The 57,671-nt window shown below is 42.0% G+C and carries 45 protein-coding genes, 1 tRNA gene and 1 pseudogene (2 of these 47 cut by a window edge); 39 read left to right on the top strand and 8 right to left on the bottom strand.

Annotated features, from left to right (window positions below):
• Positions 1-620 carry the end of a DNA repair protein RecN gene (gene recN, locus EUBREC_RS09940; protein WP_012743040.1) on the top strand. It extends 1,057 nt beyond the left edge of the window, so only the last 620 of its 1,677 coding nucleotides appear in the window; its start codon lies beyond the left edge, outside the window; the stop codon is at positions 618-620.
• Positions 621-625: 5 nt separating this feature from the next.
• Here the strand turns inward: recN and EUBREC_RS09935 are convergent, their stop codons facing one another.
• Positions 626-2,224 carry a potassium/proton antiporter gene (locus EUBREC_RS09935; protein WP_012743039.1) on the bottom strand — a complete coding sequence of 533 codons (1,599 nt, stop codon included), beginning with the start codon at positions 2,222-2,224 and terminating at the stop codon, positions 626-628.
• A gap of 261 nt (positions 2,225-2,485) precedes the next feature.
• Between EUBREC_RS09935 and EUBREC_RS09930 the strand changes: the two genes are divergently transcribed.
• Entirely contained in the window at positions 2,486-3,820 is a 1,335-nt protein-coding gene (locus tag EUBREC_RS09930) for a SpoIVB peptidase S55 domain-containing protein (protein WP_012743038.1), read from the top strand.
• Here the strand turns inward: EUBREC_RS09930 and EUBREC_RS09925 are convergent, their stop codons facing one another.
• Positions 3,821-5,182, bottom strand: a complete 1,362-nt coding sequence (locus EUBREC_RS09925; protein ID WP_012743037.1) for an MATE family efflux transporter — start codon at positions 5,180-5,182, stop codon at positions 3,821-3,823.
• A gap of 197 nt (positions 5,183-5,379) precedes the next feature.
• Between EUBREC_RS09925 and metF the strand changes: the two genes are divergently transcribed.
• The 26 genes and pseudogenes from metF (at position 5,380) to glgA (ending at position 42,597) form a co-directional block, all read left to right on the top strand.
• Entirely contained in the window at positions 5,380-6,246 is an 867-nt protein-coding gene (gene metF, locus EUBREC_RS09920; RefSeq protein ID WP_012743035.1) for a methylenetetrahydrofolate reductase [NAD(P)H], read from the top strand.
• A 640-nt stretch (positions 6,247-6,886) separates the two neighbouring features.
• A complete protein-coding gene (gene ltrA / locus EUBREC_RS09915) occupies positions 6,887-8,281 on the top strand; it encodes a group II intron reverse transcriptase/maturase (protein ID WP_012743033.1) in 1,395 nt (464 codons plus the stop codon).
• A gap of 359 nt (positions 8,282-8,640) precedes the next feature.
• A complete protein-coding gene (locus EUBREC_RS09910) occupies positions 8,641-10,038 on the top strand; it encodes a sodium-dependent transporter (RefSeq protein WP_012743032.1) in 1,398 nt (465 codons plus the stop codon).
• Positions 10,039-10,137: 99 nt separating this feature from the next.
• Positions 10,138-11,841, top strand: a complete 1,704-nt coding sequence (locus tag EUBREC_RS09905; protein WP_012743031.1) for a GspE/PulE family protein — start codon at positions 10,138-10,140, stop codon at positions 11,839-11,841.
• 13 nt (positions 11,842-11,854) lie between these two features.
• Positions 11,855-12,913: a type IV pilus twitching motility protein PilT gene (locus tag EUBREC_RS09900; RefSeq protein ID WP_041254111.1), complete on the top strand. Its 1,059-nt coding sequence runs from the start codon at positions 11,855-11,857 to the stop codon at positions 12,911-12,913.
• A gap of 111 nt (positions 12,914-13,024) precedes the next feature.
• Positions 13,025-14,239, top strand: coding sequence for a type II secretion system F family protein (locus EUBREC_RS09895; RefSeq protein ID WP_012743029.1), 1,215 nt, complete (start codon positions 13,025-13,027; stop codon positions 14,237-14,239).
• 390 nt (positions 14,240-14,629) lie between these two features.
• Complete coding sequence (locus tag EUBREC_RS09885; protein WP_049757237.1) at positions 14,630-15,223, top strand: PD-(D/E)XK nuclease family transposase; 594 nt, start codon at positions 14,630-14,632, stop codon at positions 15,221-15,223.
• A 77-nt stretch (positions 15,224-15,300) separates the two neighbouring features.
• Positions 15,301-15,585: a transposase gene (locus EUBREC_RS09880; protein WP_005612369.1), complete on the top strand. Its 285-nt coding sequence runs from the start codon at positions 15,301-15,303 to the stop codon at positions 15,583-15,585.
• The gene (locus EUBREC_RS09875; protein WP_012743026.1) at positions 15,582-16,496 is read left to right on the top strand and encodes an IS3 family transposase; all 915 of its coding nucleotides are present in this window, start codon (positions 15,582-15,584) and stop codon (positions 16,494-16,496) included. The genes EUBREC_RS09880 and EUBREC_RS09875 overlap by 4 nt, the downstream gene beginning before the upstream one ends.
• A gap of 145 nt (positions 16,497-16,641) precedes the next feature.
• The gene (locus EUBREC_RS18015) at positions 16,642-17,001 is read left to right on the top strand and encodes a hypothetical protein (RefSeq protein ID WP_012743025.1); all 360 of its coding nucleotides are present in this window, start codon (positions 16,642-16,644) and stop codon (positions 16,999-17,001) included.
• Positions 17,002-17,524: 523 nt separating this feature from the next.
• A complete protein-coding gene (locus tag EUBREC_RS17740) occupies positions 17,525-17,671 on the top strand; it encodes a hypothetical protein (protein ID WP_012743024.1) in 147 nt (48 codons plus the stop codon).
• Positions 17,672-17,674: 3 nt separating this feature from the next.
• Positions 17,675-18,199 (top strand): hypothetical protein, encoded by a 525-nt coding sequence (locus EUBREC_RS09865; RefSeq protein ID WP_012743023.1) that lies wholly within the window; start codon positions 17,675-17,677, stop codon positions 18,197-18,199.
• Between the two features lie 748 nt (positions 18,200-18,947).
• On the top strand, positions 18,948-19,922 hold the full coding sequence (locus tag EUBREC_RS09860) for an Rpn family recombination-promoting nuclease/putative transposase (RefSeq protein WP_167527328.1): 975 nt from the start codon (positions 18,948-18,950) through the stop codon (positions 19,920-19,922).
• A gap of 784 nt (positions 19,923-20,706) precedes the next feature.
• Positions 20,707-21,168: a type II secretion system protein gene (locus EUBREC_RS09855; RefSeq protein WP_041254109.1), complete on the top strand. Its 462-nt coding sequence runs from the start codon at positions 20,707-20,709 to the stop codon at positions 21,166-21,168.
• An 18-nt stretch (positions 21,169-21,186) separates the two neighbouring features.
• Positions 21,187-21,948, top strand: a complete 762-nt coding sequence (locus tag EUBREC_RS09850; RefSeq protein WP_012743016.1) for a prepilin peptidase — start codon at positions 21,187-21,189, stop codon at positions 21,946-21,948.
• A gap of 180 nt (positions 21,949-22,128) precedes the next feature.
• Positions 22,129-24,021: a pilus assembly protein PilM gene (gene pilM / locus EUBREC_RS09845; protein ID WP_012743015.1), complete on the top strand. Its 1,893-nt coding sequence runs from the start codon at positions 22,129-22,131 to the stop codon at positions 24,019-24,021.
• Positions 24,022-24,032: 11 nt separating this feature from the next.
• A complete protein-coding gene (gene gspM, locus EUBREC_RS09840) occupies positions 24,033-24,839 on the top strand; it encodes a type II secretion system protein GspM (RefSeq protein WP_012743014.1) in 807 nt (268 codons plus the stop codon).
• A 119-nt stretch (positions 24,840-24,958) separates the two neighbouring features.
• Positions 24,959-26,344, top strand: a complete 1,386-nt coding sequence (locus EUBREC_RS09835) for a type IV pilus modification PilV family protein (protein WP_012743013.1) — start codon at positions 24,959-24,961, stop codon at positions 26,342-26,344.
• A 2-nt stretch (positions 26,345-26,346) separates the two neighbouring features.
• Complete coding sequence (locus EUBREC_RS09830; protein ID WP_012743012.1) at positions 26,347-28,665, top strand: hypothetical protein; 2,319 nt, start codon at positions 26,347-26,349, stop codon at positions 28,663-28,665.
• 87 nt (positions 28,666-28,752) lie between these two features.
• Positions 28,753-29,262, top strand: a complete 510-nt coding sequence (locus tag EUBREC_RS09825) for a pilus assembly FimT family protein (RefSeq protein ID WP_012743011.1) — start codon at positions 28,753-28,755, stop codon at positions 29,260-29,262.
• A gap of 84 nt (positions 29,263-29,346) precedes the next feature.
• On the top strand, positions 29,347-30,831 hold the full coding sequence (locus tag EUBREC_RS09820; RefSeq protein ID WP_012743010.1) for a PulJ/GspJ family protein: 1,485 nt from the start codon (positions 29,347-29,349) through the stop codon (positions 30,829-30,831).
• A gap of 32 nt (positions 30,832-30,863) precedes the next feature.
• The gene (locus tag EUBREC_RS09815; RefSeq protein WP_012743009.1) at positions 30,864-36,011 is read left to right on the top strand and encodes a DUF5057 domain-containing protein; all 5,148 of its coding nucleotides are present in this window, start codon (positions 30,864-30,866) and stop codon (positions 36,009-36,011) included.
• Between the two features lie 223 nt (positions 36,012-36,234).
• Positions 36,235-38,412 (top strand): ABC transporter ATP-binding protein, encoded by a 2,178-nt coding sequence (locus EUBREC_RS09810; RefSeq protein ID WP_012743008.1) that lies wholly within the window; start codon positions 36,235-36,237, stop codon positions 38,410-38,412.
• Position 38,413: 1 nt separating this feature from the next.
• Positions 38,414-40,267, top strand: a complete 1,854-nt coding sequence (locus EUBREC_RS09805; RefSeq protein WP_015569470.1) for an ABC transporter ATP-binding protein — start codon at positions 38,414-38,416, stop codon at positions 40,265-40,267.
• A gap of 365 nt (positions 40,268-40,632) precedes the next feature.
• Positions 40,633-40,977: pseudogene (locus EUBREC_RS18315) on the top strand (sporulation initiation factor Spo0A C-terminal domain-containing protein); the annotation flags it as partial.
• Between the two features lie 168 nt (positions 40,978-41,145).
• Entirely contained in the window at positions 41,146-42,597 is a 1,452-nt protein-coding gene (gene glgA / locus EUBREC_RS09795; protein WP_012743005.1) for a glycogen synthase GlgA, read from the top strand.
• Positions 42,598-42,725: 128 nt separating this feature from the next.
• Here glgA and EUBREC_RS09790 read toward each other — a convergent pair whose 3' ends face one another.
• The 5 genes from EUBREC_RS09790 to EUBREC_RS09770 all read right to left on the bottom strand — a co-directional run bounded on the left by EUBREC_RS09790 (position 42,726) and on the right by EUBREC_RS09770 (position 48,224).
• Positions 42,726-43,619, bottom strand: a complete 894-nt coding sequence (locus EUBREC_RS09790) for a DUF5688 family protein (protein ID WP_012743004.1) — start codon at positions 43,617-43,619, stop codon at positions 42,726-42,728.
• Positions 43,620-43,797: 178 nt separating this feature from the next.
• Positions 43,798-45,672: an extracellular solute-binding protein gene (locus EUBREC_RS09785; RefSeq protein WP_012743002.1), complete on the bottom strand. Its 1,875-nt coding sequence runs from the start codon at positions 45,670-45,672 to the stop codon at positions 43,798-43,800.
• Entirely contained in the window at positions 45,666-46,490 is an 825-nt protein-coding gene (locus EUBREC_RS09780; RefSeq protein WP_012743001.1) for an ABC transporter permease, read from the bottom strand. The genes EUBREC_RS09785 and EUBREC_RS09780 overlap by 7 nt, the downstream gene beginning before the upstream one ends.
• Positions 46,483-47,556 (bottom strand): ABC transporter ATP-binding protein, encoded by a 1,074-nt coding sequence (locus EUBREC_RS09775; protein ID WP_041254106.1) that lies wholly within the window; start codon positions 47,554-47,556, stop codon positions 46,483-46,485. Before EUBREC_RS09775 ends, EUBREC_RS09780 begins: the two co-directional genes overlap by 8 nt.
• A gap of 128 nt (positions 47,557-47,684) precedes the next feature.
• Complete coding sequence (locus EUBREC_RS09770; RefSeq protein ID WP_012742999.1) at positions 47,685-48,224, bottom strand: helix-turn-helix domain-containing protein; 540 nt, start codon at positions 48,222-48,224, stop codon at positions 47,685-47,687.
• A 199-nt stretch (positions 48,225-48,423) separates the two neighbouring features.
• Here EUBREC_RS09770 and EUBREC_RS09765 point away from each other — a divergent pair, with 199 nt between their 5' ends.
• Both EUBREC_RS09765 and EUBREC_RS17735 read left to right on the top strand, forming a co-directional pair.
• The gene (locus tag EUBREC_RS09765; protein WP_148207802.1) at positions 48,424-49,062 is read left to right on the top strand and encodes a hypothetical protein; all 639 of its coding nucleotides are present in this window, start codon (positions 48,424-48,426) and stop codon (positions 49,060-49,062) included.
• A gap of 11 nt (positions 49,063-49,073) precedes the next feature.
• Positions 49,074-49,220, top strand: a complete 147-nt coding sequence (locus EUBREC_RS17735) for a hypothetical protein (RefSeq protein WP_012742997.1) — start codon at positions 49,074-49,076, stop codon at positions 49,218-49,220.
• Positions 49,221-49,272: 52 nt separating this feature from the next.
• On the opposite strand, the gene EUBREC_RS09760 is transcribed toward EUBREC_RS17735, so the two are convergent.
• Positions 49,273-49,345: transfer RNA gene (locus EUBREC_RS09760), tRNA-Thr, on the bottom strand.
• Between the two features lie 156 nt (positions 49,346-49,501).
• Between EUBREC_RS09760 and EUBREC_RS09755 the strand changes: the two genes are divergently transcribed.
• The 9 genes from EUBREC_RS09755 to EUBREC_RS09715 all read left to right on the top strand — a co-directional run.
• On the top strand, positions 49,502-49,873 hold the full coding sequence (locus EUBREC_RS09755; protein WP_012742996.1) for a GntR family transcriptional regulator: 372 nt from the start codon (positions 49,502-49,504) through the stop codon (positions 49,871-49,873).
• Positions 49,874-49,902: 29 nt separating this feature from the next.
• Positions 49,903-50,811 carry an ATP-binding cassette domain-containing protein gene (locus EUBREC_RS09750; protein ID WP_041254104.1) on the top strand — a complete coding sequence of 303 codons (909 nt, stop codon included), beginning with the start codon at positions 49,903-49,905 and terminating at the stop codon, positions 50,809-50,811.
• A gap of 16 nt (positions 50,812-50,827) precedes the next feature.
• Positions 50,828-51,565: a hypothetical protein gene (locus tag EUBREC_RS09745; RefSeq protein ID WP_012742994.1), complete on the top strand. Its 738-nt coding sequence runs from the start codon at positions 50,828-50,830 to the stop codon at positions 51,563-51,565.
• Positions 51,566-51,607: 42 nt separating this feature from the next.
• Positions 51,608-52,270 carry a hypothetical protein gene (locus EUBREC_RS09740; RefSeq protein WP_012742993.1) on the top strand — a complete coding sequence of 221 codons (663 nt, stop codon included), beginning with the start codon at positions 51,608-51,610 and terminating at the stop codon, positions 52,268-52,270.
• Positions 52,271-52,442: 172 nt separating this feature from the next.
• On the top strand, positions 52,443-52,967 hold the full coding sequence (locus tag EUBREC_RS09735; protein ID WP_012742992.1) for an HD domain-containing protein: 525 nt from the start codon (positions 52,443-52,445) through the stop codon (positions 52,965-52,967).
• A 162-nt stretch (positions 52,968-53,129) separates the two neighbouring features.
• On the top strand, positions 53,130-53,774 hold the full coding sequence (locus EUBREC_RS09730) for an epoxyqueuosine reductase QueH (RefSeq protein ID WP_012742991.1): 645 nt from the start codon (positions 53,130-53,132) through the stop codon (positions 53,772-53,774).
• 150 nt (positions 53,775-53,924) lie between these two features.
• Positions 53,925-55,319 carry an argininosuccinate lyase gene (argH, locus tag EUBREC_RS09725; RefSeq protein WP_012742990.1) on the top strand — a complete coding sequence of 465 codons (1,395 nt, stop codon included), beginning with the start codon at positions 53,925-53,927 and terminating at the stop codon, positions 55,317-55,319.
• Positions 55,320-55,520: 201 nt separating this feature from the next.
• Positions 55,521-56,612, top strand: a complete 1,092-nt coding sequence (gene asd / locus EUBREC_RS09720) for an aspartate-semialdehyde dehydrogenase (RefSeq protein ID WP_015516647.1) — start codon at positions 55,521-55,523, stop codon at positions 56,610-56,612.
• A gap of 445 nt (positions 56,613-57,057) precedes the next feature.
• A protein-coding gene (locus EUBREC_RS09715; RefSeq protein ID WP_049757254.1) for an MATE family efflux transporter crosses the window boundary here: on the top strand, positions 57,058-57,671 show its 5' end (the start). It continues 721 nt past the right edge of the window; 614 of the gene's 1,335 nt are visible here — the first part of the coding sequence; it begins with the start codon at positions 57,058-57,060; its stop codon lies off the right edge, out of view.

Here is a 57,671-nt window from a genome sequence, read left to right as displayed (position 1 = left end):
AGGAAAAGGAGCTGGCACAGATATCGGATGAGGTATCAGAAATCAGACAAAAGAGTGCTGTAAAGCTTGTGTCGGAAATTAAATCAGCACTTAATGATTTGAATTTCCTTGATGTACAGTTTGATATGCAGTTTGACAGATTGCCGGACTATACGGCAAACGGCATCGATGCGCCGGAGTTTCTCATATCAACGAACCCCGGAGAGCCGCTTAAACCGCTCGGCAAGGTAGCATCGGGAGGAGAGCTGTCGCGTATTATGCTTGGCATCAAGACAATCATGGCAGAAAATGACCACATTGAGTCGCTTATTTTCGATGAGATTGATTCTGGAATCAGTGGACGTACAGCTCAGATGGTCTCTGAGAAGATGAATGAGCTTGGCCGCAACCATCAGATTATATGTATCACACATCTGCCACAGATAGCAGCTATGGCAGATGCACATTTCCTTATTGAAAAAGCAGTCGAGAACAAATCCACGGTTTCAAGGATTCGAAGACTAACTGACAATGACAGCGTGGCTGAACTTGCCAGAATGCTCGGCGGTGCAAAAATCACAGATACCGTGATGGAGAGCGCACGCGAGATGAAAGCACTTGCCATGGAGAAAAAAATCTGACATTATCAGTTTACGGCGCGGTTGATTACCAGTATATCACCGGTGGTCAGCCGTACGTTTCCGTTTGGGATGATTACCTGCCCATTTCTTTGGATCATTATTATAATCTCATTGTGTTTTTTTGATATTTCAGACAGCAGTTTATTGTTATATCTGCTGTCTTTTTCTATTATTTTTTCCACCAGTTTTATACCATGCACCTCATCAGGTGTGATGGCACTAAGCACGAGCACATCATTTTGCAGAATTATTGTTTCACCGTCCGGTATTATATTCTGCTCACCTCTTCGTATAAGCACAATCAGTGTCTCAGGAGGCAGCGTCAGGTCCTTTAGCTTGTGGCCACACCACAGATGATTTTCCGGTATGGTAAGCTGTATGAACTGGATGTCTGCTTCCTCGGAGTAATCATTGAAGGTCTTCATTACATCGGCTGTTTTATCGAGCATATCAAGCTTTCGCGATATCCATGGGAGCATTGAGCCCTGAAGCAGTATTGAAAAGAGTACTATCATAAATATTATGTGGAAGGTGTCGAGGTCATCATTGGTGGCGGTATATGCCATGATGGAAAACACTATGGATGCGGCTCCTCTTAAGCCGGACCATGAGACAAGCAGCTGCTGTTTTATTTTGCTGCGAAATGGTGTGAGCACAAGTGCGACAGAAAGAGGTCTTGCCACAAAGGTCAGCCACATAAATATTAAAAGTGCCGGTACTATGACGTGTGGCAGCTTTGATGGGAAAGAAAGCAGACCAAGCAGAAAGAAAATAAGCATCTGCATGAGTCCTGTTATGCCATCAAAGAAATTCACCAGATTCTTTTTATTTTCTATTTCTGTGTTGCCGAGTATAATGCCGACTATATAGGCGCTTAAGAAGCCGTTTCCGTCAAAGTAAGCAGGCAGGGCATATGATATTATAGCTATTCCCACCATGAAAATCGCATCAAACCCCGCGCTTTTGAAGCGTATATATCGAAGGAGCATGATGGAAAGCTTTGCAATCAGGACGCCGAAGATTATGCCGAAGGCAAGCTGCTTTACTATGAGTATGGCAATATTTCCAGGGCTTGCGCTGCCCTGGGATATGGCTATAAAAGCAACTGTGAGCATATAGGCACATGGGTCATTACTACCGCTTTCCACTTCAAGAAGAGAGGCGGTATTGTATTTCAGATTCAGCTTTTTCGAACGCAGTATGGAGAAAACGCTCGCCGCATCAGTTGATGAAATCAGCGCACCGAGGAGAAAGCTTATTTCCCAGATCATATTAAGGGCAAAGTGACAGAACAGCCCTGTGAGAAAGCATGTGATAATAACACCGATGGTGGACAAAAGTACAGACTTAACGGCAACAGCCTTTGCACGCTGCCAGTTGGTGCCAAAGCCGCCATAGAACATGATAAAAATCAGCGCGGTAGAGCATATCTGTTCAGCGAACGCGTAATTGTCGAAATCTATCTTCATTATTCCGTCAGAGCCAAAAAGCATGCCGAGCACGATAAAGGCTAAAAGTGCCGGAATGCCTATGCGGTTGGAGACACGATTTAGCAGGATACATAAGAAGATTACTATAGATGTGATGAGCAGGTATGTATTCATGGAATCCCTCCTTTATTAAATGGTGATTTAAGAATTATAAAGCTATTACAGTATTTATTTGTAACGGACAACGTGGGAATTATATGTGAAATTTATAATAAACATATAAATATATCGAAATTATATAGGAAAACACCTAAACTGTCAAACTATACCGGCTTTTGCTCAAAATAATTTGGAATAGTTAAAATGAGATAATAAGATATTAAAAGAATAAAAGAAAAATGACAGGAGCATACTAATCCAAATGGAGGTAATAGTATGCGGAAGTTTTTTGGAAAATTTGTGAGTGTCACGCTGGCTGCAGCAGTGATAGCTATGTTTGCACTAAGCAGTGATGATAAGTGGTGCAGCAGGGTAGATAAGGCATTTGATGAAAGTGTATTAGGAAGTTTTTTAAATGAATCAAAGGCCGGATATGGAAGATATGCGACAGGGCTTCCCGGACAGGCGGCCAGTGTATTGGCTGATTCGGGCGAGAATGGTGAAAATGGTGAAAACGGCGGAAACGGTGGAAACGGCGGAACCGAACAAGACATAGGACAGACAGCAGATACAGCATCAACTCACAGAGCTACTGACAGAGATTATAAAGAGACAGATAAAATAAGTGATGGAATAAGTGTTGAGGGCGTATATGCTTGTGGCAGGCTGACCGGTATATATGAGCAGACAGAGGGAGTGCTTGTAGTGAATACGACGGAGGTGACAGACGAGGATGGCAAAAAAGTCAATCCTGCAGATAAAAAGGTGCAGTGCGGGGATTATATCCTATCTGTCAATGGGCGCACTGTTGCAGACAAGGAGGAGCTTTCTGAAGCTGTGAATGATATCATGAAGGAATATGATGAAAAGCATGAAGATGAAAGTAATGAAGATAAAAGTACCGTAAACATTAAATTTCTTCGAGGCGGTGAGAAAATGTCAGCGGATATCACGCCTGTCAGGATGGATGATGGCAGATACTATATGGGAATATGGGTGAAGGACGATCTGGCAGGAATCGGTACTATCACTTATTATACAAAGGACGGCCGTTTTGGAGCGCTGGGGCATGGAATAGGAGACGGAACGCAAAGCGGAAATCTCTTGTATGCAAACAGTGGTGATTTGTACAGCATGAAGCTTACCAAAATCAAAAAGGGAAAAGCCGGCGCGCCGGGCGAGATAGGCGGAGTGGTATATTTTGGCAAAAAAAGCCATATAGGCACACTTGACTGCAATAGTAATCTGGGAATTTACGGACAGCTTGACAGCGATGAATTGTCGGAATATGCCGCAGAGGATACGTATTATCCGGTTGCCGGCAAGGATGAGATACACACAGGCAGTGCACAGATGATATCGGAAATATCAGGAAAACTTGAAAAATATAATCTGGAAATAACAAATATAGATAAAAAAGCGACAGATACAAACAAGGGAATGGAGCTTAAGGTGACAGACGACAGGCTGATAGAGCTCTCCGGTGGCATAGTGCAGGGCACATCCGGAAGCCCTATCATACAGGATGGTAAAATAATAGGAGCAGTCACCCATGTGTTTGTCGATGATCCGACCGGAGGCTACGGCATCTGCATTGATGAGATGCTGTAATTACTGCTCCATTCTGCGAAGCTCAGGTAGCACAGTGCCAAGCATGGTTACAAAGCAGATGCTTCCGCCAATCACGTTTGATACAGGCTCTGCCATAAACACACCGTCGGTTCCCATACCAAAGGAGTAAGGCAGAATATATGTCAGCGGTACAACGATGAACACCTTGCGAAGCAGGGAGAAAAATATAGCCCGCTTCTTTTTGTTCAGTGATTTAAAGGTGGTCTGTCCGATGTACTGCAGATCCATAAATATGAATGCCGCAAAGTAGATATTCAAAGCCTTCACCGCATCATCCATAAGGGTGGAATCGGAACTGAAAATTGCAATCAGGGCATGAGGGGCAAGTATAATCACACTCCACATGACAGCTGTATATAGAAGCACGAGCAGTCCCATAGTGAAAATAGATTTTCTCACCCGGGCCGGCCTTTTGGCGCCATAGTTGTAGCTTAAAACAGGAGATGAACCCTCCACAATTGCATAAATTGGAGTCTCGACCATCTGCCTGATGCTTGATACGATGGTCATTACCGATATGTACAAATCGCCACCGGTCACTGAAAGCACATTGTTGCAGCATATAGATACCAGGCTGTTTGTGAGCTGCATGACACAGCCTGAGGTTCCAAGGCTTATGATGTCCTTTGCATAGCGCGTGTTTTCACTGAATTCAGAGAGTGTCATAAGGCGCACCTTAAGCTCAGCCTTTTTCCTAAGAAAGTGAAGCACATAGAGAGCAGACAGTATTTGTGAGATGACCGTAGCAATAGCTGCTCCTTTGATACCGAAATTAAATCCAAATATAAAAAGCGGGTCTAAAACCAGATTGGCAACGGCTCCGATTGCAACAGACAGCATGCCGGTAGTGGAGTAGCCCTGAGCGTTGATAAAGGGATTCATGCCGGTTGAAATCATGGATGGGAGTGTTCCTATCAAATAAATGAGCAGGTATGGCAGAGCGTATTTGAGAGCATTTTCAGATGCGCCAAACACGATTAAAAGAGGCTTTGCAAAAATCATGCACAAAGCTGTAAAAACGACTGCGAATGTGCAGACCATTGTAAAGCTCGTATTCATTATAGTATTGGCGGCTCTGTCATCACTCATGCCTCTTTTTATTGAAAAAAGCGGAGCACCACCGCTTCCAAAGAGATTGGAGAAAGCGATTGTCAGCATTATAATAGGAAAGCAAAGCCCCACAGCACCGAGTGCAGTGGTTCCCATATCCGGTATGCGGGCAATGTATATGCGGTCTACTATATTGTACAACAGGCTTAGAATCTGGGCTGCCAGCATGGGCAGAGCAGCCTGCAATATATTTTTCTTTATTGAATCATTATCAAAATCTATTTTTTTCATTGTGAAACCTCTTTTTGATTTGCTTCGCCCATTATATCACCTCATATAAAAAAATCAAATGCTCAGCAAGTTTTGATATAGATTTTATTTATGACAAACTAAAAGAAAAATATATTTTACAATGACAAAAAACTACAGTAATATATGGAATATAAAAATTACAAATTATTGAATAACCATATATACCGGAGGATAACATGAAGATTACACAGATACATACAAACAAACCACAGTCGCTCTCCTTTGAGATATTTCCACCAAAGAAAGAGGAGGACTTCAAAAATATAGACGAGATGCTTGAGATACTCTGTGATTGTCATCCTGAGTACATCAGCGTGACATTTGGCGCAGGCGGCAGCTCAAACAATAACAAGACTATCGAGATTGCGAAGAAAATCAAGAACCAGTACAATGTGGAGCCTGTAGTGCACCTTACATGTCTGTGCTATAACAAGGCTGAGATAGATGAGTTCACCAGACAGCTTTCATATGAGGGCATTGAGAATATCCTCGCTTTAAGAGGAGACAGAAATCCGAACGTGCCTGCAAAGGAGGATTTTCTCCATGCAAGCGATTTGATTAAATACATAAAGGACACCACAGGTGATCAGTTCTGTATCGCAGGTGCGTGCTACCCGGACATCCATCCGGAGGCAGCTGATAAGGTAGATGATATTAAGAATCTTAAGAAAAAGGTTGATGCCGGTGCAGAGCTTCTTTTATCGCAGCTCTTCTTTGACAATGATACCTTCTTCAATTTTGCTGAGGACTGCAGGCTTGCAGGTATCAATGTGCCGGTTATCCCGGGCATCATGCCTTGTATCAATGCGGCTCAGATTCAGAGAATGGTCACAATGTGCGGAGCAAAGTTCCCGGAAAAGTTCCAGAAGATTGTGCACAGATACGGAGACAACAAGGCGGCACTTTTTGATGCCGGAATGTCTTACTGCGAGAGTCAGATAATTGAGCTTTTAGCTAATGATGTGGAGGGAATTCATCTTTACACTATGAACAATGTGAGAGTTGCAAAGCGTTTAACAGAAGGCATTAAAAACCTTATTTAGGACGTTTATATAATAGTACGGAACGCAAGCCCCGGGTACCACGGGCGCACACGTACTCCTGCCGTCGCTACGCTGCGTGGCTAAGATACTGTACGAAATTATGCTTGATGGGTTTCTATGCTTGACGAAACCGGCTTTTATGCGCCGTCCGTGGCGCATAACGCCTTACCCAGCCGTCCATGGCTGGGTATTTCTGCGTTGTGCGCCTAGCGGCGCACGTTTCTAACGGGTTAAAGTCCCGAATCCGCCCGGTAGTGGGAAGGATATAGCCGAAGGCAAGGGTGTCCATCGTGAGATGGAATCTGAAGGAAGCTGGATGTGAGGAATATACCAACTCACGGGCAAATCTCTGGTCTGACGAACAGAAATCTCATATGAGGTCATGCATGTGGGTAAGACAGCAACCCATGTTAAAGCCCAATAACTACACGGAATAATGCATGATAAATGAGGCAGATGGATGGAGAGGAAGAAACGTGTGGTACCTAGGGAGGTCTGTGCGGTATGCCTTGAAAGAGGTAACCATTGTATAAAGCAATGCTGAACGCATAGAAGTCAGCAGAGGTCATAGTAGCCGAGAGGTGAAGGACCGAATCAGTAGGAGTCTTGAGTATGACCGAGAAAGGAGGAATGACCGTCTATGGCAGAAAACATTGAAAACAATGGCTGTTCGCAAAGAGATAATGCGGAACATGAAGGGTATGTGAAAGCGTCCAGGTCATTCAATCGGATATGGAAAGAAAGAGACAGTGCACAGCCGAGACTTTTGGAAACGATACTGTATAAAGACAACTTTAACAGAGCGTATAAGAGAGTTAAGGCAAACAAGGGAGCGCCGGGAATTGATGGCATGACCATTGAAGAGGCTCTTCCATATCTAAAGGAACATCAACAAGAGATAACTGACCGCATTTATCGTGGAAAGTATACTCCGTCTCCAGTAAGACGAGTTGAAATTCCCAAACCAGATGGTGGTGTGCGAAAGCTTGGCATACCAACAGTGATAGACCGTACACTTCAACAGGCAATAACCCAACAGTTAGTGCCAATCTATGAACCGCTGTTTGCAGATGGTAGCTATGGCTATCGTCCGAACAGAAGTGCAAAAGATGCAATACTTAAGGTTAAGGAGTATGCAGAACAAGGCTATACATTCGCTGTAGTCCTTGACTTGTCAAAGTACTTCGATACTCTTAATCACGAAATTCTCATCAATCTTCTACGAAAGAATGTAAAAGATGAACGTGTAGTACAGTTGATAAAGCGCTATCTGAAAAGCGGTGTAATGGAAAACGGAGTGGTCATTGACACAGAGGAAGGCTCACCACAAGGTGGAAATCTATCACCATTGCTGGCAAACATCTACCTCAATGAGTTCGACCAGGAATACCTGAAAAGAGGTGTTCCATGCATAAGATATGCAGATGACATCGTGCTTCTTGCAAAGAGCAAGCGAGCATCAGAGAGACTCTTGGAAAGCAGTACAAAATATCTTGAGGAGAGGCTGAAACTTACAGTCAACCGAGAAAAGAGCCGTACAGTCAGCGTGTTTGCAATCCGAAATTTTAAATTCCTTGGCTTTGCATTGGGAAGGAACGGAAAAGGCATATATGTCCGAGTTCATCCGAAGTCATGGAAGAAGTTTAAGTCCAGACTGAAGGAGTTATCTTCCCGTAAGCGATGTCAGTCAATCAAGCCAAGCCTTGAGAAAATCAAAGTATATGCAAGGGGATGGCTTAACTACTACGGAATTGCAAGTATGAAGAGCAACATAGATGACATCAACGGATGGCTCTATCACAGAATACGCATGTGTATATGGAAACAGTGGAAGAAACCTAGAACGAAATATAAAAATCTAGTCAAACTTGGAATCCCAGAACACTATGCGTCAACAATAGCAAACAGTCGCAGAAAGTATTGGTATATCAGCAATAACAAAGCTGTGATTTGGGCGCTGAATAAAGAAAGACTGATAAACAGTGGCTTTTACGATTTAGCCACAGCCTATCAGTCTGTGCACGTCAACTATTGAAAGCGCCGTATACCGAACGGTACGTACGGTGCTGTGAGAGGACGGCGGTTAGTCACCGCCTCCTACTCGATTTGTGGGCATAATTTCTACAGTATCTAAGCCACTTCGCTATGCGCTCCGGCGGGAGTACGTGTGCGCCCGCGGTACCCGGGGCTTACGTTCCTTACGCTGTGGTGAATTTGCGTTACGTTTGGTGACACCTGCTATGTGCCACCACACTGCAAATGCGAATAAAAAATATCAACCGTTGCAAAAAGTACTCTAGATGATTATAATAGGTATATTAGATTTGTAAATGGAAACAATGTCCATATTAAATCGAAATTAAATTATATAATATATTAAGGAGACAGTAGAAAATGAAAGAAAAATCAAGAAGCACTTTTTCCGGCAACATTGGGTTCGTTCTTGCGGCAGCCGGCAGTGCGGTAGGACTTGGAAATATATGGAGGTTTCCGTATCTGGCAGCAAAGGACGGAGGAGGACTTTTTCTGCTGGTGTATCTGATACTTGTTCTGACCTTTGGCTTTGCATTGCTTACCACTGAGATTGCAATAGGACGTAAGACCGGACAGGGACCGCTCACCGCGTATGGTCTTATCAATCCAAAGGGCAAGTTTATCGGTGTGCTTGCGTGTATAGTACCGGCTATTATTCTGCCTTACTACTGTACTATAGGTGGATGGGTTTTAAAATATTTTACACTTTTCATTACAGGAAGCGGTAAAAATGCGGTTGCGGATGGATATTTCACAGGCTTTATCACAGGCCAGTGGGCACCAATCATATTTGGAGTGGTTTATCTGCTTATAACAGCAGCAGTTGTCATTGGCGGAGTCAATAAAGGTATCGAGCGCTTCAGCAAGGTGCTCATGCCTATCCTTGTTGTGCTTATTTTTGCAATCGGTATTTTCTCACTGACGCTCAATTATAAGGATGCATCAGGCGCAGCAAGAAGTGGTCTTGAGGGTCTTAAGATATATGTGGTTCCTGACTTCAAGGGGCTTACAATGCAAAAGCTTGTCACAGTATTTGTTGATGCACTCGGTCAGCTGTTCTACTCAATCAGTGTGGCTATGGGAATCATGGTTGCATATGGTTCGTATGTCAAGAAGGAATCAAAGCTCATGGGCTCAATCAACCAGATCGAGATTTTTGATACTCTTGTTGCATTCCTTGCAGGCCTTATGATCATTCCGGCAGTATATGTATTTATGGGTCGTGACGGCATGTCAGCAGGACCGGGGCTTATGTTTATATCACTGCCAAAGGTATTTAATGAAATGGGAATAGCAGGAGATATTGTTGGACTGATATTCTTCATGATAGTTGCATTCGCAGCAGTCACATCGTCTGTATCAATTATGGAGGCTATTGTATCGAGTCTTATAGACAGATTTCACTGGAGCCGCAGAAAAAGCGCAATTTTAGTCACGGTATACGGTCTGATTGCAGAGATAATAGTCTGCCTTGGCTACAATAAGCTCTATATGGAGGTTAAGCTTCCAAACGGCACAGTCGGACAGATACTTGATATCATGGATTATGTAAGCAACAATGTGCTTATGCCAATCGTTGCACTTGCCACATGTATCCTTATCGGTTGGATAGTAAGTCCAAAGGTAATAATAGATGAGGTGACACGCGGAGGCAGCAAATTCACCAGAAAAGGGCTTTATATAATCATGGTTAAATTTATTGCACCGGCATTCCTGCTTATACTGTTGCTGCAGGCACTCGGAATCGTTACTTTTTAGTTTTGAAATAAATTTATTGTATATTTTATATAAATACCCTTGAAATACAGCCATCATAATGGTAGTATTTTACTAAATGATGAAAGAGGGGGAGCCATTATGGCTTTTAGACGAGAGAAAAAGCGTATCGGTGATATGCTTATAAATGAAAATGTAATTACTCAGGAGCAGCTGGAAAAGGCTCTGCCTATAGCCAAAGAAAAGCATAAGAAGATAGGAGAAACACTCATTGAGCTTGGGTTCACCAATGAGCTTGAGATAGCAAAGGCATTGTCGCAGCAGCTGGGACTGGAGCTTGTTAATGTGAGCGCAATCAACATACCTGAGGAGGTGCAAAACCTTGTCAGTGAGACAGTGCTTAGAAAGCATGTTATGATACCATATGCATTTGACAAGAATAATGCCAATGTAGTGCATGTGGCCATGGCTGATCCTATGGATATGGTTGCGCTTGATGATTTTTCAATTGTTACCAATCTACAGGCTGAGCCTGCAGTAGCGACAGGCAGAGACATACTTTTGACGCTTGACAAATATTACGGTGATACAGAGGCTATGAAAGCGGCTCAGGAGTATGCGAGGGAGAGAAAAGAGCGTGAGCAGAAAAATGCCGAGGCTGAGGAAGCTACCAGCAAGGATGTCAACAATTCGCCGGTAGTTTTACTTGTCAACTCTATCATTGAGCAGGCAGCCAGACTCAGGGCCTCAGATATACATATAGAGGCACTGGAAAATAAAGTCAGGGTGCGATACAGAATAGATGGTGCGCTTTATGAGAAGGCAGCATATAGTATACATCTGCTTTCTGCAATTATTACACGACTTAAAATTATAGGTGGTATGGATATTTCCGAGAAACGTAAGCCGCAGGACGGCCGTATCACTATGGAGATAGACAAGATAGAGTATGATATCCGAGTATCAATCCTTCCGACAGTATTCGGTGAGAAATGCGTTATGCGACTTGCGCAGAAAAAGGCACTTACAAGAGATAAAAAGGAGCTGGGATTTTCAGACGAAGAGCTTAAGGCATTTGATCATATACTGATGAATACAAACGGTATCATCCTTGTTACAGGACCTACAGGAAGTGGTAAGTCAACCACGCTTTACACGGCACTTTCAGAGCTCAACAAGGAGGATGTAAATATCATCACAGTTGAGGATCCGGTCGAGGCCAATATAGATGGAATAAACCAGGTACAGGTAAATAATAAAGCTGACCTGACATTTGCATCAGCACTTCGTTCCATTCTGCGACAGGATCCGGACATCATTATGATTGGTGAGATTCGAGATCAGGAGACAGCACAGATTGCAGTACAGGCGTCAATCACAGGACATCTTGTGGTCAGCACACTGCATACCAACAGCTCGGCAAGTACTATTTCACGACTGGAGGACATGGGAGTTGAAAGTTATCTGCTTGCGGATTCGGTAAAGGGAATCATTGCACAGCGACTTGTAAGAAGACTTTGTCCGGAATGTAAGAGAGAGCATCTGCTGACAGAGGAGGAAAAGGCCTTTATGAATATACCGGCGTTCCGTCCGGTAAAGATTTATGAGCCATGTGGCTGTGAAAAATGTGCCAATACAGGCTACAAGGGACGAATCGGTATATATGAGATAATGACCATAACACCAAAGCTAAAGTCACTTATTTCAAAAGGTGTTGATATAGAGGATATAAACAAGGCTGCATGTGATGAGGGCATGCATACACTTAGACAGAGTGCAGAGAAGCTTGTACTCGAAGGAGTTACTTCATTCCAGGAAATGTTAAAGACCACGTTTGAAAACTAAGGGGGAAAAGAAAATGCAGATAGTAGACATTTTAAAAGCAGCGCAGCAACAGAACTCATCGGATATACATATCGTACCGGGAAATCCGGTTATGCTTAGAATTGACGGAAAGCTTGTACCGCAGGGAAATCAGGTTCTTACCAATGTTGAGACGGACAACCTGCTTTCTCCAATTGTTCCGCAGGAGCTTAAAGATGAGCTAAAGGAGAAGGGAGAGCTTGATTTTGCTTTTTCGGTGGAGGGCTTTTCAAGAGTCAGAGCCAATGTGTTCAGGCAGAGAGGTTCATATGCAGCAGCACTTCGTATTCTCTCATATGATGTGCCTACACCGCAGCAGCTTGGCATACCACAGTCGGTTGTCAATCTTACCACAAAGATGAGAGGACTTGTCCTCGTGACAGGAGCTACAGGAAGTGGTAAGTCGACCACATTGGCAAGTCTTATAGATGTCATTGCATCAAGAGATTCCAAAAATATAATCACGCTTGAAGATCCTATTGAGTACCTGCACTCAAGGCGCCGCTCTATAGTGGAACAGCGAGAGGTTGGAAAGGATACACTCTCATATGCTGCAGCCCTGAGAGCTGCACTGCGACAGGATCCGGATGTAATACTTGTAGGAGAGATGCGAGATCTTGAAACTATATCTACAGCTATTACAGCGGCGGAGACAGGACATCTTGTATTTTCTACACTGCATACTAACAGTTCATCAGATGCAATTGACCGTATGATTGACGTTTTTCCACCACACCAGCAGCAACAGATACGAGTGCAGCTCTCAGGAGTTTTAGAGGGAATTGTTGCACAGCATCTGCTTCCAATGGTAAATGGCGGACGAATTGCAGCATTTGAGGTGCTCCTTGCAAACAATGCCATCAGAAACTTAATTCGTGAGGCAAAAGCATTTCAGATTCCATCTATCATACAGACATCAAAGAGAGAGGGTATGATGATGATGGATGACTGTATTTTACAGTATTACAGCCAGGGCCTTATAGCGCCGGAGACTGCAGTTGCATATGCACATGATCCGGTAAGCATGGCTAGCCGTGTACACCTTTACTATTGATGGTATAATCATATGTATTTTACTGTTATGGTATAATGTTGTGGAGTCTTAATAAATTATGATTTAATTTATCTGGAGGTTGCACAGAATAGGTATAAGGAGGAGAAGAAAGTGGCTGACTGGACATATCGGATTATAGACCAGAGCGGAAAAGAAAGAAAAGGAAATATAGTAGCCGAGTCAGAAGCAGAGGCAAAAAATAAGCTTAAGATGGATGGAAACATGGTCATAAGCCTCACCAAGGCAACAGCACTGACCAAGGAAATCTCATTCAGTGTAGGAGGAAAGGTAAAGCCGAGAGACCTATCGGTATTCTGCCGCCAGTTCACCAGTATGGTCAATGCCGGTGTTACGATTCTTGATACGCTGGATATGCTATCCGATCAGACTGAGAACAAAGTCATGGCGAAAGCTATCAGAGGTGTTCATGCCGAGATTCAAAAAGGTGAGACTCTCTCGGATGGTCTCAAAAAATACCCGAATGTTTTCCCTGACATCATGGTGAGCATGGTTGCGGCAGGCGAAGCATCCGGCAAGATTGATGTAGCTTTTGACAGAATGTCTGCACACTTCGAGAAATCAGCAAAGCTTAACGGCATGATAAAAAAAGCGGCAGTTTATCCGATTATCGTTGTGATTGTGGCTATTGCGGTTGTTATTGTAATGCTTGTAAAGGTCATCCCAAGCTACTCGGAGATGTTCAATGACCTGGGAACAGAGCTGCCGGGCATCACAAAGGCAGTTGTTGCGATGAGTGATTTTGTCACCGGATACTGGTATATTGTGATTGCTGTCATAGCAGCAATTGTTATAGCCATCAAGCTTTATAAGCAGACTGACAGCGGCCAGATGTTCTTTGGTAATCTCGCAAGAAAGGTTCCGGTTTTCGGAAAGCTAAACATCAAGACAGCGGCCAGTAACTATGCGCGTACACTTTCCACACTTGTGTACTCTGGACTTCCGATGATTGAAGCCCTTGGCATCACTGCTGACACCATGAAGAATGCGCTTTACAAAAAAGCCCTGAAAAATGCAAGGGAAGAGGTAAGTAAGGGTGTTCCGCTGTCTGAGCCAATTACTGCGTGTGGATTGTTTCCACCTATGGTTTCACACATGACCAAAATCGGTGAGGAGACCGGTGACTTGGAAGGCATGCTTACCCGACTGGCAGACTACTATGATGAGGAAGTTGAGTTGGCTACCCAGACAGTTATGGCAGCTATTGAGCCTATGATTATCCTTGTTTTGGCACTTATTGTTGGTGTGCTTGTGGCAGCCGTTATGGCTCCTATGCTTTCCATGTATCAGGCTATGGACAGCTTATAAAATAAAAAAGAAGCAGACTTTGAGTGTGAAGCTCAAAGGCTGCTTTTTTGGTAAAGAGACATTGGCAGTAGGACGGGGCTCATGGGATGAAGCCCCTTACGCGGTGGCAAAAAAATACATTGACAACTGTTATACAATAGGCTACAATTCGAATACATGGTTCGGGTATGTTCTTTACCCGTTGATTTATCATGCTGTGTCAGCAACAAATCCGATTGTGTGTTAAAAATAAATATCAGCTAAAGTACCAGTCTATTCGTTTCTATGCGTGGCGGGCATTTATTTGAGGAATATAAAGGGTTATTATCATTTGAAATTATGTATGCACAAAAAATGGGGCTATAAAAAATGATGTGTATGCAGATTTCATGTGGAAAACAGGAGAAGTGTATGATATACAGAAAAGTGAAGACAAATTTGTCCAGAACTCTCAGCTCTATAGAGCAGGACAAGGCAACCAGTGATGACTACGTGAAGTGTATTCTGGCAGATCCGCAGATAGCAGCCTATATAGTTCAGGCGCTCGTGCCAGAATTTAAGGAAATGGAAGCCGAGAAAATAATTCCGTGCATTGGTGAGCCGACAGTAATGCTCAGATTTCCGGAAAGGCTTGGAGTTAAAATCCAGAACGTAAATAATGAGTCAGTTGATGAGGATGATGGAAAAATTATTTACGACATCAAATTTCCATTGTATTATAATGGAAAAAGAAGAGAATTTATCATCAATATTGAAGCTCAGAAGAGCAGCAAAAAATCAAAGCTGGGCTACCGGCTGGAAAACAGGATTGCCTATTACATGGGCAGAATGATATCAGAGCAGAAGGAAACGGAGTTTGTAAATTCAAATTATGATGATTTAAAATCCGTATATACTATATGGATATGTATGGATACGAAAAAATCAGAGGATTCAATAATCGAATTTGGGATGAAATCCAGCCTGATTTATGGTAAAATAAAGAAAATTGGTGCTAGAATATAAATAGTACAAGCCAAAATGAGAAATTCCAAATACACATAAGCATGATACAATAGAGGCATGCTGAAGGAGGATCTCATATGGCAAAGCAACATGACAAACAATTTAAACTTGATGCAGTCCAGTACTATCAGGATCACAAAGATCTCGGAGTACGTGGATGTGCAGAAAATCTTGGCATCGGATACAGCACATTAACAAAATGGCTGAAAGACTTCCGGGAATCAGGTGATATTCCTGTTCGTGGTTCTGGTAATTATGCATCTGATGAGCAGAAGGAAATTGCCCGTCTCAGACGTGAATTACGTGATGCCCAAGATGCACTTGATGTGTTAAAAAAAGCAATCAACATTCTGGGAAAATGACGGAAGCCATTTATCTCGAAGTAACTGAGAAGACGGAAGCTGCCCAAAAGGCTGGACGCCGGGTTTCCGTCTCCGGAATGTTGAAATTTTTAGGTGTCTCTCGCTCAGGATATCTTGCATGGCTCCACCACGTACCTTCTGATACAGAAAAACATCGTAAAGCTGTAAAAGCAAAAATACAGGATATTTATGATGATTCCAAGCAGAACTACGGTGCTCCGAAAATCACTGTAGAACTTCGAAAAACTGGTGAAGTCATTTCGGAAAGAACTGTTGGTACATACATGCGTCAAATGGGAATCCGTGCCCAGTGGAGCAAGCCATGGACAATTACCACAAAAGATTCTGATTTCAGCACTGAATTACAAAATATCCTCGATGAGCAGTTTAATCCTGACCGCCCGAATGCCGTCTGGTGTTCGGATATCACCTACATCTGGACAATAGACGGATTTGTCTATCTGACCAGTATTATGGATTTATTTTCCAGAAAAATCATAGCATGGACACTTTCAAAAACACTGGAAGTATCCTGCGTGATTGATACAATAAACAAAGCCAAAGCTCGCCGAAATATCGATCAGCCATTGATCATTCACTCTGATCGTGGCAGTCAGTACGTTGCGACGGAATATAAAAAAGTAACAGAAAATATGCAGCGTAGTTACTCAAAGAAAGCATTTCCGTGGGATAATGCCTGCATTGAATCCTTCCATTCGATTATCAAACGTGAATGGCTCAACCGCTTTAAAATTCACGATTACAAGCAGGCATACTGCTTGATTTTCGAATATCTGGAAGCTTTCTACAATACGAAACGAATTCATAGCCATTGTAACTATATGTCACCAAATGAATTCGAACGATTGTATAAAAGAACACACACTGAGGCTGAGCTTCTGGCGGGTTAAAATGGGAAAAGTTTCTCATTTTAACTTGTACTAAATATTGACATAGGACCAAATACCACAGATTGACAAATTAAATGGTGCACTGATAAATGTCCGGACGAGAGCAACAAAAAATAAAAAGCAGTCTAAGAATAAACTCATAGGAATGCTGGAAGAGCTGTTCTCAAAGTCAGAGTTTATCGAGAAAAAGAAGATACTTGAAGAAGATTATGGACTTAAAATGAGCATGGAACTCGAAGGGAGGATGAGCGAGATGTGTAATGTGAGTGATTACTGGGAAGAGGTTGCAACAGAAGAGGGTAAGGAAATCGGAGAACGACAAAAGATAATCTCACAGGTTGTAAAAAAGCTGCAAAAGGACAAGAGCGTGGCAGAAATAGCAGATGACCTGGAAGAAAAAGAGGAGGTTATCGCTCCAATTTACGAAGCAGCATTGTCCATGAAGCCGGATTATGACGTTGAGAAAATCTATGAGCTTCTCGAGAAAAATAAGAAGCTGGCATAGCAGCTGTAGTTGAAAAAAGATCGATAGGAGGCAGTCTTTGAGCGAAAGCGCGGAGGCTGCTTCCTCTTTGTCTGAGGGGACTGACAGTAGGACGGGGCTTCATCCCATGAGAACGGCTGGTGCACACTCTCTCGCTTGAGCTACGCTGCACTGCCAAGATACTGTAGGAATTATGCTTTATAGGTTTACTATGCTTGACGAAACTGTCGAAACGCGCCGTCCGTGGCGCGGTTCTCCTTGAGCATTACTGCTCACACCACAGTGTGACCAGTAACGATTACAGCCCATTAAAATTGCCTCTACGAGGCAGGGGCTGTAATCTGACAATAGTTGACTTATTGGCGCATAGCTTGACAGCGTGGTGTCAAGCTTGCGTTTGAACAGCAACGATATATTACATCCCAGTGGCAGTTCATTTCTGTGTATCGTGTGCATAATTCGACAGTATCTAAGCAGCTCCACTATTCGCTCACGAGAGAGAGCGTGCCCTAGCCGGTCTCAGGGGGATGAAGCCCCTTACGCTGTGGCAAAAAATATAATGACAAAACATCATAGCTCTGCTACAATCAGTTTAAAGAGAGAATTTACGAAAGAGGATAAGCTGATTCCAGTAATTACGATTACAGTGTATCTCGGAACAAAGGAATGGGATGGACCAAGGAGGCTGTAAGATATGTTTGGTGATGTGGATGAAGAGCTTCTGCCATTCATACCGGATTACAGGATTAATCTGCTGGCTCCGAGGGAGATAACCGACTTTACAGGATTCAGAACCTCAATCAGGCAGCTTTTCGAGGTATTACAGAATGCTTATGATAAGGAAAAAATGCAGGAAGTGCTGCAGAACGATGAAAAATTTAGCAAGGTGGACAGAGAGACAGTCGAGGCAATCAACCTGTTTGCAGGAACGGATATAGATATAGATGAGAAAGAAGAGGTGATTGATATGTGTAAGGCATGGGAAGAGCAGAAAAATGAAGGCCGAGAAGAAGGCAGAGAATTAGGAGAAAGACAAAAGATAATTTCTCTGATTGTAAAAAAGCTGCAAAAGGACAAGAGCGTGGCGGAAATAGCAGATGACCTGGAAGAAAAAGAGGAGGTTATCGCTCCAATTTACGAAGCGGCATTGTCTATGAAGCCGGATTATGATGTCGAGAAAATCTATGAGCTTCTCGAGAAAAATAAGAAGCTGGCATAGCAGCTGTAGGTACTGGCAGTAGGACGGGGCTTCATCCCATGAGCCATGGCTTGTGCACACACTCTCTCGTGAGCTACGCTACGCAGCCAAGATACTGTAGGAATTATGCCTTAAAGATTTACGATACTCGACGAAACCGTCGAAACGCGCCGTCCATGGCGCGGTTCTCCTTGCCCTGCCATCCGTGGCAGGGCATTTCTGTGTATCGTGTGCATAATTCAACAGTATCTAAGCAGCTTCGCTATTCGCTCACGAGAGAGAGCGTGCCCCAGCTGGTCTCACGTGATAAAGCCCCTTGCGCTGTGGCAGAATGAAAATATAAGTATGAAAAAGGAAAAATTATGATGACAAAGAACTACCGCTATGCTACAATCAACTCAAAGCATTATATTTCTGTAAGCGGCACCACATAACAGTTTTTCAGGTGCACACCACTTTGAAGAGGGCAGACCACTTCGCATCATTCTACAAAGGACATGGAAGTTTTCAATGATTTAATTACCCATTAACAGCAGGAAAATTGAAATGCCGTATGTAGACAGAATGCAGAAAATGTAGTCAAAATGCGGATGAACTGTATACAGTGTGATAATCATAATGTAAACATATAGAAAACATATAGATAACATATAGATAACATATAGATAACATAAAGAAGGACTGCACATGTATACTTCATAAACTGTACCACTGTACCATCATTGGCACCAAATTTTCCTGCTCACACAAGAGAACAGGAGGAGAAGGATTGAGCGCAAAAGACTCAGTGGCAAAGGAATACTTTGCTGACAATGCCAGGTTTGCTGACCTGTGCAACAATATACTGTATGGAGGAAGAGAGGTCATACTGCCGGAAAACCTTAAGGAAAGGGACACGACAGAGGTGCTGACCGCACTGGGGCTTGACAAAAAGATCATAGCGGTGCAGAAGCTGAGGGATATTTTCAAAAATGCCAGCATCAAATATACCGGCAAATCATATGTGGTACTGATAGGAGTAGAAAATCAGTCGGATATACACTATTCCATTCCGGTAAAAAACATGTTTTATGATGTCATGGCATATGGCAATCAGGTAAAGGAAACAGCCAAAAAGCACCGCAGGGAAAAGGATATCGCAACTTCTGATGAATTTCTCTCGGGATTTACGAAAGAGGATAAGTTGATTCCAGTAATTACGATTACAGTGTATCTCGGGACAAAGGAATGGGATGGACCAAGGAGGCTGTCAGATATGTTTGGTGATGTGGACGAGGAGCTTCTGCCATTCATACCGGATTACAGGATTAATCTGCTGGCACCGAGGGAGATAACCGACTTTACAGGATTCAGAACCTCAATCAGGCAGCTTTTCGAGGTACTGCAGAATGCGTATGATAAGGAAAAAATGCAGGAAGTGCTGCAGAATGACGAGAAGTTTAGCAATGTAGACAGAGAGACAGTTGAGGCAATCAACCTGTTTGCAGGAACGGATATAGACATAGATGAGAAAGAAGAGGTGATTGATATGTGCAAGGCATGGGAAGAGCAGAAAAATGAAGGCCGAGAAGAAGGCAGAGAATTAGGCAGAGAAGAAGGTAGAGAATTAGGCAGAGAAGAAGGCAGAATTCGTCAGGCAAAAGTAACGGCTTTAAAACTTCAGAAAAAAGGTCACTCAATAGAAGATATAGCTGAATGCGTGGATTTTGATGAGGAAACTGTAAAAAAATGGCTTGTGAGCTAATATTGTAGTGAAATGTAAATTAGAGGAAGCAATCTTTGGGCGAGAGCCCGGAGGCTGCTTCTTCTTTTGTTGAGATAATTGCAGGCATTGGCAGTAGGACGGGGCTTCATCCCATGAGCCATGGCTTGTGAACACTCTCTCACGTGAGCTACGCTACGCAGCCAAGATACTGTAGGAATTATGCCTTAAAGATTTACGATACTCGACGAAACCGTCGAAACGCGCCGTCCGTGGCGCGGTTCTCCTTGAGCATTACTGCTCACCCCACAGTGTGACCAGTAACGATTACAGCCCATTAAAAGTGCCTCTACGAGGCAGGGGCTGTAATCTGACAATAGTTGACGCATTGGCGCATAGCTTGACAGCGTGGTGTCAAGCTTGCGTTTGAACAGCAATGATATATATTACATCCCGGTGGCAGCTCATTTCTGTGTATCGTGTGCATAATTCAACAGTATCTAGGCAGCTCCGCTATTCGCTCACGAGAGAGAGCGTGCACAAGCCGGGCACATGGAATGAAGCCCCTCACACTGTGCCAAAATATAGCCTGAAATATAATTTTTTTGAAAAAATATGATTTAAATGCAATAAAACGGTTAAAATTTGGTTAAAATTGCTAAAAAAGGCGAAAAAAATTATACAGTAATGATACTATTGTACTAGAAAATAACTTGCATTATGCTTTGATTTATGGTACAATGAGCGCATACAAACCAAAGAGATGCTGATAGGGCACAGCTCTTTGCACAAAAAACCATGTTATAATGAAAAGGAGAAAAGAACTATGGTAAAGAATGTATTTAAAAAGTTAGGAAAGAAACAGAAGAACAACAAAGGTTTCTCTCTCGTAGAGCTTATTGTTGTAATCGCCATCATGGCAGTGCTCGTAGGTGTACTTGCTCCACAGCTTATGAAGTATGTTGAAAAGTCAAGAGAAGCTACAGATATTCAGAACTGCGATAGTATTGCATCCTCATTAAAAGCATATTACTCTGATAAAGAGGATCAGACTGCTGATGTTGAAATTGTGATTGAGGGTACAGGTATTACCACTGGAGCTAGTGATGCGGCAATCGTTGATTCGGGATTGACTGGTGCTAAATTGAAGGGTAAAAACTGGACTTCAATTACAATCACATATACTCCATCAAACGGAAGTGTTTCATATACAATAGCGGGTGGTGATGATGCTTACTATAAAGTTGATGAAAATGATGCTGGTAAATTCATAAAGAATGAAGGTTAAATAAAAGGACTACCAACCATGACCACAGAACTGATACCCATCTACATCTTAATATTTGCATTCGGTATAGTTATAGGCAGCTTCCTAAATGTCTGTATCTACCGCATACCGCAGCATGAGACAGTGGTGACCGAAAGGTCCCACTGCATGAGATGCGGGTATCAGCTCGCGTGGTACGATATGGTGCCGGTTTTCAGCTGGCTGTTTCTTCGTGGCAGATGCCGCAAGTGCAAAGAACCGATATCACCTCAATACCCTATTATTGAGGCGTTAAACGGTATATTATACATAGTAGTATTTGCAGTAAATGGACTTGAACTTACGAGTATCATCTACTGCTTTCTTACATCTGCACTCATAGTTCTGAGTGTTATAGACTGGAGAACATATGAAATTCCATTAGGAATCAATATATTTATACTGGTGCTTGGAATCCTGCATGTGTTTTTAGACCATGATAATTGGTCTGAATATGTGATAGGATTCTTTTGTGTCAGTTTATTTCTTGAAATCCTTCTTCTTGTAAGTGGAGGAAGAGCCATAGGTGGCGGAGACGTCAAGCTCATGGCATGTGCAGGTCTTGCGATAGGCTGGCAGAATATTACATTAGCATTTTTCTTAGGATGCATCATCGGTTCCGTGATACATCTGATTCGTATGAAAGTAACAAACGCAGGCAACAGGCTTGCGATGGGACCGTACTTGGCAGCCGGAATATTTATTTCGATGCTATGGGGTGAGAAAATGATATCGGCATATTTGACACTCGCAGGCTTTTGAAAAACGTGTTATAATATAGCGTACTTAATATAAAACAGGTAGTACGACAAGCAGTGAGACAAAAGCAGAGAAAACACAGATATGCCGAAATATATATATAGAATGTTTGTAACTGAACAGTTACGAATGTTTTACAGATGTATACAGTGTAAAACAAAGATAAACACGGAGGACTAGGTTATGGCAAATAGGGTACTCGGTATTGAAATAGGGGAGAACCTTACCAGAGTAGTTGAGATTGATTACAAAGCAAAAAATCCCAAGATTTACAATATGTTCGGCTTTCCGACACCACCGGGGATGATTGATGATGGAGTGGTACAGCCGGATGGGATGTTTCGTTCTATCTTATACAGTAAGCTGAAGGAAAAGAAGATTTCCACCAAAAAAGCTGTTTTTGTTTTAAATTCAGCGCGTATAGCAAGCAGAGATATTGAGCTTCCGCTTGTTAAGGAAAAACAGCTTAAGGAAATGATTGCAATGAATGCATCGGATTATTTTCCGGTGGATTTGAGCCAGTACAAGCTGGTACATCAGATTATAGAGAAGATTGACAGACCGGAAGAAAAGAAATTACGTCTTTCGGTTATTGCTGTGCCTAATGATCTTATTTTGTCGTATGGTGCTCTTGCAGCTGATTGCAGGCTGCAGCTTGTAGCACTTGACTATAGTGGAAATGCCATCAAGCAGCTCATGAGAAGAGAGATTCCCGGAGATGTGAAGGTGACTGTCAAGGTGGATGAGGTTTCTACCACACTGACTGTAATGGATGGAAGCATGGTAAAGCTGCAGCGCAATGTCAACCATGGACTTGCTGATGCTATTGAGGCGATTCAGGATAGTGAGCTTTTTGGAGAGTATCTGTCATTTACCGATGCAGTTGATGTGGCACGCAGAAAGACCTGCCTTGCAATAAAGCCTGATGGTACAGTGCCGGATGAGCCTGCAGGCAGTGTAATGGATCCTATGGGGCATGAGATTGATTCGGAGCGTTTTAAGAAGCTTCGTCTGAATGTTTCATATGCACTTTCCAATCTGATAAGCAGTCTTGGACGAGTAATAGACTACTATCAGTCGAGAAACTCAGATACTCCTATTGAGAGAATTTTCCTCATAGGCTTAGGTGCTGATTTCAGCGGACTTTCAAAGCTTTTGACCAATGAGCTCAATGTCAAGGTGGTTCCGCTCCAGCAGTTTGACGGCATACATGTGGCAAAGAGCATAAACCTCGCAGAGGCAAAGCTGGCAGAGTATTTCAACTGTGTCGGATGTTCACTGAGCCCGCTTGATATACTTGACAGTAAGAAAAACAAGGGAATCGGTGCTCCGATTATGGCAGGAACAGCTGCAGGTGCTATGACACCCGGCGGTGCACAGGCAGGTATGCAGGGAAAACCACCTGTCGGTCCTGATGGGAAGCCTCTTCCCGTACCGGCAGGGGAGGAAGCAGAAAAGCCTGTTTCTTTTGCGGTGCAGCTTCTCATTTTTGGATTGTGTGTGGTAGTTGCAGTTGGTATCACGGCATACAGTATTTTTTCAAATCTTGTTTTAACTTCAGACAATATGACACTTAAAGCTCGTGTTTCTGATTTGTCATATGCACAGAATATATATGATGTGTACAACCAGACCAAGAAGGACTATGACTGGACCAAGCTTCTTGAGAGTGCCTCATCCAACAAGAATGATGAGATAACTGGCTTCGTGGATGAGCTGGAGCAGAAGCTTCCGTCAGAGGCCAAGCTTGTGAACATGTCTGTTACGACTGATGGTGTTTCGATGACCATAAAGACAGGCAGCAAGGATATAGCAGCTGATGTGATTGCACAGCTTCGTACATTTGAGAGTATCATGGTATCCAATGTGTCAACCATCACAGAGGAGGTTGATGAGACCGGTGCTTCAAAGGTTCAGTTCACAGTAGATTGCACATATGTAAAGGCAGACGACAGTGCTGCTTCTGAATCGGCGGATGGCACGGGCAGTGAGCCAGATGATACATCAAAAGATGCGTCATCACAGGCACAGACGGATAGTAATTCATCATCAGATACAGACAGTACAAATCAGTAGGGGGTGTTAGGATGTCAACGAGAGATAAAAAGTTACTTATTATATTAGCGGGTGTTGCCATTTTAGCACTGACATATTTTTTGATTTTTATGCCGCAGTCCAATAAGAGGGATTCGCTCAAGAGCGAAAATATGAACCTGAAATCACAGTACAATCAGCTTTCAGCACTTGCGGCAAAGGCGGATGACTACACAAAGAAGACAAAGGATATGTCTGATGCCATGCAGCAGGTATATGACAATTTCCCTTCATATTTACAGATAGAAAACGGCATCATGGATGCGGTTGCTATCGAGAAATCTACCAATACAAATATTACAGAGCTTACAGTCGGCTCACCGACAGCTATTGATGTGAATAATCCGACGGGTGAAGCCGGTACAGATTCTTCGTCAGGAAGCAGTTCAGACAGCAGTACCACGGATAGCAGTAATGCAGACAGTTCGCAGAGCTCTCAGACCGCTGATGGCAACAGCTCTCAGTCACAGACAGGCGACGGCAGTGCAGCTGATGGCAGTACATCAACAGGCTCTGCAAAGTCTACGGTTACAGGTTATCAGCTTTATGATGTCAGCACAGTTATGGCATTCAAGACAGAGTATCATGGGCTTAAGGCTATGCTTGGAGAGGTGATTGGTTCATCACAGAAGAAAACTATCAGCACGCTCAACGTGAGCTTTGATGATTCGACAGGCAAGCTGACAGGTGAGATGCTTGTGGATTCATATTTCCTGTATGGACTTGATAAGCCATATGAGGCACCATACATACCTGCAGTACCACATGGTACAAATAATCTGTTTGGTACAACAAACTAACTGATTATTATAATATTAGGTTATTAGATTAGCGGGTTATTGAGACCGTAAGTGATAAATATCAAATGTTAGATTATTGAGTTATGAGATAACAAAATACAAGAGGGGAGGAAGCAGATTTGAGAAAGCTAAAAAACGATGATCGAGGAGTAACACTTGTGGAGATTATTGTGTCGATTGCTATTCTCGCAATAATCGTGCTTCCTTTTTTGAATGCATTTGTCACAGCTACAAAGACCAATGTAAAGGCTAAAAACGAGATGAATGCTACACATCTGGCGACAAACATTATGGAGGGTATTGAAAAGAACTCCATGAAGACACTGGCATATCAGTTTAACTATCCGTCGGAGGGCTTTGATGTGGCGGACGGTTTTAATATATCAGATGGAAGCAGTGCATGTGAGCTTCTTAAGAAGTCGGGTAAGTTTGATAATGTAAAGAGGCTTGAGGATATCAGTGCTGAGATTGTAAACAAGGACGATATCATCACTAGCTGTATCCACAAGACTGATGCATCAGCCAAAATAAGCGATACATCGCTTTGGAATTTCAGGGAGTCGGATGCGCACAAGTATTATTTCTATATGTCTGGTGTGCAGTCAGGCACAAAGAAATACAATGCTCTTGTGACAGTGGATGCAAAATCGGACGCAGAGTCGGACAATAAGGTTAAAAAGTACAACATGGACGAGGTAGCGGATATGTCGGCCATGGATGCAAATTTTGACTGCATGAGTGCAGACAAGTATTCTGCTACAAATATTATATATGCATTTAATAATATGCCTGGTGTAGGCGGCATCACTCAGCAGGATATCAAAAGAACTATCACCATAGATATAGAAAAGTATGGAGCTTCGAGTAATAAGGCTACCAAGGTTACGGTGTCGTATTCATATTCTATCAATAAGAATGGAGTAAGAAAGACTTTTCCGGATCCGAATAGTGCACTGAAGGATGATTATACCATGGTGATTTATGATAATTCTTCAGATACTGTGAACCATAATCTAAGGAATGTCTATCTGTTTTACAATCCATGGTACACATCTACAGGAACACTTTACAATACCTGCAACGATGTCATTATAATCAATAATAAGGACAAGCTGGACTGCACGGTAAACATTGTAAAGCAAAAGACTATATCGGATCAGTCAGAGTTGAGCACGAAGGAGAGTACATATAAGGCATATGTGAAGGTAAGTGAGCCGGGAAATCGTACAGGTCATGCTTATACTCATATAGCCACCAATCTGAATGTAAATATGGGAGCACCGGATAATCCACTACAGCCCGATCAAGCTATATATGGCTTTAATAACAATGTAATTCAGAATGATGTAAAGGCAATTGTCGATATAAAGAATCTGACAAAAAGCAATGCATCTGAAAGGCTGTATGATGTGAAGGTGGCTGTATACGAGAGCAAGGCTTCACTGGATGATATATTTAAGGATAAAGACCCGGTTGTTACGATGACCGGAAGCATGGGGTATTAATTATGAAGCGTAACGATAACCGTGGTGCTTCCTTTGTGATGGTTGTAGTTGCAATGGCTATAGTGGCTGTTTTAGCTGTGACTGTGCTGTGGATAGCGCTTATGAACCTCCAGATGAAGGTGACGGACGAAAAAAATACAGATAACTTTTACTCGGCAGAGGGAGTGCTGGATCAGATATGTACCGGTCTGCAGGGAGATATTTCCAAGGCTTACTCAGCAGGATATACAAAGGTTATGGAGAATTACTCTGACAGCAGCATAAATGAGGCCGGCAGACAGAGTATATTTGCGCAGGAGTATTTAAAGAGCTTAAAGGGAAGTCTTGAGTCTGACAATACCGGTATGCACTATAAAACTGAAAAGCTTAAAGACTATGTGGATAGTAAGCTCACAGACGAAAACTCAAAGCCACACGCTGTGGTCAAGGCGGTAAATGCCGATGAAAATGGAAATGGACTGCTCAAGGTATACAACAGCCGCGCAGTCATTAATGGCATCAGGGTAGAGTATACCGATGAAAAGGGATTTAAATCAATAATAGAGACAGACATTTCTCTGGGAGTTCCATCCATGAGCTTTACAGCATCGGGAGGAGTTCCGGAGCTTTTTACATATTCTCTTGTTGGAAATGAAGGACTGGATATTATATCAGGACTTAATAAAGTAAATCTATCCGGTAATCTCTACGCTGGCTGTGAAAATGCGGCAGGTACAGGAACTTCTACTACGAGTGTTACCATTCCAAACAATGCTACACTTGATGTAAAGGATACCAGCTATATGATTGCAGAGGGCGATATAGAGGTGGGAGACTTTGCCGGAAAAGATACTGCTACGATAAAAAAGAACATGGCGGGTGTACACAATAACAGTACACTTTCTGTTGATTCACAGTGTCAGCTGTGGACAAGCAATATAAATGTAAATGGTGCAACAGTCAATTTAGATGGCATGACATATGTGGCAGATGACATGACCTTAAAGGGTACAGGCTCAAATGTCACACTTGGAAAGAATAATAAGAATAACAATGCGAAGTACGTCGGCTTTGGCAATGGAGGCGCTGACAAGGAAAATCCTGTCGCAGGCGATAGCTCTGCTATTATCATAAACGGCAGGAAGGCATCTCTTGATATGTCAAATATCAGGGAGCTTATGTTGGCAGGAACCGCATATATCAATACACAGGCTATTGTAAACTCAAGTAGTGTGGGTACACAAAACAGCAATGTGGCCATGGGTGAGTCAATCTCTGTAAAGGGTGACCAGATAGCATATCTTGTGCCGCCTGAGTGCATAGGCACAAGTGGAGATGGTGCGGATGCCAAATCGCTTTACAACAAGAATCCACTCTCCTATAAGGAGTACAAGGATATCACGGCAACAGGACAGGATCAGACAAAGTATACTGAAGTTAATGCTAATGTGGTCAGCACAAAGACAGGTAAGGCTCTCTCAGCATATCTGCCGGAGTCAAAGACAATCGACAACTGTATAAAGAAGGTCTTTGTTCCTTCTACTGATAATAGTGATGATGGACTTGTATACTATTATGTCAATCTGCCAACGAACAAGGCTGCTGAGTATTACAGTGACTATTTTGGTGCAGACAGTGACAAGCTCAAGAGATACACTAAGTTTTATACTGACAGCATACAGGTAAATGAGGCTGCAAGCATCTATACTGCCGGCAATTACAGCATCTACGATGGCAGCAATTTAAGCCTTTTGAAGGGCATAGCTGATGGTGTGGACATGGATGCACAGTCGGATGCTTTACAGCGCACATATACTGCACTAAACTCAAAGCTTTTGACAAATTATGCGGATTTACCGACAAATGCAGCAAGTGTTTCGCTTTTTACAAATATAGTTAACAATACCAATTTGCTGAAAATAGTGCCAAATTCCGGTAATAAACATATATTTGAGACTGAGTATCAGGGAAAAAAATACCAGGCAATTGTCAAAAACGGCGACTACAGCTATGATGCAAATGACAAATCACACAATGTGGATATAATTGTTGCTACGGGAGATGTGACACTGAATGCTGACTTTACAGGTACCATAGTTGCAAAGGGCAGGATAATTGTAAACAAAGACCAGTGCGAGATTGATAATGGTACTCAGGAGCTATTTAAGGCATTGCTTCTTGAAAAGGTAAGTGATGCAGACGATGCACTGCACCTGTATGATGTGTTCATGGACGGTGCCAACTATCTGGGTAATGTTTCTTCTTTTTCAAATAAGAAAGAGGCAGATACAAAAATAGATTATGCTACGCTCATTACATACCAGAACTGGACCAAGGAGTAGAAAACAAGCGGCTTTTAAGGCGCAAAACAGCTGCGAAATATTTATATTTGGCAAATTTTGACGATATATACAAGGGAGGAATCCAATATGTCTGTAACAGAAAAAAAGAATAATGGCGGTTTCTCTCTGGTAGAGCTTATAGTAGTGATAGCGATATCTGTCGTACTTATAGGTGCGGCAACCATATCCATTCGTTCGGTCATGGGTGTTGAGGTGAAGCAGTGTGCCAGAAATATTGAATCGATAATTAACAAAACAAGAGTTACCACGATGGGAAAGGACAGCGCAGTTCTTGAGATATATAAGGATGCATCAGATGGTGCCTACTATTATAAGACAACCATAAATGGTACAGTATCTGCTCCGAGCAAAATCGGAAAGAGCAGGATTGATGTATATTATTCCATGAAGGATGATTATAGTGATAAGACACAATTGAACAGTTCAGGCAGTATAATGCTTCAGTTTGACAGAAGCTCAGGTGCACAGAAGCCTGATGCCAATGGTAAGTGCTGCAGCCGTATCTGGATTCAAAAAAACAGCACAGAGAAGGTTATCACGATATACAAGGAGACCGGCAAGGTGGTATGTGAGTAATTTACATAGTTTAATGATGAATATTTTATTTTGACGCAAGGCTGTTATAAGGTTGTATGATGAAATCGGAGAGGAAGATGAACCATGAAACTTTTAAGGCGCATGAACAAATCAAATAATATGAAAAACAGTGGCTTTACACTTGTTGAGCTTGTCATTGTCATGGCGATAATGGGAATACTGGGTCTGGCTGTTGTGGGCTTTATCGGTACGAGCACGAAGCAGTATAAATACGCTTCAAAGGACGTAGATTTACAGTATGAGGCACAGCTTACGATGAATCAGATAGGAGACCTGATAATTGATGCGCAAAAGGGCGTTAAGTATGAGCCTGCTACAGTGGCAGCGCCGGTGGAGGTGGCATCGGCAGCCCCTGAGGCCGGTTATATTGCAACTGCATCAGCGGAAGAAGCGTCATCCGAAGAAGCATCATCTGAGGAAACATCATCCGACAGCAAGCTGATTATTTACAACAAGGATTGTACATACAATATCATATACAGACCGTCAGAGCACAAAATCTATCTGCGAAAGGATACACTGGATCCTGCAACTGGTGCGGTGAAGGCGGATGGTCAGGGCAAGGAATCTCTTATGGCAGAAAATGTCACAGGCTTTACACCTGATTTAAGCGAGGCAGAAAGCAAGAATTCTGTCGGAATTGTCGTGGACTTTAAGGCAGGGGACAAGAAGTATACATCAAAACAGAACTTCACTATGCGCAATAAGGTGCCGACTGGGGCAGATGTGGAGTATGTGGCACCGGCAGAACCTAAAGGAATAAGGATATATTACAAAGGCAAGGATGTAACCAACGGAACAGTATACTATGAGATGAAGAAAACGAATAATAATTTAAAGTTTACTGATAAGATACTTGGTGGAAAGTATGATTCAAAAAACGTAACATGGGATCATTCAGGAAACAAAAATGGTGGAAACTTTAATGCTAATGGTGATGTATATGATGTACAACTGATGAGCGATGAAACTACAGATCAATTAGTCATCACCGTAACATCCATAGACGATCCGTCATTGACGGCAAAGGTAACTGTAAACATAGCACATCCAATCAATATTCTGCATTGTGATGCAGATAAGCATTTCGATTTAGGACAGACGCATCAATTGTTTATTGATGAAGGGGAGTTAAAAAAATCTTCATTAAATGGCAAATATCAGATTAAGGATTTTGTATGGCATATGGAGGTAGAAAGTGTCAGCTCAACGGGTGCAACCGAGTACAAGGGAGATATATCCTTTAAAATGGGCGATGATGGTAAGCTGATTTATGGTCCTGATGGCAATGGTGAGCCTGATGGAATATTTAAGTTTAGTTCAAAGGAGATTGCCGGAGAAACCGGAGCAGAAGGTCATGAAGATGATCCTAAATATAGGAACTATCTTAATTATCATATTGTAGATGGTAATCAAAATGAAAAAATGCATATCACTCTCGGAAAAAATTTTTTTGTCGGAGAAAAATTAAATATCAGCGTCTGGCTTGGACTTGAGGAAGAGTCGGGATTTAAGTCAAATACAATTACGTTTTACACATATTATTAAACAAAGTAGTTTTTTACAAAGGAGCAATCGCAATGAGCAAATTAAGAAAAAAAATAGTGGTTCCAATATCGCTCACACTTACAGGATGTCTCGTTGTGGCAGCTTTTGTGCTGAATGACAGCCTAACAAAGGTCGATGCAAATGTAGCGTTCAATGGAATATCTGATATAGTCAGCTCACATGGCAAGGACAAGCCCTTCAATATAGTGGAGGTGGTGCCTGACAAGAAAATGGCATCCATTGGCTATCTGATTGATGGTCAGGAGCCTGACAATTGGTTTGGTACACTGTCAAAGATGTCTGACACAGAGGGAAAAGGTGCAACGAATAGGGCTGCTTATATGAAAAGCCTGAAAGAAAAGCTTGCGCCTATTACTACAGAGGAAAAGGACAACACAAAGCCCCTTTACTATGAGCCGTATGAGGAAAGTTATGTCAATCAGGGCAATGACTGGAGTGAGCTTGCCCTTGTGGATATGGATAAAATAAATCAGGGCACCGAAGGCTACAAGATGACAAAGCAGGAGAAGGGTGACTACAAGTTCAACACTGATTACCAGCTTGCTGTAAATGAAGATGGACTGCCTACAGGTCATTACAGACAGAATGTTGACCATTATGTTTTCATGCAGGGCGAGGATGAGACAGAAGATGGCTCTGAATCTGTGGATACAGGTAGTACCGGTAATACAGGCAGTACCGGTAATACAGGCAGTACAGGAAGTACCGCAGATGGCTCTAATACAGAGACTGAAAATGGCAATCAAATTAAGGCACCCGGAAAAAGAGGCTACTACAGTGTTGCATTTACTGCAGTCGAATTGCCGGATGGCATGACAAATACCAAGTATCTGGTAGAGACTGATAATTCACAGAAAGCTGATGGAAATACAGACAGCGGTACAGATGGTAATATCGATAGCAGCACAGACAATACGACAGATACAGGCACAGCAGATGACACATCAGACAAGCATGTGGTTTATTCTATAAAGAGCGCATATGCCATTGGTTCTGCTGAGGGCATGCAAAACATAGCAAAATATGACCCAAAGGCATATATTTACAGAAAAGACAATTCAGATATCACATCACCATATGAATTTGTTGCAAGAGCTGACCGGATGGCAAGTCTGCCTGATGGCAGTAAGCCGGATTATGAGAAGTATACATACTGTACGGTTGAGATGGAGTATGTGCCTGCAGGTAAAATCACTGATGACGAGACCTACTACGAGGTGGATACTAAGGTACCTATTGAGTTTAATTACGATGAGACCGGCGAGTATGGAGCAGTGCTTGACTCACAGAATCCATACGAGAAGATAGATGATGGCACACAGGACAATCAGCCGGCAGGTAAGACCGGCGCAGATGATATTTCAGATGACGCTTCAATAGCTGATTCTGCTACAGAGAATAATGATGGTAACACAGGCAGGGTAATCCTCACTGATACAGACGGATATTTTGATATAGTTAAGGACAGCCAGACATATACCTATGTGGGTAAGGGAAAAGGTGACTATATAATGGAGGCTGATAAAAACGGCTCGCTTGATTATCCTGTAAATACCACACGCATATATTATAAGGGTGGTTTCAAGAACAATAACTGGTTCAGAACAGGTGTATTTAACCAGGAGGGCAAGACAGGCGATGCTGATAAGACTGCCAATATGACCTTCAATGTAAAAACGGTCACACCCAAGGAGCTTGAGCAGATAGATGTGTCAACAATTGATTTACTCTATCTTTCCGGCTCAAAGTCCGTCCTTTCAAAGGATTTAGGAGACGATGCTGCAAAATATAATACTGATAATGACATTTCATGGGACAAGGTAAAGCAGATAGTCCAGCGTGTACACCAGAGTGGTATAATGATGCCTGTTATAGTGGATAATGGTATTGTGTGGGCTTCTTCAAGTGCAGACTACTCAAGTAATATTAAAAAGCTTGCAGGTCTTTTGAGCTGTAACAATTTCAGCTCGCTGAATTTTACTAAGGACTCAGCTGGTAATTTTATTAATTGGAATAATGACATAAAGTATTATAAAGTTGACAGTAAAACCCATACAAAAGGTTTTGTAATTGGCAACGAATATGTCATTCCACGAAACTATAATCCTAGTACGGATGTGCCATTTGTTTTAAGAGATGATTTTGCTTCTGCATTTATTGCAAATGAAGATGAAACTCAATTTGTCGAAGCAGCTAAAAATGAGAATTTTGACGAGATAGCAGAGTATATCAACTCAGAGAATACAAGCAGGAAAAAAGAAAATGATACTCTTGGAAAGGACGAGTATGCATACTATGACAAGGAGATTTCAAAGGCGATAGTTTTAAGCTATATCATATCGTATGCCGATAAAAGAGACATTATAAATCCGACAGATAGTCTGAACATACTGGATATAGAGCCCGGAACTGTAAAAAATGAGTCTGACGCTTTAAATTATGATAAGCTTAAAAAGTGGCTTGGAACAAGGTGTCCGGAGCAAAAAAAGGTTACAATAACAAGGGTTACGAGTGCAGAATTTATTGGAAGAATAGAGGATCTCAATAATTATGATATGATATATATGGGACTTGTAGCCGATAATCTGAATTATAGAGATGGTCATACAGTATATAATGATTGGAAAATGGATGGGCTTAAATACTCAAATGTTGGTGACATTGTTGTTATAAATCCAAATGATTATGTAAACTATTGGGGATATAATATGCTCAAAAATGGTCATGCGGGATTGCTGGATACTGATTATATAAATGATGGAACGAAGCTTAATACTAACCTTACATTAAGAAATAATGGAAATAATGCTGATTATTTAACTGCTCCAAACACATACAGAGGCTCAGGCAATGATATTACTAAGCAGAAGGTTTCAGAATTGGAGGATTATATAAAGGCGGGCTTTCCTGTCGTCTTTTCAGATGGCTTTTTCTCTACTGTTTATGGCAGAGGAATTAATGAGGAGTATATAGACAACTGTTCAAATGTTTTTACTCTTTTATGTTATGCAAAAGATAAAGACAATGTTCTTAAAGTGGACAGCAAGGGAAATTTAAAAAAACAGTCAAATGAGACAGCTGACCTTGTTACCTACCTGACTACTGAAAAACCTGAAATATTACTCAAGGAGCAGGAAAAAGTAAAAGATACAGATTATGTTGAGATTAGTAATAATCAGATTACATTGGAATTTTCAATAAACAATGCAGGTGGTGCGGATTCTAAAGCGAGTTTTAATGCACAGCTGTTCTTGGATTCAAATTCTGATGGTAAGTTTTCGACGACCAATGAAGGAATAGCTGCAAATAAAATAAAACTATATTGTGATGGTACTATTGTGAATCCGGTAATGGGTGATGATGGTAAATATATGTATAGTCTGAATGCAGGCAATTATAATTATAAACTGGTTTATGATTTGCCGAATGGATTTGTAGGAGTTATGCCTTGGCAGCTTCGTGTGAGTCAGGCTACAAATAGCTACAGATATGATCAGAAATCCGGATATGTGTATGTCAAAAATTCAAAAGGCAGTCCTACAAAAGTCAAGATTCTTCAGATTAATTCAAAGTTGGAGCATAATGAGGACTTTAGGGGAAATTTTGATATGCAGACGCAGAAGAATGATAGCAATACAAAGTTTCATAAATTACTTAGTCAAGTGAAGGATTTTGACCTGGATATAGAAACAGTTCGTTATGACAACGTACCTAAAATGGATGAGGTATGTGATAAGCTGCAGACATACGATATGCTTGTGATTGGATTTGGTGATTGTTATGATATTGATAATACAAATAATCATCTCGATAAAATAAAAGCATATATCCAGTCAGGAAAACCGGTATTGTTTGCTCATGATACAACATCATTTTGTAATAATAAAAATGATACGCGAGAGAATAATGTCTGGGGATATAAGTTTAACTCTATAATTCGTGATACTGTCGGACTGGACAGATATGGAATCCTGTCAAATGAGTATTTAAAGAAGGGCAATACATTAAAGAGTACTGATGAGGATTTTGATAAAGCTGTACAGACTGCCAAAAAGAATAATACTGATATTGCATATGAGCCAAAATCTGATAATTCAGTTATTGTCAGACAGAATCAGGGATTTACTTATGCAGATTTAAATCAGTATCAGTGGAAAGATAATGGTAACGATCATGGCGAGTACAGGCTGTATTCAGGGCTAGATGGTAATGATGTTGAAGCTAAGACTAATAAGGCAGTCAAGGTTAATTCAGGACAGATTACCACATATCCTTTTAAGATTGCTGACGAAATAAATATAGCTACCACTCATAAGCAGTACTACCAGCTGGATATGAATCAGGATGCTGATGGTGATGGTGAGAGTGATATTGTTGTATGGTATACCTTGTCAAACCATGGAATTTATGAGCAGTCTCCAAAGGATGTAAGAAATAATTATTATATTTACACAATGGGAAATGTAACATACTCAGGTGTAGGACATTCCGATTTCTCAAATAATGATGATGAATTGAAACTTTATATAAACACTATGATTGCTGCATATAGTGCATCAGTTCATGAGCCGTCAATTTATCTTAAAGAGAATGCAGATACTGATTCAAATGACATAACTACATTATATGCAACTATTGATGATGCCATTGAAGAAGAAGCAGCTAATAAAGCGGATGCCAGACTAGATGGTGCAGACAGTACGCAGGATGTTTATTTTACGGTAAAGGATTCAAACCTTGTGCGAAATCAGATTGATGAAAAAACTGTTGTTTATTTGGACTTTTATATCGAGGATCCGCAAAAAAATCCAAAAGATGAAACGATTGGCACCGGAAATGATAAGATTTACTTAAAGAAGGTGGACTGGGATATCTATACACTGAATAATGATGGAACAGAAAATGAACAGATAAATAACAGTAAAGAAAACAGTCAATTAAATAAGGATCCAAGGGACTTCTTTGAAAATAACAAGACATATAAGGTAAAGGTACCATTGAGTGCTTTACCGGAGGGAGCTAATTCTATAAAGATTTATGCCGTAGGATATAGTAAGATTTACCAGTCACAGGTGAGCGGTGGTGATAAAGAAACTACAACAGCAAAGGCATACAAGACCTTCCAGATACAGCGTGTAGGTCTTGCTGATTTGGATTAGTTTTCAAAGGCTCCTGGCTATCACATACTTTTCGTTTAAGCACAATTTATCAAACAGAGACTTATATAAACCATTTATATAGTCTCTGTTTTTTTACTGTTTCTTTATACTTTCTTTATTGAATTATCCGCGCTTATTGATAAAATAGATAGTATGCGCACGATTGCGGATATTTTTGCATTCGTGTATGGGGGATAATTAACCGGAAAGAAAGGAAACGTTTATGAGTAAAATTTTCAAAAACCTGATTCCATACTGGCGATGGATCATATTAATATTTGTTTTTCTCATTGCTCAGGCTTACTGTGATCTGGCTTTGCCTGCGTACACATCTGACATCATTGATGTTGGTATCCAGGATCATGGCATTGAGCATATCCTGCCAAAGGAGATTACATCGGAGGATTATCAGATGGCACAGACATTTATGCTGTCTGACGAGAAAGAAAAATTTACGGACTGTTATGAGGCAGAGGATGCTTCAAAATCTGATGACGGTGTGGCAAAATACAAGCTGACAGCTGATTCGGACACACTTGATAAGCTGGATGAGGAGCTTTTGGTTCCTCTTGTCATGGCATATCAGGCTTTTCAGTCGGGTGAGCAGATGGATGTGGATGCATCGGCTATCCCGCAGGGAGTAGCGCTCGATGATAACATGATAAAGCAGATAAGAAGCAAGGTGCAGGAAAAAATCGATGCGGTGGGTTCAGCTACTTTAAAGTCCATGGGTGTAACTTTTGCGACAAAGTGTGATGAGAATGCAGGAATCGACGTGGATGCCAATCAGGTTGCTTATCTGTGGAAGGCAGGCGCCAAGATGGCAGCCTTTGCAGCTATTATGCTTATAGCAGCATGTGTTGTAGGTTTTGCGGCTTCAAAGGTCGGTGCCGCTGTCGGCAGGGATTTGAGGGAGAAGACCTTTTCAAAGGTTGTAGGTTTTTCAGATGCCGAGATTAACAAATTCTCTACGGCATCACTGATTACTAGAAGCACGAATGATATACAGCAGATTCAGATGGTTACTACTATGATGCTTCGTATGGTGCTTTACGCGCCAATCGTTGGTATCGGTGGTATCATCAAGGTGGCGCAGACCAAATCCGGCATGGAGTGGGTGATTGCAATTGCGGTTGCTGCTATCATGGTTTTTATTTTCACACTGGTTGGCATTGCGATGCCAAAGTTCAAGATTATGCAGAGTCTTGTAGACAAGGTAAACCTTGTTTCTCGTGAGATTCTTACAGGTCTTTCCGTTATCAGGGCTTTCGGCCGTGAAAAGGAGGAGGAAAAGAGGTTTGATGAGGCTAACCGTGAGCTTACACGCACACAGCTGTTTACAAACCGTGTCATGACCTTTATGATGCCGGGTATGTCCATGATCATGTACTGCATCACACTTGGTATCGTGTGGGTTGCAGCAGGCAGAATAGACAAGGGTTCTATGCAGGTAGGTACCATGACTGCGTTTATTACATATGCCATGATGATTGTTATGTCATTCCTCATGCTTTCAGCCATGTCCATCATGCTTCCGAGAGCTGGTGTTGCGGCAGAGCGTATCGATGAGGTTATAAAGACAAACAGCACTGTAAATGATCCAAAAGAGCCTGTTACTGAGGCTGATCACAGAGGTGTTATCCGTTTCAACCATGTGGATTTCAGATATCCGGGAGCAAAGGAGGATGTGCTTTCAGACATTGATTTTGTGGCGGAGCCGGGCAAAACCACAGCTATCATCGGAAGTACCGGCTGTGGAAAGTCTACACTTGTAAACCTGATTCCGCGTTTCTATGACGTGACTGGAGGCTCAATAGAGCTTGATGGACACGATATCAGAGACTACACACTAAGCGAGCTTCGCGAGTCAATAGGCTTTGTTCCGCAGAAAGGTATTCTTTTCTCGGGAACCATCGCCTCAAACCTGCGCTTTGGTAAAGCAGACGCGAGTGATGAGCAGATAAAAAAGGCTGCGGATATCGCACAGGCTTCTGAGTTTATCGAGACAAAGAATGACAGGTATGAAAGCTCAATCGCACAGGGCGGCTCAAACGTGTCAGGTGGTCAGAAGCAGAGGCTTGCCATAGCAAGAGCTATCGCAAAGGACCCTCATATTTATGTGTTTGATGACAGCTTTTCAGCACTCGATATGAAGACTGACGCGCGTCTGCGTGCAGCCTTAGCAGAGGTTACAGAGAGTGCTTCCGTTATTATCGTGGCACAGCGTATCAGCACGATTATTCATGCTGACCAGATTCTCGTGCTCGATGACGGTAAAATCGTAGGAAAAGGCACCCACGAGGAGCTTCTTAAAAATTGCGATGTATATATGCAGATTGCACAGTCACAGCTTTCAGCCAGGGAACTTGGAATTGATGATAACAAAAAGGAGGGCATGTAAGATGAGTGAGAATAATAACGAACAGTTTAAGATGCCTCCTAAGAGGCCAAGAGGGCCAATGGGACGTGGCCCCGGAATGGTCACAGAAAAGGCCAGGGATTTCAAGGGCTCTACAAAGAAACTCATAAAGTATCTCGGCAGATACTGGGCTGCTATCATTGCAGTTATGATTTTTGCAGCAGTTTCGACTGTCTTCTCCGTTGCAGGACCGAAGGTCATGGGTAAAGCCACCACTGCGCTTGCCGAGGGACTCATGAACAAGATTGCAGGAACAGGCGGCATAGATTTTGATTATATTGCAAAGGTTCTTTTGTTTACGCTGGCTTTATATGTGGTGAGTGCCATCTTTATGTTTGCCCAGGGACTTATCATGACAGGCATCACGCAGAAGACCTGCTACAGGATGCGTAAGGACATCACGAGCAAAATCAACCGTATGCCGATGAAGTATTTCGAGTCAAGGACATATGGTGAGGTACTTTCGCGTATCACAAACGATGTGGACACACTCGGACAGAGCTTGAACCAGAGTATCACACAGATTATTACATCTGTTGCCACTTTGGTCGGTACACTGGTCATGATGCTGTCTATTTCACCGCTCATGACGCTGATTTCACTCGTTATCCTGCCAGTTTCGATGATACTTATTTCGTTTGTCATAAAGCATTCACAGAAATACTTCAGACAGCAGCAGGAGTATCTGGGACACATAAACGGACAGGTCGAGGAGGTGTACGGAGGCCACCTCGTCATAAAGGCATATAATAAAGAGGCAGAGACTGTAAAGACCTTTAAGGAGGCCAACAATGTGCTCTACAAATCCGCATGGAAATCACAGTTCCTTTCAGGACTTATGATGCCTATCATGCAGTTTGTAGGAAACTTAGGATATGCGGGAGTAGCCATCTCAGGTGGTATACTTGCCATAAAGAATGTCATCACAATCGGTGATATCCAGGCATTTATACAGTATGTGAAGAATTTCACACAGCCAATCCAGCAGATAGCGCAGGTGGCAAACCAGCTTCAGTCGATGGCGGCTGCATCTGAGCGTGTATTTGAGTTCCTCGATGAGGAGGAAGAGGATATAACAGTGGAAAATCCTGTAAAGCCAGACCATATCGAGGGAAGTGTAGAGTTTTCGCATGTACACTTTGGTTATAATCCTGACCAGATCATCATCAATGATTTTTCTGCAAAGGTAAAGCCGGGACAGCAGGTTGCTATCGTTGGACCGACAGGAGCGGGAAAGACTACCATGGTCAAGCTTCTTATGAGATTTTATGATGTAAGCTCAGGTGCCATTCTTGTAGACGGACATGATATCAGGGATTACAACAGAGCCGATCTGCGAGATGCATTCGGCATGGTATTGCAGGACACATGGCTCTTTAAGGGCACCATTATGGAAAATATCCGCTACGGCCGTCTGGATGCCACAGATGAGGAGGTCATCGCGGCAGCAAAGGCAGCACATGCGCATCACTTTATCCAGACATTGCCGGGTGGCTACGATATGGAGCTCAACGAGGATGCATCCAATGTGTCACAGGGACAAAAGCAGCTTTTGACAATAGCAAGAGCCATTCTTGCAGACAATCCAATCCTTATCCTTGATGAGGCCACATCCTCTGTCGATACACGTACAGAAATCCGTATCCAGAAGGCACTCGACAATCTGATGAAGGGCAGAACAAGCTTTGTCATCGCCCACAGGCTGTCTACTATCAAGAATGCCGATATGATTCTTGTCATGAAGGACGGAGACATTATCGAGCAGGGTACACACGATGAGCTTCTTGCAAAGAACGGATTTTACGCAGAGCTGTATAACTCTCAGTTTGAAGAATAGAGAAAGCACGGGTATCGTGCAGTTTTGCGAATATGCGTGGGCTGAATGGTTACATAAAATTAAAAAAAAATACGCTCTCGACAAAATTCGACAAAATGTGTTATCATAAAAGCATACAATTTGTTTTGACATGACAGTAATTGGCGGCATAGGAGAGTTTGATGAGCACTTTAAATGTCGCAGTAGCAGACGAAAAGAAAAACATGCAGAGTTTATTAAAGGGCATGGAGTTTTTAGGAACAGCAAGAAGTAGTGATGAAGCATACAACATGATAAACGGTAATGCCGGTTCTGATGTGGTACTTGTGTATGTAAAGAGAGCATCCGGTGACACTGAGCCACTTGATGATACATATATGGAGAAAAAATCCCTTGAGACACAGGTGACGGATATCATTCATGAGATAGGTGTTCCGGCTCATATAAAGGGATATCAGTATCTTAGGACTGCGATAGTGATGTGCGTTGAGGATATGGAAATGCTTAGCTCTATCACAAAGCTTTTGTATCCCACTATTGCAAAGAAGTACAAGACTACCTCAAGCAGGGTGGAGAGAGCCATAAGGCATGCTATCGAGGTGGCATGGAGCAGAGGCAGGATGGATACGATAGACTCCATGTTTGGATACACTGTAAACTATGGTAAGGGCAAGCCTACCAATTCGGAGTTTATTGCCCTGATTACAGACAAAATACGTCTAGGGATGTAAAAATCGTCATTATAGACAAATAAAACCACGTTTTGATAAATTTACTAGGCAAAATGTACTCTCGCGTGATATAATATAGTATACATTCTATTGGTTTCAGGGTGTATACTATATTTTTTATCAGATTAATCGTTGTTTAAATAACTGTAATCTGGGGGAGGTTTCAGCATGGACAAAATGAAAATATTAATGGCCGCATCAGAGGCAATACCTTATATGAAGACAGGTGGACTAGCTGACGTAGTGGGATCTTTACCGAAATATTTTGACAAGGACAGATATGACGTGAGAGTTATACTTCCGAAGTACAAATGTATGGATGATAAATTACTGCCACAGCTTAAGTTCGTCTGTCATTTTTATGTCAATCTCAACTGGCGCAGGCAGTATGTGGGGATTTTTACATCGCAGTATGATGGTGTGACATATTATTTTGTCGACAATGAGTTTTACTTTGCAGGAGATAAGCCATACAACAATATATACGAGGATGTGGAGAAGTTTGCTTTCTTTTCAAAGGCGGTGCTTGAGGCTTTGCCGGTTATAGATTTTGCCCCGGATGTGATACATTGTAATGACTGGCAGACAGGACTCTTGCCGGTTTTTCTAAAGACAGTATACGGCTCAGACAATTTCTATGCCGGTATCAAGACAGTCTTTACCATTCACAATATGAAGTTTCAAGGGCGATGGAAGATTAAAGAGGTGGCTGATGTTACAGGACTTCCGGAGCATATTTTTAATTCAGGGGAGCTGGAGTTCTATGGTGAGGCTAATTATTTAAAGGGCGGCATAGTATATGCAGATGAGATTACGACTGTCAGTCCGACATATGCAGATGAAATCTGTACACCTGAGGGCGGAGAGGGCCTGGATGGCCTGATGCTTGAGCGGCGCAGGCATTTGAGAGGCATTGTAAACGGTATAGATTATGATGTCTTTAATCCTATGAAGGATACATATCTGGATAAGCATTTTTCTGTAAGGGAATTGAGTGGAAAGGTCGTTAATAAGCGTCAGCTGCAGGAGAAGTATGGTCTGGCTGTGGATAAGGATGTCATGCTGATTGGAATAGTTTCGCGTCTGACAAAGCAGAAGGGCTTTGATCTGGTGGCATATGTGATGGAGGAGATGCTTTCCACCATGAATGTACAGTTTATAGTGCAGGGCACAGGAGAGCAGCAGTACGAGGAGATGTTTAATTATTTCCATGGCAGGTATCCGCAGAAGCTTGGAGTATATATCGGTTACTCAGAGGAAAATGCACATGAGATATATGCAGGCTGTGACGCATTTCTCATGCCGTCTCTTTTTGAGCCGTGCGGCTTGAGCCAGCTCATGTCTATGCGATATGGTACGCTGCCTATAGTCAGGGAGACCGGTGGTCTTAAGGACACTGTAGTGCCGTACAATGAGTACGAGAATACGGGCGATGGCTTTTCCTTTGCCAATTATAATGCGCATGATATGCTGCATGTCATCAAATATGCTCTTGATGTGTTTGAAAACCATAAGGACAGATGGCAGGAGATGATGCAGCGCGCCATGAGGCATGACTTCTCATGGAAGGCATCTGCGAAAGAGTATGAGAAGCTTTACGACATGCTGCTTGGCAACTAGTACATCGTTCTGCAAATAACAGGCCAATAATTTTCATGAATTTCCAAATATGTTCTTAGAAAGTAAAATACCGGATACATATCTATGATATGATATCCGGTATTTTGTGTTATCGGGTTATATGATTATCAGTAGACAGTGTCTGTTTTACTATCGTATATGTAGTACCTCTCGCCGAGTACTTCCTCGTCGCGTACCTCTGTAGAGTTTACCTCACAAATGAATTCGCTTAGGTTGCAGACATCTATATCGCTATCCAGCGGCATTACCAGAAATTCATGGATACTGCTTGGTATGAGCAGCATATTGCCGCCGAGCTTTTTTGCCAGCGAGCTTAGCACACCCGGGTAGAGTATGGCGGATGCACCGTTTGTCTGCCTGCTGTTTGTAAGGATATACATAGGCAGGCTGTCAAAATCACAGACTGCGCGCATCTGATTGGCATAGCCCGGACATTTTTTGGCAAGAAACTCTGCCATGTTGATTATTGAGCATGGAAGTATCCTTGGGGTATTTTGCATTGAGGCGCGGATTAGTGTTTCTGTATCTATGCCCCAGCGTGACAGAAGGGCATCTGTGACTGTAATGGTGCCAAATTCAGGCAGTTGCGCTCCTACATATACTTCAAATATGATGGCAAAATCCAGATATTTGATATAGGGCACGTCCTTTAGCTGCTTTTGGTTTTTGTCGTAGCTTATGAGCTGGAAAATTATTTTCTCCTTTACCTTGGAAAAATCATCACAGAAGCTTATGTCAAAATCTTCAGTTGGCTTGAAATCATTGTAGGTGGATAAAATTGCATCGAGAATAGAATCAATGGATACACCATCAAGATACCAATGGTAGTAAGGATTGAGATAAATAGTCGGTGCTATATTGAATTTGGGATTGATAATCACCAATCCGTCGTAGATCATCCCGTTGTTCTTTTTGACAGGATGTATGGTAAGCTTGAAATTATTGTCAAGTCTTGCGGTTATTTCTGTTTCTATAGTATGTAAAAACTCCGTGTATTTCATGAATCTCCTTGCGGAGCATAAAAATATCGGATCTCGTGGAAAAGTAAAACCCACGAAGCAGGGCGCTTCGTGGGTTTTACTCTATCATTGTTTGTTGAAGTTTGCAATATGTATTTTTGTACAATTTTTAGACTTCATTTTTGTGACATCATACAAAATATAGCTGCGCAATCCATTTTTAATCCGATTTGAGCCTCTGCCACAGTGTGTTGTAAAGTGTTGCGTCATCATCATTTAAAGCTCTGTATACTTCACAGTTTTTGAGCATATCGGAAGGCGGATTAATAGCCTCATTTTCCTTCGTTTCTGCATCCTGGTTTTCGATGACAGACTGGATAGGTGATGCATAGTATACATATTCAAAGTTGAGCTGTGCCGGCTCATCACTGCAGATATAGTTCAAAAATTCCTGCGCGCCCTCTTTATTCTTGCATGTCTTTGGAATAAACCATGAGTCAATCCAGAGGTTTGAGCCCTCTTTTGGTACGATATAGTCCAGGTTGTCATTTTCAGCCATGGCGGCAGCTGCCTCACCGGAGTAGCACACTGCGATTGCCGCATTTTCAGCAACCATCTCATCACAGGTTTCATCCACGTAGTAGGCGAGCACATCACTGCTTTGTTTGTTCAGTATATCAAATGCTTCATCAAGCTTTGCTGTGTCTGTCTCGTTTATCGAGTAGCCAAGTGTGCGAAGGGCGGGAGTAAAGGCATCACGGACAGAATTAATCATAATCATGTTGTCCTTGTATTTGCCGTTCCACAGGCAGTCCCAGGTATTTAGGTCTGATGCATCGGCCATCTTTTTATTGTATAGTATGCCGAGTGTGCCGTAGAAATAAGGCACAGTATACTCATGTGTCGGGTCAAAGGATGCGGACATGTCGATTATATCCTGATTTACATTTTGATAGTTTGGCATTGAGCTGTAGTCTATCTTGTTGACCTCACCCTCACTTATGAGCTTCTCGATGATGTAGTCAGAGGTGCAGATGACATCGTAATCGATGGCACCGGACTTGTACTTTGTGTACATCTCCTCAGGCTCCTCGTATTCCTCGTATTTAATGGTGATTCCGGTTTCCTGCTCGAAGCTGTCGATTACTGATTCATCGATGTATTTACCGTAGTTTAGCACTGTTATGGCATTGTCATTGTTCGTGCTTCCGGCGCTTATCGTAAATACCGAAAAGCAGCCGATTACGAGTACTGCAACAATTGCGATGCTCACACTACGCTTTACGATGCGCAGCTTTTTAGCCCTTGCAGGCTTCTTTGAGGCGCTGACAGGTATCTGGTTTGAGTTGATGTTTACCACAACCAAAAGCAGCAGCACTGTGAAGAAAAGTATGGTTGACAGAGCATACAGCTCCGGCTTTACACCCTTTTTCAGCTCTGTGTAGAGCATGGTTGAGAGTGTGTTTACTCCGGCACCCTTCGTAAAGTAGGTGATGGAGAAGTCATCGAGTGACATTGTGACCGCCATCATAAAGCCGGAGAACACTCCGGGGCTTATTTCAGGCCATGTGACCTTGAAAAATGCATATAGAGGTGATGCACCCAGGTCAAGTGCGGCCTCATAGGTGTATTTGTTGGTCTGCTTGAGCTTTGGAAGCACATTGAGTATCACATAAGGGATATTGAACGTGATGTGTGCGATAAGCACTGTCACAAAGCCCAGATTCATGAATTTTACAAACAAAAGCATCATTGAGATACCGGTCACGATATCTGCATTGAGCATCGGGATGTTTGTAGCGCCCAGATAGATTGTCTGGTTACGTTTCTTCATGGCGCTTATACCCATGGCTGCGAGAGTTCCTATTATTGTAGAAATCACAGCTGCAAGCAGCGTAATCTGCAGTGTTGTAGAAAATGCCGACATAATCCGCTCACTCTGAAAGCACTTTATGTACCAGTCGAGCGTGAAGCCTCCCCATTTAACCTTGGATTTGGAGTTGTTGAAGGAGAGTACTATTAATACAACGATAGGCAGATACAGAAACAAAAAAATCAGTCCCATATATACCCTTGATGCTATTTTTTTTACCATAATGCGCTCTGGTCTCCTTCCTTATCAAACAGATTGACGAGTGCCATGCTGATTAATACGAATACCATGAGCACGAGTGAGAGACCGCTTCCTGCGCCCCACTGCGAGCCATGGACGAAATCCTGTTCTATGATATTTCCGATGAGCAGGACCTTGCCGCCACCGAGTATCTGTGAGATGGCAAAGGATGTGAGTGATGGCACGAAAACCATTACGATTCCGCTTATGACACCGGAAACTGTAAGTGGCAGTATAATCTTGAAAAGTATTGTGACTTTGTTTGCACCGAGGTCAAGAGCCGCCTCAATCCAGTCGTTTTTGATTCTGGTCATGGAGTTGTATATAGGCAGCAGCATGAATGGCAGAAAGTCATAGACCATGCCAAGCACGACTGCTCCGGAGGTATTCATGATGTTGAAGCCCGGCAGTCCGAGAGTGGTGAGTATCGAGTTGATGACACCGTTTTTGGACAAAAGCTGCTTCCATGCGAGTATTCGAAGCATAAAGTTCATCCACATAGGAAGCATGAAAACAAATACCACAAAGCTTTGGTTTTTAATCTTTAAGCCGTTTAAAATCATCGCAAGCGGATAGGACAGCACCAGGCATATTATGGTGCATATGATTCCAAGCCGTAGGGATAAAAGCAGTGCCTTGATATTGGTGTGCTGTGCTATTGCAGCCACATATTCAAATGTGAAGCCTCCGTCAGAGCCTTTAAATGCATAGTACACAATCATGAAAAGCGGAAGTATGATAAATCCGATAATCCATATGAGGTACGGCCCTGCGAGCAGCTGTTTCTTTATTTTAGACATCTATCTCCACCGCCTTTTCATCTGAGGACTCAGGCTTGTGCATTACCTGGATATTAAATGGAATCACCTTGATACCCACATGACTGCCGACATCTACATATTTGGTGGTGTGCACCATCCAGTCGTAGCCGTTAGCCTTTACCTCAAGCTCATAGTGCACTCCCTTGAAGATATTTGATACGACATCGCCCTGCATGTAGCCGTCCTCCGCAGGCACCAGCTCCACATCCTCCGGGCGGATGACTATATCGACAGGCGTGTTCTCACCAAAGCCCTCGTCCACACAAGGCATCTTTACACCGAGTATCTCGACAAGCTTATCCTTTATCATAACACCGTCGATGATATTACTGTGCCCGATAAAGTCAGCGACAAAGGCATTTTCAGGCTCATTGTAAATGTCCTCTGGTGTGCCAATCTGCTGGATATAGCCCTGATTCATGACTACGATGGTGTCAGACATTGTAAGCGCTTCCTCCTGGTCGTGTGTGACGTAGACGAAGGTGATACCGAGCTCATTTTTGAAGCGGATAAGCTCATACTGCATGCTCTGGCGCAGCTTTAAGTCGAGAGCGCCAAGCGGCTCGTCTAACAGCAGTACCTTAGGTTCGTTTACAATAGCTCTTGCAATAGCGATACGCTGCTGCTGGCCTCCGCTAAGAGAATCCACAGAGCGGTTTTCAAAGCCGTCGAGATTGACGAGCTTTAATGCATACTTTATTTTGTCATCAATGTAAGCCTTGCTTTTTTTCTTTATTTTAAGACCAAACGCGATGTTTTCAGCTATTGTCATATGAGGGAAAAGAGAGTATTTCTGGAAAACAGTGTTCAGATTTCTCTCGTTTGCAGGCACATTTGTGATGTCCTTTGAATTAAACATGATTTTTCCCTTGTCCGGTGTCTCAAAGCCACCGAGCATGCGAAGTGTGGTGGTCTTTCCGCAGCCTGATGGTCCAAGCAGCGTCAGAAACTCATTCTCCCTGATGTATAGATTTAAATCGTCGAGTACAACATTGCCGTTGTATGACTTTGTGATATCGATAAAATCAATTAATTTCTTTCCCATGGTGTAAACCTTTCTCATGTAATTATAGTACTGGTAGGACCTGTATGTTTATAATTTGCTGCTGTACACACTAAAAATGTGGCCGGCAGTAATTACAGACCTATAAAAGAGCTTCTGCAGGGTAAGCGTCAGAAGCTTGGAGGATTGCTGACCCATATGAGCATGGCATCCTTTGAAGACTTATTTTCAATAAAATGCTTCTTACCGGCTTTAAAATAAAAGGACTCACCGGCCTTTACGGTGTGCACTTTGCCACCATAGCAAAGCTTCACGGTGCCCTTTATCACATATCCAAACTCCTCACACTCCTGAGGCAGATATATTTCAGAACTGCCACCCGGATGAAGAGTGAGCCTGACAGGCTCCATGGAGCGGGTCTGTGCGTTTGGAATGATCCATTCCACCTTGCTGTTTTTTTCCTCGTCAATTTTCTCGAAATAGTCGTTTGCCTTGTATACAATCTGCTCAGGTTCCGAATCTGTAAAAAACTCAGCCGGTGTCATACCCAGGCACTGGATGATATCAAGCAGGGTGCCGACTGACGGTGAATTCTGATTTCGCTCAAGCTGGGAGATAAATCCCTTCGTCAGCTCAGCTCTGTCAGCAAGCTCCTGCTGGGTAAGTCCGTACTGGATACGAAGCTCCTTCATACGATGTCCGATATCCATGTTTACTTCCTTTTCTAATACATTTTATGTTATATTTACTGTAGGTTTAATAATAGATTTTTTGTTTACTAAAAATAAACCAACGAGATAATTTTAATATATTTTTTATAAATGTCAAGGGGAATTTTTGTTGCTTCTTTTATATGGTACGGTTATAATAAATGTATAAATTATATTTTACGTATGGGGTGTTATGAAAATGGGGTTTAAAGAGAATATTAGATTTGCATTTATTGATGAATTTGCCAATGAAATAGGAAAAGAAAAAGCATATCGAATGATGAGTAATTTTAAATGTGAACGTGTGCCGGCTTTAGAATATTTTTTGACAAGAGATTATAATGGACGGATAAAGCCTTATATAGTTTGGGATGATAGTAAAAATATTATTGTCGCATATTTTACATTGATTACTACATGTATGATACTTAAGCCATATGAAAAAACTGATCCTGAGCATACTAAAGAAAAAGACGTTGAAAAAATCATTTCGTGTATTGAATTGGAACATTTTGCATTGAATGATGTGTACTTGAAGTTGGTAAAGGAGGATGGATATAGTAACAGCGGAATAGGAAATTACGTATTTAAAGAATATATCAGCACTGTAATTGCAGTTCTTGTATCAGAAGTTAATTTTTTCTATTTAATTCTTCATGCATATAATAATGATAAAGTAATTAATGCATATAGAAATATGGGGTTTGAAACTATGGAGGATGATGCAGAAGCGGTAATTCCTACATTATCTGATGTAAGGGCATTACATTCTGATTATGCCGGAGATTGTAAGTTTATGTTTAGAGATGTAGAATCAATATTGACTGATTTGGATTAGGAGGAAAAACTATGTACAATAATTCACAAAGTCCTATTATGGTTATATCAGGAAAAAAAGCGGAGAAAATGTTAAGCAAATCAGAGAAACCTATTGCGGATCATACAAAGACAATAGATAGAGCAAAAGATAAATTGAGAAAAATGGGAAAAAAATAAATCTATAAAAAACACCTCATTCAGTTTTGAATGAGGTGTTTTTTATGTATGAAGCCGATAACCGGGATCGAACCGGTGGCCTACGCATTACGAGTGCGTCGCTCTACCTACTGAGCCATATCGGCAAGCTATATTATAGTATCAGATATAAGAGTGTATGTCAAATCAAAATTTTGAGTTGAAATTTTAAGAGAGTAATTTCAGAAAGGTATTGACACCATGATGTATATAGTGTATATATAACACATAAACAGTTGATAAATACAGTACGGAGGTAGCATATGAAGCTGATGCAAAATTCAGGAGTGCCCATCTATCAGCAGATAGCGGACAGCTTCAAGACAGATATTTTGGCCGGCAGGTATGAGCAGGGGGAGTTCCTTCCGTCGATAAGAGGGCTGGCAAAGGACCTGAAAATCAGTGTGATAACCACGATGAAGGCTTATGAGCAGCTTGCAGATGAGGGGCTTATCACAGCGGCGCAGGGCAAGGGCTTTTATGTCAATGCACAGGACAGTGAGATGATAAAGGAACAGCATCTGCGCAAGGTGGAGGAATCGCTGACAGACGCGATAGCCGCGGCTGAGGTAGCCGGAATCTCGAACGACGAGCTTAAGGGAATGCTTGAGGCGTTGCTTGAGGTGGATAAATAAAGATATGAAACGAGTCAGGAGGAATGAAAATGACAACAAAGAATGCAATTGAGGCAGCAAAAATCACAAAGGAACTTAAAAATTTTACACTGGATGTGGAGAATTTCGCAATACCGCAGGGCTTTGCCACAGCTTTAATCGGAGAAAACGGAGCAGGAAAGACAACACTTTTAAATATCCTGGCAGGAATCAGGCTTGACTATAAAGGTGAAATCACATACTTTGGACAGTATTCCGACAAACAGAGGGAAAACTCGGGAGATATTAAAAACCGCATAGGCTATACCGGCCCCGGCAAATACTATCTGCCGCAGTGGACAGTTAAAGATATCGAGGAAATCAGCAAGCTGATGTTTGATGATTTTTCCGCAGATGATTTTCACAGATATTGTGAGGAGCTTGCAATATTTTCACATGGCAGCATTGATATGAAGAAAGCCAACAGCTCATTTTCGGATGGTATGAAGATGAAGCTCATGCTGGCAGGAGTCATGGCGCGAAAGACAGACCTTCTTTTGCTGGATGAGCCGGCATCGCCGCTTGATCCGCTGATGAGAGATAAGCTATGTCAGATGATTGGCGAGTATATCCATGAGGGCAACGGTAAGCGCAGCGTATTTTTCTCTACGCACAATATCTCAGATATGGAAAATATCACCGATTATGCCATTATAATGGAAAACGGACAGATTGTGGAGCAGGGCTTTGTTGAGGATTTGAAGGAAAAATATATCCTGATTAAAGGAGATGCAGCAGATACAGAGGCTGCCGGTAAGGTACTTTATTCAATGACCAAAAATCCGTACGGCTTTGAGGGCATATGCTTGGCGGAAAATATAGATAAGCTCGCAGGACTTAATGTGACAAAGGAGATTCCGACACTTTACCAGATAAGCGTTGCGGTCATGAAAAATAACACAAAGATTGTGATGCGCTAGTGAGAGGTAAGGTGTTATGGAAAGTAAGTCAGGAAGTATGAATGAAAAAATGGTTTCACAGGAACATGATACTGAAAGAACAATTAATAAAAAAGATAACAAAGCAAAGAATGAAGTTCTAACATACATCAGGGATTACCGTGTTATGACTAATCTCAAGTATCGTCTTATAACAAATATACTGATTCCGTTTTTAGCAATTTTTACATCAATGCTAATTGCCTGTTCGAAAACAATCTGGGCATGGATAGGAGTTATAGTAATTGTTTATGATTTTTATATGATGTGCGAGGTGGTGCAGGACTATTTCTGCTTTGGCTGTATGTGCAAGAAGAATGCATTTGGCATGCATTTTTTAAAGACAGGTTTTAACGGAGTAAGATACTTTGAGAATGCAGTTCTTGTGGATATACTTGTAAGACCGCTGCGTATTGGAATTACAATACTCATTGCTTCAATACCATTTATTAAATTTGGAGTTAATATCTGGTCGATATTTGACATTATTATGATATCTTCAATTGTTTCGGTTGGCTCATTAAATATATTCAGATACATGGATCTGGGAATGTATATTTATCTGCTGGCGCTTATAGTTATCTTCCCGGCAATTGCAGGTAGTATAGCTGTTTTGATTTATGGCGCAAAAATTTGGTTTATCGCACCTGTGTTAGCAGTGGTGCTTGTAGGAGTGATAGCAGCGACATATTATCATATGATGGTGCGTATCCGCAGATCATATGTTGATGTGTAGAGGCATTTTAAATTGGAAGTATATTTGAAAAGGAGAAATATTATGCTGAAAGATATTAAATTAGGATTTAAATTATTGAGATATGGCTACAAACTGAAGTTGAATGTGATCATGTTTGTATTCTTTGCAGTAATCGGAATTGCATCCGATATAATGAGCAAGGGAACTTCCATCATAGGTGGTGTATACTTTATGATGTGCGGGATGTTTACATTTCAGCTCATCATGTCGATGGATGTGTCAGAGCTTATCCAGTCCACATCACTGAAAAAGAAGCTGCAGATATACATTCCGGTGATGTCAAGCACGGTAATCAATCTTGTTGTTTTCACATTTTTGGTAATAGAAAGAGTCATTCTGATACAGAATTCCGTAGCAGATAAGAAACAGCTTATCTTCACACTTTTTACGCTCGATGTTGAGCTGTTGACAGTATATCTGTACACAAGCATATGCTATAAGTATTATGTACTTGGCTTTATCGTATTCATGGTTTTGTTTATGGGCGTTTTTACTGTGTTTTCAGGAGCAGCGTTTGTGCCGGTTTCTAATGCTGTTTTTAAGCTTGGACTCCCGGTGGTGGCATTGCTAGGCTATATTGCTATTTTTGCAGGTGGAGCGCTTGAGATATTGATAGGAGAGCTGCTTTACAAGAAGCCTTTGTCAGAATTCGCATTCAGGGGATTTTTCCGTGATGCAAAGTAGTGATGTTACTGTTCCCACATAACAGTGCGACAAACAACACAATGATTTCAAAAAATAAGAAATATTTGTGTAAAAATATTGAAAAAATGATCGCTTTGTAGTATGTTATCATTGTCGGTGTAAAGCCGGCAATGAGACTAATTAACATATTATCAGGAGAAAAATATATTAAATGGATAGTGACAGTTATAGTAAACAACAGTTAGACGACTTGTTTATGGATATGATTGCCTACTATGATGGCGATCCAAAGAGAATCCAGCATTTCACCAAGGTGCACAGCTATGCAAGGCTTATCGGTATAGGAGAGGAGCTTGATGATGCCTCGCTCTTTATACTTGAGGCAGCGGCTTACACACACGATATCGGTATACGTGTGGCGGAGGAGAAGTATGGCAGGTGCGATGGAAAGCTTCAGGAGCAGGAGGGACCGATAATCGCCCAGAAGATGCTCTCACAGCTTGGCTTTGAGAATTACATAGTTGAAAGAATTTGTTTTCTCATAGGTCACCATCACACATATGACAATATAGATGGTCTTGATTATCAGATACTCGTTGAGGCTGATTTCCTCGTAAATCTGTATGAGGATGATGCGGGAAACCGTGCAATCGACAAGGCATATAAGCGCATATTCAAGACTGAAACAGGAAAAAAGATTTTTAGACTAATGTTCGGATATGAAGAAGAGGATTAGTATGAGCCGGGCCGGGAGGAGACTTCCGGCCCTTGTTCGTATTATGCAGCTTATATCGGAAATAGTAATTAATCAGAATAGTAAATATGCAGAATAGTTATCTGAAATAATATTTTGGGATATGTCAAAAATTTTTGAATTTTGAGAAAGAAATAATATAATATGGCAAACAAAATAAATTATCAAAAATTAATGGAAGATTTAATAAAAGAAAATTGCATGGACAATAACTGCACTCCACGGCTTTTGCTTCATAGCTGCTGTGGGCCGTGCAGCACATACTGCATACAGACGCTCTCGGAGTATTTTAAGGTGACGGTATTTTATTACAATCCAAATATTTACCCGCCAGAGGAATATCACATGAGAGCACAGGAGCAGAAGCGCTTTATAGATGAGTTTCCGGTGAAAAATCAGGTTGACTTTGTGGAGGGTGTGTACGACACCAAGCGCTTTTACGATATGGCACGCGGCATGGAGGCTGTGCCTGAGGGCGGGGAGAGGTGCTTTAAGTGCTACAGGCTGCGTCTTGAGGAGAGTGCACAGTATGCAAGGGAGCATGGCTTTGATTTTTTTACTACGACACTTTCCATCAGCCCGTTGAAGAATGCCGAAAAGCTCAATGAGATAGGAAAAGACTTAGAGAGCCAATATGGAGTGCGATATCTTTTCTCTGATTTTAAGAAGAAAGAGGGCTATAAAAAGTCCACGGAGATATCAAAGCAGTATGATATGTACAGGCAGTACTACTGCGGCTGTGTATTTTCTAAGGAGCAGCGTGACAGAGAGATTGCAGCACGTGGGTGAAAATGTGGTTGCGTGACAACAAAAATTATTATATAATTTAGCACAGTAAAGCGGCTGTTTAGAGCAGGCGGCGGTATTACATCTTATTTTTATACAATACATTGTGATACATGAAAATAAATCATCATTTAATAATCAAGGAGGAATCTCATGGCACAGTTATGGGGAGGACGTTTCACAAAGGAGACAGATCAGCTCGTTTACAATTTCAATGCGTCCATTTCATTTGATCAGAAGTTTTATAAAGAGGATATAGAGGGCAGCATCGCCCATGTCACGATGCTTGGAAAGCAGGGCATCATCTCACAGGCAGAGAGCAACGATATAGTGGCTTGCCTAAAGCAGATACTTAAGGAGGTAGAGTCAGGGGAGCTTGAAATCAGCTCGAAGTATGAGGATATCCACAGCTTCGTTGAGGCTACACTCATAGACAGGCTTGGTGACACAGGAAAGAAGCTTCACACAGGCCGAAGCAGAAACGACCAGGTAGCTCTTGACATGCGTCTTTTCACCAGAAAGACAGTGAAGGAGACTGATGATGAGCTTAAGGAGCTTTTAGCTGTTATCCTTAAGATTATGAAGGAAAACACACAGACTATCATGCCGGGCTTTACACATCTGCAGAAGGCTCAGCCGATCACTCTGGCTCACCATATGGGCGCATATTTTGAGATGTTTAAGAGAGACAGATCAAGACTGTGCGATATATATAAGAGAATGAACTATTGTCCGCTTGGCTCAGGAGCACTTGCAGGCACTACATATCCGCTTGATAGGGACTATACAGCACAGCTTCTGGATTTTTACGGACCGACACTTAACAGTATGGACGGTGTGTCAGACAGGGATTATCTGATTGAGTTTTTATCGGCTCTTTCAACTATCATGATGCATCTGTCACGTTTTTCTGAGGAAATTATCATATGGAATTCAAACGAGTACCAGTTTGTTGAGATTGACGATGCGTACAGCACAGGAAGCTCAATCATGCCACAGAAGAAAAATCCTGATATAGCAGAGCTTGTCAGAGGAAAGACAGGCCGTGTATACGGTGCACTCATGTCGCTTCTTACCACCATGAAGGGTATTCCGCTTGCGTACAACAAGGATATGCAGGAGGATAAGGAGCTGGCATTTGATGCATTCGACACTGCAAAGGGATGTATCGCACTTTTTACGGGAATGATTGATACAATGAAGTTTAACAAGGACGTGATGAGAAAGAGTGCAAACAATGGCTTTACAAATGCCACAGATGCAGCTGATTATCTCGTTAAAAAGGGTGTACCGTTTAGAGATGCACACGGTATTGTAGGAAGAATAGTGCTTTACTGCATCGACAAGGGTATTGCAATCGACGATATGAGCATCGACGAGCTCAAGGCTATCTCTCCGGTATTTGAGGAGGATGTATTTGATGCCATTTCAATGGAGACCTGTGTCAGCACAAGGTGTACAGTTGGAGCACCATCAAAGACATCAATGGACAAGGTAATTGCCGTTTACGACGAGTATATGAAGTCAAATTGGCAGAATGAAGTATAGTTTTTGTGCATATTTTATAAAAAACAGGGATAAAAATTATTAATTTAATATAGTTTTTTCCTTGTTTTTCATTAGAGTTTCAAGTAATATATTTCCTATAAAGACAGTTGTACGCGACAGACGGACAAAACCTGATTTTAATGTCAAAGTATAGTGTATGACATGGTCGAAGAAATTCTAGAAGATAGGGAGATTAGAGTAATGAGTGAAAAGCTTAAAGTAGGTATCCTCGGTGGAACAGGAATGGTAGGACAGAGATTTATTTCTCTTTTAGAGAATCATCCATGGTTTGAGGTAACAACAATTGCAGCCAGCCCAAGAAGTGCAGGCAAGACATACGAGGACGCCGTTGGTGATAGATGGAAAATGGACACACCAATGCCTGAGGCAGTTAAGAAAATTATCGTAAAGAACGTCAATGAGGTAGAAGAGGTTGCTTCACAGGTTGACTTCGTATTCTCAGCCGTTGATATGTCAAAGGACGAGATCAAGAAGATCGAGGAGGACTACGCAAAGACAGAGACTCCTGTAGTTTCAAACAATAGTGCCCACAGATGGACACCTGATGTGCCAATGGTTGTACCTGAAATCAACCCACAGCACATGGAGGTTATCAAATATCAGAAGGAGCGTCTCGGTACAAAGAGAGGTTTCGTAGCAGTAAAGCCAAACTGCTCAATCCAGTCATATGCTCCGGTTCTTACAGCATGGAAAGAGTTTGAGCCATATGAGGTTGTTGCTACAACATATCAGGCAATCTCAGGTGCCGGAAAGACATTCAAGGACTGGCCTGAGATGGTTGGAAACATCATTCCATTCATCGGTGGAGAGGAAGAGAAATCTGAGAAAGAGCCACTTCGTCTCTGGGGATATGTGGATGATGAGAAGAAACAGATTGTTCCTGCAGAGTCACCGGTTATCACATGCCAGTGTATCCGTGTTCCTGTATTAAACGGTCATACAGCAGCTGTATTTGTCAAGTTCAAAAAGAACCCTACAAAGGAGCAGCTCATTGAGGCACTCGAGAAGTTCAGCGGAGTACCACAGGAGCTTGGGCTTCCAAGCGCACCAAAGCAGTTCATCAGATACTGTGAAGAGGATAATCGTCCTCAGGTCGCACTTGATGTGGATTATGAGCATGGTATGGGAATCAATGTCGGACGTCTCAGAGAGGATACAGTTTATGACTGGAAGTTCGTCGGACTCTCACACAACACAGTACGTGGTGCAGCCGGTGGAGCAGTGCTTTGTGCAGAGCTTCTTAAGGCACAGGGTTACATCACAAAGAAGTAGATTTAGCAATTTGCTGGAAAATTTATTAAGGAGGGCGGATTTTCCGTTTGTGGGCTGTGGGCACCGGTGTAGCACACAGTAGTATTCCTCAGAAAAAATATGAAGTCAGCCACGGGATTATTTACGGATAGGTTATGGCAGTTTGCAAGTCTAAACTGTCATTTGACCTGTTGGAAACCCGTGGCAGTTCATATTTTTTCTTCGGAACATACTGTGTACTCTCCGGTGAAGGCAGTGTATTGAACGGAAAATCCTCACTCTGTGAATTAATTATTATGCAAAAGTCGAGCCTCTTAAAAGAGGCTCTCTTTTTTGGGCTTTTTTATTCTCAGTTGTTTTAAATAGTTACGCTTGAATTTATATTTTATCGTGGTAAAATAGATAATCTGAGTAGAATATATTTAAGAGGTAGATATAAGTGAAGAATAATAAGTATGAAATTGATATGGTGAACGGTTCAATAATGGATAAGCTTATTTCATTTGCGTTGCCGCTTATGATTTCGGGTATTTTACAGCTGGCATTCAATGCGGTGGATATTATTGTCGTGGGACAGTTTAGTGGCAGCAAATCACTTGCGGCTGTTGGCTCGACTACGGCACTTATCAATGTGTTTGTCAATCTGTTTATGGGTATATCGCTTGGTGCGAATGTGCTCGCTGCCCGATTTTATGCGGCAGGCAAGGATGAGGAGATGTCTAAGACGGTGCACACCGCTATTATGATTGCGCTCATAAGTGGTATTGTGATGGGTGTGGTCGGTGTTATTTTTGCAAGGGGTGCGCTGGAAATCATGGGTACACCGGATGATGTCATAGGTCTTTCCACTATTTATATGAGGATTTATTTTTGCGGTATGCCGTTTTTTATGCTTTATAACTATGGTGCGGCGATTTTGCGTGCTGTCGGCGATACAAAGAGACCTCTTATCTTTTTGATTATTTCAGGCTGTATCAATGCACTGCTCAATCTGTTTTTTGTAATAGTGTGCAAACTGGATGTTGCAGGTGTTGCAATCGGTACGATTGTTTCGCAGTTTGTTTCCAGCGTACTTGTATT

Origin of the sequence: Agathobacter rectalis ATCC 33656, assembly GCF_000020605.1 — a bacterium.
Taxonomy (GTDB): Bacteria; Bacillota; Clostridia; order Lachnospirales; family Lachnospiraceae; genus Roseburia; species Roseburia rectalis.
The sequence above is the reverse complement of the archived record's forward strand: the minus strand, read 5'-3'. Positions and strand labels throughout refer to the sequence as shown.

Excerpts from the sequence above, each read along its gene's own strand:
- EUBREC_RS09935 (WP_012743039.1), bottom strand. The coding sequence starts at position 2,224 with ATGAATACATACCTGCTCATCACATCTATAGTAATCTTCTTATGTATC.
- EUBREC_RS09930 (WP_012743038.1), top strand. The coding sequence starts at position 2,486 with ATGCGGAAGTTTTTTGGAAAATTTGTGAGTGTCACGCTGGCTGCAGCA.
- EUBREC_RS09925 (WP_012743037.1), bottom strand. The coding sequence starts at position 5,182 with ATGAAAAAAATAGATTTTGATAATGATTCAATAAAGAAAAATATATTG.
- metF (WP_012743035.1), top strand. The coding sequence starts at position 5,380 with ATGAAGATTACACAGATACATACAAACAAACCACAGTCGCTCTCCTTT.
- ltrA (WP_012743033.1), top strand. The coding sequence starts at position 6,887 with ATGGCAGAAAACATTGAAAACAATGGCTGTTCGCAAAGAGATAATGCG.
- EUBREC_RS09910 (WP_012743032.1), top strand. The coding sequence starts at position 8,641 with ATGAAAGAAAAATCAAGAAGCACTTTTTCCGGCAACATTGGGTTCGTT.
- EUBREC_RS09905 (WP_012743031.1), top strand. The coding sequence starts at position 10,138 with ATGGCTTTTAGACGAGAGAAAAAGCGTATCGGTGATATGCTTATAAAT.
- EUBREC_RS09900 (WP_041254111.1), top strand. The coding sequence starts at position 11,855 with ATGCAGATAGTAGACATTTTAAAAGCAGCGCAGCAACAGAACTCATCG.
- EUBREC_RS09885 (WP_049757237.1), top strand. The coding sequence starts at position 14,630 with ATGATATACAGAAAAGTGAAGACAAATTTGTCCAGAACTCTCAGCTCT.
- EUBREC_RS09880 (WP_005612369.1), top strand. The coding sequence starts at position 15,301 with ATGGCAAAGCAACATGACAAACAATTTAAACTTGATGCAGTCCAGTAC.
- EUBREC_RS09875 (WP_012743026.1), top strand. The coding sequence starts at position 15,582 with ATGACGGAAGCCATTTATCTCGAAGTAACTGAGAAGACGGAAGCTGCC.
- EUBREC_RS18015 (WP_012743025.1), top strand. The coding sequence starts at position 16,642 with ATGCTGGAAGAGCTGTTCTCAAAGTCAGAGTTTATCGAGAAAAAGAAG.
- EUBREC_RS09865 (WP_012743023.1), top strand. The coding sequence starts at position 17,675 with ATGTTTGGTGATGTGGATGAAGAGCTTCTGCCATTCATACCGGATTAC.
- EUBREC_RS09855 (WP_041254109.1), top strand. The coding sequence starts at position 20,707 with ATGGTAAAGAATGTATTTAAAAAGTTAGGAAAGAAACAGAAGAACAAC.
- EUBREC_RS09850 (WP_012743016.1), top strand. The coding sequence starts at position 21,187 with ATGACCACAGAACTGATACCCATCTACATCTTAATATTTGCATTCGGT.
- pilM (WP_012743015.1), top strand. The coding sequence starts at position 22,129 with ATGGCAAATAGGGTACTCGGTATTGAAATAGGGGAGAACCTTACCAGA.
- gspM (WP_012743014.1), top strand. The coding sequence starts at position 24,033 with ATGTCAACGAGAGATAAAAAGTTACTTATTATATTAGCGGGTGTTGCC.
- EUBREC_RS09830 (WP_012743012.1), top strand. The coding sequence starts at position 26,347 with ATGAAGCGTAACGATAACCGTGGTGCTTCCTTTGTGATGGTTGTAGTT.
- EUBREC_RS09825 (WP_012743011.1), top strand. The coding sequence starts at position 28,753 with ATGTCTGTAACAGAAAAAAAGAATAATGGCGGTTTCTCTCTGGTAGAG.
- EUBREC_RS09820 (WP_012743010.1), top strand. The coding sequence starts at position 29,347 with ATGAAACTTTTAAGGCGCATGAACAAATCAAATAATATGAAAAACAGT.
- EUBREC_RS09815 (WP_012743009.1), top strand. The coding sequence starts at position 30,864 with ATGAGCAAATTAAGAAAAAAAATAGTGGTTCCAATATCGCTCACACTT.
- EUBREC_RS09810 (WP_012743008.1), top strand. The coding sequence starts at position 36,235 with ATGAGTAAAATTTTCAAAAACCTGATTCCATACTGGCGATGGATCATA.
- EUBREC_RS09805 (WP_015569470.1), top strand. The coding sequence starts at position 38,414 with ATGAGTGAGAATAATAACGAACAGTTTAAGATGCCTCCTAAGAGGCCA.
- glgA (WP_012743005.1), top strand. The coding sequence starts at position 41,146 with ATGGACAAAATGAAAATATTAATGGCCGCATCAGAGGCAATACCTTAT.
- EUBREC_RS09790 (WP_012743004.1), bottom strand. The coding sequence starts at position 43,619 with ATGAAATACACGGAGTTTTTACATACTATAGAAACAGAAATAACCGCA.
- EUBREC_RS09785 (WP_012743002.1), bottom strand. The coding sequence starts at position 45,672 with ATGGTAAAAAAAATAGCATCAAGGGTATATATGGGACTGATTTTTTTG.
- EUBREC_RS09780 (WP_012743001.1), bottom strand. The coding sequence starts at position 46,490 with ATGTCTAAAATAAAGAAACAGCTGCTCGCAGGGCCGTACCTCATATGG.
- EUBREC_RS09775 (WP_041254106.1), bottom strand. The coding sequence starts at position 47,556 with ATGGGAAAGAAATTAATTGATTTTATCGATATCACAAAGTCATACAAC.
- EUBREC_RS09770 (WP_012742999.1), bottom strand. The coding sequence starts at position 48,224 with ATGGATATCGGACATCGTATGAAGGAGCTTCGTATCCAGTACGGACTT.
- EUBREC_RS09765 (WP_148207802.1), top strand. The coding sequence starts at position 48,424 with ATGGGGTTTAAAGAGAATATTAGATTTGCATTTATTGATGAATTTGCC.
- EUBREC_RS17735 (WP_012742997.1), top strand. The coding sequence starts at position 49,074 with ATGTACAATAATTCACAAAGTCCTATTATGGTTATATCAGGAAAAAAA.
- EUBREC_RS09755 (WP_012742996.1), top strand. The coding sequence starts at position 49,502 with ATGAAGCTGATGCAAAATTCAGGAGTGCCCATCTATCAGCAGATAGCG.
- EUBREC_RS09750 (WP_041254104.1), top strand. The coding sequence starts at position 49,903 with ATGACAACAAAGAATGCAATTGAGGCAGCAAAAATCACAAAGGAACTT.
- EUBREC_RS09745 (WP_012742994.1), top strand. The coding sequence starts at position 50,828 with ATGGAAAGTAAGTCAGGAAGTATGAATGAAAAAATGGTTTCACAGGAA.
- EUBREC_RS09740 (WP_012742993.1), top strand. The coding sequence starts at position 51,608 with ATGCTGAAAGATATTAAATTAGGATTTAAATTATTGAGATATGGCTAC.
- EUBREC_RS09735 (WP_012742992.1), top strand. The coding sequence starts at position 52,443 with ATGGATAGTGACAGTTATAGTAAACAACAGTTAGACGACTTGTTTATG.
- EUBREC_RS09730 (WP_012742991.1), top strand. The coding sequence starts at position 53,130 with ATGGCAAACAAAATAAATTATCAAAAATTAATGGAAGATTTAATAAAA.
- argH (WP_012742990.1), top strand. The coding sequence starts at position 53,925 with ATGGCACAGTTATGGGGAGGACGTTTCACAAAGGAGACAGATCAGCTC.
- asd (WP_015516647.1), top strand. The coding sequence starts at position 55,521 with ATGAGTGAAAAGCTTAAAGTAGGTATCCTCGGTGGAACAGGAATGGTA.